Source organism: Flavobacterium cheniae, assembly GCF_004363695.1.
Classification (GTDB): domain Bacteria; phylum Bacteroidota; class Bacteroidia; order Flavobacteriales; family Flavobacteriaceae; genus Flavobacterium; species Flavobacterium cheniae.
Map to the genome: position 1 here is coordinate 57672 of NZ_SNZC01000001.1, position 54341 is coordinate 112012.

54 protein-coding genes and 1 pseudogene (1 of these 55 only partly in view) are annotated in these 54341 nt (G+C 32.7%); 21 read left to right on the forward strand and 34 right to left on the reverse strand.

What is annotated here, in order from left to right:
* Positions 1–57: the end of an IMP dehydrogenase gene (gene guaB / locus C8D80_RS00280; protein WP_133606170.1), read on the forward strand. Its footprint begins 1416 nt before the window's first position; the window shows 57 of its 1473 coding nt (coding positions 1417–1473); the start codon falls outside the window, past its left edge; the stop codon is at positions 55–57.
* Between the two features lie 82 nt (positions 58–139).
* Positions 140–544 carry a hypothetical protein gene (locus C8D80_RS00285; protein WP_133606172.1) on the forward strand — a complete coding sequence of 135 codons (405 nt, stop codon included), beginning with the start codon at positions 140–142 and terminating at the stop codon, positions 542–544.
* A 64-nt stretch (positions 545–608) separates the two neighbouring features.
* Here C8D80_RS00285 and C8D80_RS00290 read toward each other — a convergent pair whose 3' ends face one another.
* The 7 genes from C8D80_RS00290 to C8D80_RS00320 all read right to left on the reverse strand — a co-directional run bounded on the left by C8D80_RS00290 (position 609) and on the right by C8D80_RS00320 (position 7746).
* Entirely contained in the window at positions 609–1118 is a 510-nt protein-coding gene (locus C8D80_RS00290) for a CAP domain-containing protein (protein ID WP_133606175.1), read from the reverse strand.
* A 52-nt stretch (positions 1119–1170) separates the two neighbouring features.
* A complete protein-coding gene (locus C8D80_RS00295; protein ID WP_133606177.1) occupies positions 1171–3408 on the reverse strand; it encodes a cation:proton antiporter domain-containing protein in 2238 nt (745 codons plus the stop codon).
* Positions 3409–3479: 71 nt separating this feature from the next.
* Positions 3480–4259 (reverse strand): polysaccharide deacetylase family protein, encoded by a 780-nt coding sequence (locus C8D80_RS00300; RefSeq protein ID WP_133606179.1) that lies wholly within the window; start codon positions 4257–4259, stop codon positions 3480–3482.
* A 13-nt stretch (positions 4260–4272) separates the two neighbouring features.
* Positions 4273–5616 (reverse strand): adenylosuccinate lyase, encoded by a 1344-nt coding sequence (gene purB / locus C8D80_RS00305; RefSeq protein WP_133606181.1) that lies wholly within the window; start codon positions 5614–5616, stop codon positions 4273–4275.
* 56 nt (positions 5617–5672) lie between these two features.
* Complete coding sequence (locus C8D80_RS00310; protein ID WP_133606183.1) at positions 5673–6380, reverse strand: SIR2 family NAD-dependent protein deacylase; 708 nt, start codon at positions 6378–6380, stop codon at positions 5673–5675.
* Positions 6381–6437: 57 nt separating this feature from the next.
* Complete coding sequence (locus C8D80_RS00315; protein WP_133606185.1) at positions 6438–7223, reverse strand: anti-sigma factor; 786 nt, start codon at positions 7221–7223, stop codon at positions 6438–6440.
* Entirely contained in the window at positions 7216–7746 is a 531-nt protein-coding gene (locus C8D80_RS00320; RefSeq protein ID WP_133606187.1) for an RNA polymerase sigma factor, read from the reverse strand. Before C8D80_RS00320 ends, C8D80_RS00315 begins: the two co-directional genes overlap by 8 nt.
* 56 nt (positions 7747–7802) lie before the next feature.
* On the opposite strand from C8D80_RS00320, the gene C8D80_RS00325 reads away from it, so the two are divergent.
* On the forward strand, positions 7803–8480 hold the full coding sequence (locus C8D80_RS00325; RefSeq protein ID WP_133606189.1) for a TrmH family RNA methyltransferase: 678 nt from the start codon (positions 7803–7805) through the stop codon (positions 8478–8480).
* Position 8481: 1 nt separating this feature from the next.
* On the opposite strand, the gene C8D80_RS00330 is transcribed toward C8D80_RS00325, so the two are convergent.
* Both C8D80_RS00330 and C8D80_RS00335 read right to left on the reverse strand, forming a co-directional pair.
* Positions 8482–9255 (reverse strand): carboxypeptidase-like regulatory domain-containing protein, encoded by a 774-nt coding sequence (locus C8D80_RS00330; RefSeq protein WP_133606191.1) that lies wholly within the window; start codon positions 9253–9255, stop codon positions 8482–8484.
* 85 nt (positions 9256–9340) lie between these two features.
* Positions 9341–11242 carry a DEAD/DEAH box helicase gene (locus C8D80_RS00335; protein ID WP_133606193.1) on the reverse strand — a complete coding sequence of 634 codons (1902 nt, stop codon included), beginning with the start codon at positions 11240–11242 and terminating at the stop codon, positions 9341–9343.
* A 182-nt stretch (positions 11243–11424) separates the two neighbouring features.
* On the opposite strand from C8D80_RS00335, the gene C8D80_RS00340 reads away from it, so the two are divergent.
* Positions 11425–12039, forward strand: coding sequence for a trimeric intracellular cation channel family protein (locus C8D80_RS00340; RefSeq protein ID WP_133606195.1), 615 nt, complete (start codon positions 11425–11427; stop codon positions 12037–12039).
* Here C8D80_RS00340 and C8D80_RS00345 read toward each other — a convergent pair.
* Positions 12008–12589: a non-canonical purine NTP diphosphatase gene (locus tag C8D80_RS00345; protein WP_133606197.1), complete on the reverse strand. Its 582-nt coding sequence runs from the start codon at positions 12587–12589 to the stop codon at positions 12008–12010. The genes C8D80_RS00340 and C8D80_RS00345 overlap by 32 nt on opposite strands.
* A 235-nt stretch (positions 12590–12824) precedes the next feature.
* Between C8D80_RS00345 and C8D80_RS00350 the strand changes: the two genes are divergently transcribed.
* Entirely contained in the window at positions 12825–14084 is a 1260-nt protein-coding gene (locus tag C8D80_RS00350; RefSeq protein WP_133606199.1) for an aminotransferase class I/II-fold pyridoxal phosphate-dependent enzyme, read from the forward strand.
* 46 nt (positions 14085–14130) lie between these two features.
* Here C8D80_RS00350 and C8D80_RS00355 read toward each other — a convergent pair whose 3' ends face one another.
* Both C8D80_RS00355 and C8D80_RS00360 read right to left on the reverse strand, forming a co-directional pair.
* Positions 14131–15249 carry a GTP cyclohydrolase gene (locus tag C8D80_RS00355; protein WP_133606201.1) on the reverse strand — a complete coding sequence of 373 codons (1119 nt, stop codon included), beginning with the start codon at positions 15247–15249 and terminating at the stop codon, positions 14131–14133.
* 1 nt (position 15250) lies between these two features.
* On the reverse strand, positions 15251–16219 hold the full coding sequence (locus tag C8D80_RS00360; protein WP_133606203.1) for a transporter: 969 nt from the start codon (positions 16217–16219) through the stop codon (positions 15251–15253).
* 107 nt (positions 16220–16326) lie between these two features.
* On the opposite strand from C8D80_RS00360, the gene C8D80_RS00365 reads away from it, so the two are divergent.
* The 4 genes from C8D80_RS00365 (at position 16327) to C8D80_RS00380 (ending at position 22104) form a co-directional block, all read left to right on the forward strand.
* Positions 16327–16581, forward strand: a complete 255-nt coding sequence (locus C8D80_RS00365; protein WP_133606205.1) for a DUF4834 domain-containing protein — start codon at positions 16327–16329, stop codon at positions 16579–16581.
* Positions 16582–16765: 184 nt separating this feature from the next.
* Entirely contained in the window at positions 16766–19216 is a 2451-nt protein-coding gene (locus tag C8D80_RS00370; protein WP_133606207.1) for a YfhO family protein, read from the forward strand.
* Between the two features lie 113 nt (positions 19217–19329).
* Entirely contained in the window at positions 19330–20625 is a 1296-nt protein-coding gene (locus C8D80_RS00375) for a glycosyltransferase family 4 protein (RefSeq protein ID WP_242004838.1), read from the forward strand.
* A gap of 15 nt (positions 20626–20640) precedes the next feature.
* Complete coding sequence (locus C8D80_RS00380) at positions 20641–22104, forward strand: oligosaccharide flippase family protein (RefSeq protein WP_133606211.1); 1464 nt, start codon at positions 20641–20643, stop codon at positions 22102–22104.
* A 62-nt stretch (positions 22105–22166) separates the two neighbouring features.
* Here the strand turns inward: C8D80_RS00380 and C8D80_RS00385 are convergent, their stop codons facing one another.
* From C8D80_RS00385 to C8D80_RS00395, 3 genes are all read right to left on the reverse strand, one after another.
* Entirely contained in the window at positions 22167–22850 is a 684-nt protein-coding gene (locus C8D80_RS00385) for a hypothetical protein (protein WP_133606213.1), read from the reverse strand.
* Between the two features lie 197 nt (positions 22851–23047).
* Entirely contained in the window at positions 23048–23374 is a 327-nt protein-coding gene (locus C8D80_RS00390) for a CCC motif membrane protein (protein ID WP_133606215.1), read from the reverse strand.
* 11 nt (positions 23375–23385) lie between these two features.
* Complete coding sequence (locus C8D80_RS00395; RefSeq protein WP_133606217.1) at positions 23386–23676, reverse strand: DUF2752 domain-containing protein; 291 nt, start codon at positions 23674–23676, stop codon at positions 23386–23388.
* Positions 23677–23795: 119 nt separating this feature from the next.
* On the opposite strand from C8D80_RS00395, the gene C8D80_RS00400 reads away from it, so the two are divergent.
* Together C8D80_RS00400 and C8D80_RS00405 are read left to right on the forward strand one after the other, a co-directional pair.
* Entirely contained in the window at positions 23796–23993 is a 198-nt protein-coding gene (locus tag C8D80_RS00400) for a hypothetical protein (protein ID WP_133606219.1), read from the forward strand.
* The gene (locus C8D80_RS00405) at positions 23977–24537 is read left to right on the forward strand and encodes a Smr/MutS family protein (RefSeq protein ID WP_133606221.1); all 561 of its coding nucleotides are present in this window, start codon (positions 23977–23979) and stop codon (positions 24535–24537) included. Before C8D80_RS00400 ends, C8D80_RS00405 begins: the two co-directional genes overlap by 17 nt.
* Before the next feature lie 87 nt (positions 24538–24624).
* Here the strand turns inward: C8D80_RS00405 and C8D80_RS00410 are convergent, their stop codons facing one another.
* Positions 24625–25128, reverse strand: coding sequence for a hypothetical protein (locus C8D80_RS00410; protein WP_133606223.1), 504 nt, complete (start codon positions 25126–25128; stop codon positions 24625–24627).
* A gap of 121 nt (positions 25129–25249) precedes the next feature.
* Here C8D80_RS00410 and C8D80_RS00415 point away from each other — a divergent pair, with 121 nt between their 5' ends.
* Positions 25250–26371, forward strand: coding sequence for a cysteine desulfurase family protein (locus C8D80_RS00415; protein WP_133606225.1), 1122 nt, complete (start codon positions 25250–25252; stop codon positions 26369–26371).
* A 47-nt stretch (positions 26372–26418) separates the two neighbouring features.
* Here C8D80_RS00415 and C8D80_RS00420 read toward each other — a convergent pair whose 3' ends face one another.
* Both C8D80_RS00420 and pyrE read right to left on the reverse strand, forming a co-directional pair.
* A complete protein-coding gene (locus C8D80_RS00420) occupies positions 26419–26811 on the reverse strand; it encodes an SRPBCC family protein (protein WP_133606227.1) in 393 nt (130 codons plus the stop codon).
* Positions 26812–26844: 33 nt separating this feature from the next.
* On the reverse strand, positions 26845–27492 hold the full coding sequence (gene pyrE, locus C8D80_RS00425) for an orotate phosphoribosyltransferase (RefSeq protein ID WP_133606230.1): 648 nt from the start codon (positions 27490–27492) through the stop codon (positions 26845–26847).
* A gap of 7 nt (positions 27493–27499) precedes the next feature.
* Here pyrE and C8D80_RS00430 point away from each other — a divergent pair, with 7 nt between their 5' ends.
* On the forward strand, positions 27500–28099 hold the full coding sequence (locus C8D80_RS00430; RefSeq protein WP_133606232.1) for an NUDIX hydrolase: 600 nt from the start codon (positions 27500–27502) through the stop codon (positions 28097–28099).
* Between the two features lie 12 nt (positions 28100–28111).
* Here C8D80_RS00430 and C8D80_RS00435 read toward each other — a convergent pair whose 3' ends face one another.
* Positions 28112–28762 (reverse strand): hypothetical protein, encoded by a 651-nt coding sequence (locus C8D80_RS00435; RefSeq protein WP_133606234.1) that lies wholly within the window; start codon positions 28760–28762, stop codon positions 28112–28114.
* Positions 28763–28791: 29 nt separating this feature from the next.
* Positions 28792–30516 (reverse strand): M14 family zinc carboxypeptidase, encoded by a 1725-nt coding sequence (locus C8D80_RS00440; RefSeq protein WP_133606237.1) that lies wholly within the window; start codon positions 30514–30516, stop codon positions 28792–28794.
* Between the two features lie 95 nt (positions 30517–30611).
* Between C8D80_RS00440 and C8D80_RS00445 the strand changes: the two genes are divergently transcribed.
* Genes C8D80_RS00445 through C8D80_RS00455 form a run of 3 tightly spaced genes read left to right on the forward strand, consistent with a single transcriptional unit; the run spans position 30612 to position 33354 of the window.
* Positions 30612–31958, forward strand: a complete 1347-nt coding sequence (locus tag C8D80_RS00445; RefSeq protein ID WP_133606239.1) for a DEAD/DEAH box helicase — start codon at positions 30612–30614, stop codon at positions 31956–31958.
* Positions 31959–31970: 12 nt separating this feature from the next.
* On the forward strand, positions 31971–32702 hold the full coding sequence (locus C8D80_RS00450; protein ID WP_133606241.1) for a DUF4348 domain-containing protein: 732 nt from the start codon (positions 31971–31973) through the stop codon (positions 32700–32702).
* A gap of 16 nt (positions 32703–32718) precedes the next feature.
* On the forward strand, positions 32719–33354 hold the full coding sequence (locus C8D80_RS00455) for a class I SAM-dependent methyltransferase (protein WP_133606243.1): 636 nt from the start codon (positions 32719–32721) through the stop codon (positions 33352–33354).
* Positions 33355–33357: 3 nt separating this feature from the next.
* Here C8D80_RS00455 and C8D80_RS00460 read toward each other — a convergent pair whose 3' ends face one another.
* The 3 genes from C8D80_RS00460 to C8D80_RS00470 all read right to left on the reverse strand — a co-directional run bounded on the left by C8D80_RS00460 (position 33358) and on the right by C8D80_RS00470 (position 35812).
* Entirely contained in the window at positions 33358–34242 is an 885-nt protein-coding gene (locus C8D80_RS00460) for a choice-of-anchor V domain-containing protein (RefSeq protein WP_133606245.1), read from the reverse strand.
* Positions 34243–34375: 133 nt separating this feature from the next.
* A complete protein-coding gene (gene coaD, locus C8D80_RS00465) occupies positions 34376–34834 on the reverse strand; it encodes a pantetheine-phosphate adenylyltransferase (RefSeq protein ID WP_133606247.1) in 459 nt (152 codons plus the stop codon).
* 3 nt (positions 34835–34837) lie between these two features.
* A complete protein-coding gene (locus tag C8D80_RS00470; RefSeq protein WP_133606249.1) occupies positions 34838–35812 on the reverse strand; it encodes a D-alanine--D-alanine ligase in 975 nt (324 codons plus the stop codon).
* A gap of 179 nt (positions 35813–35991) precedes the next feature.
* On the opposite strand from C8D80_RS00470, the gene C8D80_RS00475 reads away from it, so the two are divergent.
* Positions 35992–36651 (forward strand): PASTA domain-containing protein, encoded by a 660-nt coding sequence (locus C8D80_RS00475; protein WP_133606251.1) that lies wholly within the window; start codon positions 35992–35994, stop codon positions 36649–36651.
* On the forward strand, positions 36638–37675 hold the full coding sequence (locus tag C8D80_RS00480; protein ID WP_133606253.1) for an RluA family pseudouridine synthase: 1038 nt from the start codon (positions 36638–36640) through the stop codon (positions 37673–37675). The genes C8D80_RS00475 and C8D80_RS00480 overlap by 14 nt, the downstream gene beginning before the upstream one ends.
* Positions 37676–37702: 27 nt before the next feature.
* On the opposite strand, the gene C8D80_RS00485 is transcribed toward C8D80_RS00480, so the two are convergent.
* On the reverse strand, positions 37703–38887 hold the full coding sequence (locus tag C8D80_RS00485; RefSeq protein ID WP_133606255.1) for a cytochrome-c peroxidase: 1185 nt from the start codon (positions 38885–38887) through the stop codon (positions 37703–37705).
* Positions 38888–39023: 136 nt separating this feature from the next.
* On the opposite strand from C8D80_RS00485, the gene fabG reads away from it, so the two are divergent.
* Both fabG and C8D80_RS00495 read left to right on the forward strand, forming a co-directional pair.
* Entirely contained in the window at positions 39024–39770 is a 747-nt protein-coding gene (gene fabG, locus C8D80_RS00490) for a 3-oxoacyl-[acyl-carrier-protein] reductase (protein ID WP_133606257.1), read from the forward strand.
* A gap of 63 nt (positions 39771–39833) precedes the next feature.
* Positions 39834–41861 (forward strand): hypothetical protein, encoded by a 2028-nt coding sequence (locus C8D80_RS00495; RefSeq protein ID WP_133606259.1) that lies wholly within the window; start codon positions 39834–39836, stop codon positions 41859–41861.
* On the opposite strand, the gene C8D80_RS00500 is transcribed toward C8D80_RS00495, so the two are convergent.
* Genes C8D80_RS00500 through C8D80_RS00530 form a run of 7 tightly spaced genes read right to left on the reverse strand, consistent with a single transcriptional unit; the run spans position 41856 to position 48392 of the window.
* On the reverse strand, positions 41856–42704 hold the full coding sequence (locus tag C8D80_RS00500) for an aldose 1-epimerase family protein (RefSeq protein ID WP_133606260.1): 849 nt from the start codon (positions 42702–42704) through the stop codon (positions 41856–41858). The genes C8D80_RS00495 and C8D80_RS00500 overlap by 6 nt on opposite strands.
* Position 42705: 1 nt before the next feature.
* Positions 42706–44250, reverse strand: a complete 1545-nt coding sequence (locus C8D80_RS00505; protein WP_133606262.1) for a hypothetical protein — start codon at positions 44248–44250, stop codon at positions 42706–42708.
* Between the two features lie 12 nt (positions 44251–44262).
* Complete coding sequence (locus C8D80_RS00510; RefSeq protein WP_133606264.1) at positions 44263–45405, reverse strand: ABC transporter ATP-binding protein; 1143 nt, start codon at positions 45403–45405, stop codon at positions 44263–44265.
* 5 nt (positions 45406–45410) lie between these two features.
* The gene (locus C8D80_RS00515; protein WP_133606266.1) at positions 45411–45971 is read right to left on the reverse strand and encodes a GNAT family N-acetyltransferase; all 561 of its coding nucleotides are present in this window, start codon (positions 45969–45971) and stop codon (positions 45411–45413) included.
* Positions 45972–45995: 24 nt separating this feature from the next.
* Positions 45996–46604: a DUF2238 domain-containing protein gene (locus C8D80_RS00520; RefSeq protein ID WP_133606268.1), complete on the reverse strand. Its 609-nt coding sequence runs from the start codon at positions 46602–46604 to the stop codon at positions 45996–45998.
* Positions 46605–47108 (reverse strand): DUF4199 domain-containing protein, encoded by a 504-nt coding sequence (locus C8D80_RS00525; RefSeq protein WP_133606270.1) that lies wholly within the window; start codon positions 47106–47108, stop codon positions 46605–46607. It abuts the gene before it with no gap.
* A 39-nt stretch (positions 47109–47147) separates the two neighbouring features.
* Positions 47148–48392 carry an MFS transporter gene (locus tag C8D80_RS00530; protein ID WP_133606273.1) on the reverse strand — a complete coding sequence of 415 codons (1245 nt, stop codon included), beginning with the start codon at positions 48390–48392 and terminating at the stop codon, positions 47148–47150.
* A 170-nt stretch (positions 48393–48562) separates the two neighbouring features.
* Between C8D80_RS00530 and C8D80_RS00535 the strand changes: the two genes are divergently transcribed.
* Entirely contained in the window at positions 48563–49918 is a 1356-nt protein-coding gene (locus C8D80_RS00535; protein ID WP_133606275.1) for a M28 family peptidase, read from the forward strand.
* A gap of 109 nt (positions 49919–50027) precedes the next feature.
* Here C8D80_RS00535 and clpB read toward each other — a convergent pair whose 3' ends face one another.
* From clpB to C8D80_RS12880, 3 genes and pseudogenes are all read right to left on the reverse strand, one after another.
* Positions 50028–52631, reverse strand: coding sequence for an ATP-dependent chaperone ClpB (gene clpB, locus C8D80_RS00540; protein WP_133606277.1), 2604 nt, complete (start codon positions 52629–52631; stop codon positions 50028–50030).
* A 210-nt stretch (positions 52632–52841) separates the two neighbouring features.
* A complete protein-coding gene (locus C8D80_RS00545) occupies positions 52842–54023 on the reverse strand; it encodes a hypothetical protein (protein WP_133606279.1) in 1182 nt (393 codons plus the stop codon).
* Between the two features lie 200 nt (positions 54024–54223).
* Positions 54224–54341, reverse strand: a pseudogene (locus tag C8D80_RS12880) (fumarylacetoacetase); the annotation flags it as partial.

A 54341-nucleotide genomic window follows, 5' to 3' on the forward strand; every position in this document is an offset into this window, starting at 1 on the left:
GAAAGTCACCCACACAATGTAACGATTACAAAAGAAGCTCCGAATTATTCGAGATAGTTTTAGTGTTCAGTTATCAGTCACAGTGATCAGTTATAAGCAACGTTTGTCATTCCGTTGTAATTTTATAATGTATTAGTTAATGAGTTTTAAATTTAATATTCAAGAAACCATTGAAAAAGAACTTTCTTATGGTTCTTATAGTGTTTATATTCTAGGAGGTCATCATATTGATGCTAATCCAGATTTTTATATTCAAATTATTAATATTGAGACTAATAAAGAAGTGGATTTAAAAGAGAAAAGTTTAAAATTACGAGATTTTAAATTTGGAAAAAAAGCAGTTAAATTCTACTCATTTGAAATTATGAAACATGGTAAGTTTAAAATTTCTGTTCATAATTATTGTGATATTATTGTTAAGGATTCAATGTTGGAAGTTTTTCCATTTCCTTTTTTATCAATGTCAAGATTTTTATTTTCAAAAGTCTTAGGAAGAAGTAGAGAAAAATTGACTTTAAATGATATTGAAATAGCAATAGTTTAAATTTTGATAAAATATTTTACAAACCTGACAGGTTTTTGAAACCTGTCAGGTTTTTTGTGTTTAATTACTTCGCCCCAAACATTTGCACCGCGTAAATTTTCTTGTTTTCCCAATCGATGCTAAAACCGATTTCGGTGTAAAAATATTGATAGTCTAATATATTTTTTAAATGATTTGGTGATTTCTTCCAAAGATTGAACATTTTTAATGCTAAAGTGTCTAAATCGGTTTCAGTATAAATTTGATCTTTAATTCCTGTGAATAATAAGTTTTCACCCACTAAAATAAACGAATTTCCGCCATAAAAGTAAACACGTTCTTTCGGGCTTTGTTTTTTGGCATCAGTCTGTTCGTGCGATAACGTTTGTGCTTTTGCAATGTATTTGGCATGGTCATCCGCTGCTTTTTTCAAATGAGCATCCAAACCAAGAACTTTTTTGTCGTTATTAGAACGTTCTTCGTTTACCAATTGATATACTTTTGTTTTCAGTTTTTCTAAATCAATTTTGTTTTGATTTTGACTAAAACTTAAAGTGGAAAGTAGGAGTAGGAATAGGGTGATTTGGGTTTTCATGTTATCAGATTTTCAATATTTTATAAAACTCAAAAAATGCTTAAATAGTATGTTATCCCTTCAAAAACTCATTAATCTTTTTCCTGTCACCTGCAATCCATAAAATATCATCGGATTCTAAAATCCAGTGCGATTCTGGGTTTAAGATACGTTTTCCGTTACGTTCGATTCCTACGATAATACCATGTGTTTTCTCTCTAATTTGTGATTCACGGATGCTTTTTCCTATGCAAACTCGGTTTTTAAGTTCTAATTGTTGTAGAATAATATCTTCTTTAATGAAAGCTTCTGGTTCGTCGATTTCGTGCTTGTCTAAATAGTTTTTAAATAGTTTTACTTGTTCATCGGTGCCAATTACGTTGATTTCGTCACCAGGGAATAAACGTTCGGTTCTTATTGGAATATTAATCGTAACATCACCACGTTTAATAGCTGCAATATTGATTCCAAATTGTTCTCTGATTTTTAATTCTTCCAACGTTTTTCCTGCTAAATTCGATTCTTTTGCAATAATAAAATCGGCCATGTGACCATCCCAAGGCGACAATACATTTTGACGTTTGTTGGCTTGTTTCGTAATTTCTCTATCGTTGAAGTTTTTCAAGAAATGACCTTCGATTTTGTTGTAAAAAGCATGTAATCGTTTCGGGAATAAAATGTACGACACAATTCCAACGACTAAAGCAATGATGGCGATAACTGGCGAGAAAAACTCATTCAATACAAATCCCATATAGAAAAGCGAAAGTGCAATTCTAAAGAATACCAACACGATAATCGGACCTTGGTATTTTCGAACTTGCATTAATTCCTGAACTTGTTCCACAGCCACTCTTCGCAACGATAAAGCCCATAAAAAAGGCGATAAAATCACAACTGTTATTAATGCTGCAATGGCATTTCCAAAGCGTGAATCTTCAACCAAAGGCAAAATATATTTGGATGAAAGTAAAATAATCGCCACAATAATTATAGAGTGAATGATTACCTGAGTTAAATACGCTTTTAATACAATTTGCCATGTACTAACCGATTTAATAGCTTCGGTATTGGCGCTGTAGCGTTCTATTTTTTTAACCCAACGTCTTGGTAATTTTTTTTCCAAAAAGATAGATAAAGGCGTTGAAAATTTCACCATGAATGGCGTTGTAAAGGTTGTAATAGCTGAAACTGCAACCACAATTGGATACAAGAAATCGCTCGTTACATTTAACGTCATTCCTAATGTGGCAATGATGAACGAAAACTCTCCAATTTGCGATAAACTCATCCCGGTTTGTATGGATTGTTTTAACGGTTGTCCCGAAAGTAAAGCACCAATGGTTGAGGAAAGTGATTGCCCAAGAATAACTACTAAAGTTAGAATTCCAACTGGAAACGCATATTTCAATAACATTTCAGGATCAATCAACATTCCGACCGATACGAAGAAAACGGCTCCAAATAAATCTTTTACTGGTTTTACTAGATGTTCAATGTGTTCGGCTTGCGTAGTTTCTGCAATAATTGAACCCATGATAAACGCCCCAAGAGCAGGAGAGAAGCCCACATTTGCAGCAAAAAGCACCATTAATAAACACAATGCCAATGAAACAATTAGCAACATTTCATCTGTTAAAAGGTGTTTGGCTTTTTTTAGTAGCGTTGGAATAAAGAAAATTCCCGCTACAAACCAAATAGTTAAAAAGAAAATTAATTTTAAAACAGATTGAAACAATTCGCCGCCAGAAAATTGCTGACTTACTGCAACCGTAGACAATAAAACCATCATTAAAATGGCTAAAATGTCTTGCACAATTAACGCACCAATTACATTTCCTGCGAATTTTTGCGTTTTTACACCTAATTCATCAAAGGTTTTTAAGATGATGGTTGTGGATGAAATAGATAAAATTACTCCTAAAAACAAACTATTCATTTTGCCCCAATCCATCATTTGCCCTACGAAGTAACCCAAAGCTACCATCGTAATGATTTGGGTTAACGCTGTGATGGAAGCTGTTCCACCAACTTTCATTAGTTTTTTAAAACTAAATTCAAGTCCTAAACTGAATAAGAGGAATATTACACCAATTTCTGCCCAAACTTTTACACTGTTCATGTCTTTCACGGTTGGGAAAAAATCAAACTCGCTTCCGGCTAAAAAACCAGCGACCAAATATCCTAAAACTAACGGTTGTTTTAAGATTCTAAAAATGAGTACTGCAAAGGCTGCAGTGACTAAAATTAGTCCTAAATCGCTAATTAAATTGGGTAAATGAACAGTGGAAGCAGTTAGAAATATTGGCATAGAATTGAATTTTTACTAAAATAGTGAAAAGTGGTCGGTTTTCAAAATTTCAATTCTTTATGCGCTCAATTTTATTGTTTTTTTAACGAATTAAGTTCTTGAAGCGTGTAAAATTTCATTTGGTTTGAAACCACAAATTGACAAATCATTTCTAATGTTTTCAGATCTACTTCATACTCATTTGTAGCTTTTTCAACGGGTTTGTGTCCGTAGAAAACGACTATTTTATTGTGTTTTTTTGCGTAATTTAAAACTTTAGTTAAGTAGTTTAAACTAAAATGCTCGTAATTACTGTCGATTCCAATTCCGTTTGCAAGTCGAGTTCCGTTATAAAAATTAGTGTTGTCAGCTACTTTTTTGCCGCCTTTTGCAGTTCCTCTGATGATATCGAAATGTTTTTGTAATTCGTAGTCTAATGTTTGTGTTTTGGCTCCAAAAGGATAAGCAAATGATTTAATTTCGATGCCTTCTTTTTTAAATGCTACGATTAAAGGAAAAATTTCAACAATTAAGTATTGCTGTTTATTATTTTTCTTAGCAAATTCTTTTGCATTGAGATGACGAAATCCGTGACCAGCAATTTCGTGCCCTTTGTTTTGAAGTTCTTTTAAATTTGAAATATCTGAAACCGAGAGTTTTTCAAAATTACTCACACAAAAAGTCGCTTTCCAATTGTATTTTGCGAGTTGAACATCCGCTTCTTTCCATTCGTTTACAAAGTAATCGTCAAAGGTAATGACGACTCCAGCTTTGGAATTTGTGGTTGGGGTTTTGGTAGACGAACAAGAATAAAAGAAAAAACCTATCAGTAAACTAATGAAAATGAGTTTTATACTGATAGGTTTTGGCATATTTTAGAAGGAATTAAATCCCCAAATAATTACTCGGTGTAATTTGCATTAATTCGGCTCTCACTTCTTCTGAAACGTTTAAAGTTCCAATGAAATTATGAATGGCTTCTTTGTTAATTACAGTATTCGTTCTAGTTAAGTCTTTTAGAGCTTCGTACGGATTTGGATAGCCTTCACGACGTAAAATTGTTTGAATTGCTTCAGCAACAACTGCCCAATTTTTCTCTAAATCTTCTGCGAATTTTTCTTCGTTCAATAACAATTTGTTCAAGCCTTTCAATGTAGCTTCAAATGCAATTAACGTGTGTCCCATTGGGACTCCAATATTACGTAAAACCGTACTATCTGTTAAATCGCGTTGTAATCTTGAAAGTGGTAATTTAGCTGAAAGATGTTCGAAAATCGCATTAGCAATTCCTAAATTTCCTTCCGAATTTTCAAAATCAATTGGATTTACTTTATGTGGCATAGCCGAAGAACCAATCTCGCCTGCTTTGATTTTTTGTTTGAAATAATCCATAGAAACATACGTCCAAATATCTCTATCCAAGTCGATTAAAATGGTATTGATTCGTTTTAAAGCATCAAAAAAGGCTGCAAAATGGTCGTAATGTTCAATTTGTGTTGTTGGAAATGAATGGTGTAATCCCAAACTGTTTTCTACGAAATCGCTTCCAAATTTTCTCCAATCGGTGTTTGGATAGGCCACTTTATGTGCGTTGTAATTTCCAGTTGCACCACCAAATTTAGCTGCAAAAGGAACGTTGAACAATAAACGCATTTGCTCTTCTAAACGTTCTACGAAAACTAAAATTTCTTTTCCTAAACGAGTAGGAGAGGCTGGTTGTCCGTGTGTTCTGGCTAACATTGGAATGTCTTTCCATTCCATTGCTAATTCTTTCAATTTTGCAATTACGCTTACTAATCCTGGTAAATAAACATTTTCAAACGCCTCTTTTGTCGAAAGCGGAATCGCTGTATTATTGATATCTTGAGAAGTCAATCCGAAATGGATAAACTCTTTGTAATCTTGTAATCCTAAACCGTCGAATTTCGATTTGATGAAATATTCTACCGCTTTTACATCGTGATTCGTTGTTTTTTCGGTTTCTTTAATCCATAGCGCATCTTCAGTAGAAAAGTTCTTATAAATTGCTCTTAAAGAATCGTAAATCGATTTGTCAATTTTGGCTAATTGAGGTAAATCAGCTTCGCGCAAAGCAATAAAATATTCAACCTCTACCAAAACGCGGTATTTAATTAAGGCTTCTTCAGAAAAATAAGGAGATAATGAAATAGTTTTGCTTCTATAACGACCATCAATTGGCGAAATAGCATTTAATTCTGTTAATTGCATTTTGTTGTGTGTTGTTTAAAGAAGTGCAAATATAATAAGAAGTTAGAAGTTAGAAGTTAGAAGTCAGAAGTTTTTTGGATAGAATTTACCAATTCTTCTTTTACAATTTTCATTCCTTCAACGGCGGTTAGCGGTAACACTTTCAACTCGTTTGGTAAATCGTAAATAGTGGCTGGATTCGGATCAATGTAATAAACTGGAACGTTTTGGTCCACGTAATTCATCAAACCAGCTGCAGGATAGACTTGTAATGAAGTTCCGATTATAATCAAAATATCAGCGGTTTCTACAATGTCAATAGCGTGTTCAATCATAGGAACATCTTCGCCAAACCAAACAATGTGCGGTCGTAATTGATTGCCTTCCAAATCAAAATCGCCTAAATTTAAATCGTGTTTCCAATCAATTACGAAATCTTCGTTTGAAATACTTCTTACTTTTAATAATTCGCCATGCAAATGAACGATTTTATTACTTCCGGCTCTTTCATGTAAATCGTCAACGTTTTGGGTTATGATTTGAATGTCGAAATGTTCTTCCAGCTCTGCTAAAATTTCGTGCGCTTTATTGGGTTTAACCGTTAAGAGTTGAGCTCTTCTTTTGTTGTAAAAGTCCAAAACCAATTCTGTATTTTTCTTCCAACCGATAGGTGAAGCCACTTCCATAATATCATGACCTTCCCACAAGCCATCAGCATCACGGAATGTTTTGATTCCGCTTTCGGCACTAATTCCAGCACCTGTTAGTACTACAATTTTTTTCATTTTCTTTTTCTTTTGCAATTTTAAAAGACAAATGCGCCTTAAAGACGCATTTGAGTATTATACTTTTCCTAAGGTATAGAGTTGTTCCATTGTAGGTCCAGCGCTTCCTCCCGCAGGTTCTAATGTAATTCCGAAAGCTTGTGCTTCATTTGCGTTTTCTACTTTAATTACTTTTGTAGTACTTGTTGCATACGAATCAAGCAATCCTATACTTGTAGGTGTTAAAACAGGTTCTAATTTTAAAGCCCATACTTGGTATACCATTCCTTCAGGAGGAGTTGGTAAGCCAGAAGCATCGATGTAAACTTCTTTTGTGTTTTTGTTGTAATATGCTTTTGCATAAGCATTTGGTGCTACTTGTTGTCCAGCTAAAGCTACGGCAATGTTACTTGTATCTCTTAAAATGGCTAAAACTTCTTCAGATTCTTTTTTCTTCAATTCTAAATCAACAACTGATTCTTGTAATAAGTCTTTTTGTGTAGAAACGTTATTCAAGGTTTCATTCGTTTGGTTTAATTTATAAAATTGAAGTCCAAAACCAACAACTAATACAGCTGCAGCAACCCAACCCGTATATTGTGACCAATTGGAACGCGGTTTCATGGTTACGACTTTGCTTCTTCCTAATAATTCGGCTCTGATTTTTTCGAAATTAGTTGCCGATAAATGAGGTGCTACACTGTGTGATAAATTAATGACTGCTGCTTCAATAGCCTTAATTTCCTCTCTCACTTCAGGATATTGTGCTGCCATTTGGTTGACTTCCGCAATTTCTTCATCGGAAAGTTTTCCAAATACATACAGTTCTAAAATACCTGATTCTATATATTCTCTACTATTCATTGATCATTAGTCTTAATTCATTCATACAATTTCTGTTCTGCGTTTTCACGGTTCCTAAAGGAATCTCTAATTCATCAGATGCTTCTTGTTGGGTATACCCTTTAAAAAATAACAAATCAATTAGTTGGATGCACTTTGGCTTCAATTTCTTGATAAACTCTTTAATTCCAATCGCATCTATTTTGTTGATGGCCTTCGAGTTATCGTCCAATATATGTACGAAATTATCGGTAGATAGGTTTTTCTGATTGTTGTTAAATCCTTTTGAACGTAATTTATCAATAGAAGTATTACGTGCAATATTTAACATCCAGGTGTACAATCGGCCTTTTGAGGTATTGTAAGTATCAATATTTTTCCAAATTTTAACAAAAACTTCCTGAAGCACATCTTCAGCTTCTTCTTTGTCTTTAATTAAATTGAAAATAATTCCGTACAAACTCTTCGAGTAATTATCGTAGAGTAGTGTAAACGACCTATCGTCTTTTTTAAGTAATAGGGGTAAAAGTTCTTCTTGTGTCATGCAATTTTCTTTTTTTTTGTCTAAAATAATAAAAAAAGTAGTATTATTTTTGCCTTATGGAGAAATTTAATCAAGACTTGTTAACATACTTAGAAGGCTTTATTACCGAAAATAGAAAAGAAGGCTTTTTAAGAGTATTGAAAAACCGAACAAAACATTTTACTATTGCGATGGAAGATGTGTTTCAATTGCACAATACAAGTGCTGTGATGCGTAGTTGCGAAGTATTTGGTATTCAAGAATTGAATGTGATTGAGCAAAAATTTGGTAAAAGTATCGATAAAGAAATTGCAATGGGAGCTGAAAAATGGGTCGATATTAATCGATTTTCTTCCATTCAGGATTGTATTACTAATTTAAAAGGAAAAGGCTATCAAATAATAGCGACTACACCGCATAACGATTCTTGTTTATTGCATGAATTTGATATTACAAAACCATCTGCTTTATTTTTTGGAACGGAGCGCGATGGTTTATCAGAAGAAGTAATGCAACAAGCGGATGGATTTTTGAAAATACCAATGGTAGGTTATACCGAAAGTTTGAATATTTCAGTTTCTGCAGCAATTATTATTCAAGATGTGACAAATCGTTTACGTCAATCGGATATTAATTGGCAATTATCGGAAGAAGAAGTTTTAGAAAAGCGTTTAGATTGGACGCGAAAATCTATAAAAGATATCGAGTTTATTGAGCGAAAGTACTTCGAATTAAAAGAAAACGTAGCCGAATAAATTATTTATTCTTCTTTAAGATTTTATAATCTTCGTAACAAGCGCTAATAGCATCCATAATTTGTAAGTCGTTTGCAGTTTGAATAAAATATTCTGAATAATTGCAGTTTTGAAGAATCAGCGGAATGTCATCTTTGTTTATTTCTAGTAAAGCAGCAAGTGTTTCTCTATCAAATTTAGTAGCTAAAAGATTTCTAACGGTATCGTCTTTTTTCATCTCTTTTAGTTTCTTCATTTCTTTTGGTCGTTTACCAAAGACATTATAGAGTAAATCGGCTGGATTAGAAATAGAACCTAATACTTTTGCAATCGCTCCTGGTTTATATTCACCACCTTCATAACCTGCTTTTAGACCTGAAATACTATATCGGTAAGAATCATCTGCAACCGGAATTAATCGAGTGTCTACTTCAACAAATCCAGTTAAGTTGTACCTAGCAACGACTACTTCGTCTAAAACATACGCTTTTTCAGTTAAATAAATTTTAGTTGGATTTTGTTTTATCCAGTCGTTGGTTACTTTTACTTTTACGGTTTCGTAACCTAGATAGGTAAATAATATAGTGTCATTTACTTTGGCTCCTATTTCAAATGTACCACTTGGGCTGGTTACTGTTCCTTTTACACGCGAAGCATTTATAACGTGTACATTGCCCATAGGAAGTTTTGTTTCGTTATGAATAACAGTACCTTTTAAGTTAGTCACAAGCGAATCACTTTGTGAAAAACAAAAATTAGAAATTAGGGCAAAAAGAAAAACTACAAAATATCTCATTCTTTATTTATTGATTCAAAAATACGAATCTAAAGATGATATTTTGTAGTTTTCTATAAATTTATAAGAAAATTAACGAAAATCGTTAGCTTCTTCTTGGTCTTCTTGGTCTTGAAGAATCTCCAGCACTTTCAGCACGTCTTGGCGCTCTATCTGAAAATCCGCCTTCTCTTTTAGGAGCAGAACTGCTTCTTTCGCCTCTGAAGCCACCTTCTCTTTTAGGAGCTGAACCTCTATCGCTACGGAAACCGCCTTCTCTACTACCTTCTCTTCTTGGAGCAGAACCACTTCTTTCACGGTTAAAGCCACCTTCGCGTCTTCCACCACCAAAACCTCCGCCAGAGTTTCTTCCATTATGGTCACGTCTTCCGCCACCATCATTTTTAGAAATCTCAACGTTGATTCTTCTACCGTTCATGTCATATCCGTTAAGAACAGACATTACTTTGTCAGTATGTTCTCCATCAGTGTTAAAGAAAGAGAAACCTTCTTTTACATCCACTTTAAATACGTCATCTCTGCCTAAATCTAAAGTTTCTTTGATAAAGTCTTTTAATTGCATCCAATCGAAATCGTCTCTCGCTCCAATGTTAATGAAATAACGAACAGGATCACCTGCTCTAATTTCTCTTGGTTCAGAACTTCTTTCTCTATCATTTCCTCTTTCACCTGATAAATCACGTTTCGATTTGTAATAGTTGATGAATCTATTAAATTCAACAGATACCATTTTCTTAATTAACTCTTCTTTAGATAAACCATCTAAAACTTCATTAATAGCTGGTAAATAGTTGTCAATTTCGTGATCAACTTCTGTATCTTTAATTTTGTTTGCTAAGTGTAACAACTGAATTTCGCAGATTTCAATTCCAGAAGGGATTGTTTTTTCTTCGAATTTTTGTTGGATAATACGCTCAATTGAGTGTATTTTTCTGATTTCACTTTTCGTAATAATTACGATAGAAGTTCCTAATTTTCCAGCTCTACCAGTTCTTCCTGAACGGTGATTGTAGGTTTCAATTTCGTCTGGTAATTGGTAATTTACTACGTGAGTAATATTATCAACGTCAATTCCACGAGCCGCAACGTCTGTTGCAACCAACATTTGAATTTGACGACCTCTAAACGATTTCATTACGCCATCACGTTGTGCTTGCGATAAATCTCCGTGTAATGCCGCTGCGTTATAACCATCTTCGATAAGTTTTTCAGCAACCGCTTGTGTGTCTCTTTTTGTTCTACAAAATACAACCGAGAAAATATCTGGGTTAGCATCTGCTAAACGTTTTAAAGCTTCGTAACGGTCACGAGCATTCACACAGTAATATTCGTGTGATACTGTAGCCGAACCTGAGTTTTTGCTACCCACAGTAATTTCTACTGGAGACGACATGAATTGTTTTGCTATACGCGCTACTTCAGCAGGCATAGTTGCAGAGAATAACCAAGTGTTTTTCTCATCTGGTGTGTCCGATAAAATGGAACAAATGTCTTCGTAGAATCCCATGTTTAACATCTCATCTGCCTCATCTAAGATACAAAAATCGATGTTTTTAATGTTTACAAGACCTCTGTTAATCATGTCTTGCATTCTACCTGGTGTAGCCACAATAATTTGTGCACCACGTTTAACTTCTCTAGCTTGTTCTGTAATGCTTGCACCACCATAAACAGCCACTGTATGTAACCCCTTTATGTACTTTGAGTATAATTTAATCTCGTTGGTGATTTGTAAGCATAATTCACGTGTTGGCGATAAAATTAATGCTTGTGTATTTCTATTCTCAGCATCAATTTTTTGAATTAGCGGGAAACCAAAAGCTGCGGTTTTCCCTGTACCTGTTTGCGCTAGGGCAACTAAATCTGTGTTTTGTTCCAATAGTACTGGAATCGCTTTTTCTTGTACTTCTGACGGATTCTCAAATCCTAGATCTTTAATCGCCAGCAGTAGCGACTCATTCAATCCTAATTGTTCAAATTTATTCATATAATATTTTAAATTGGGTGCAAAGGTACGGTTTATAAATTACATAAACTAATTTGTTAGATATTGATTTTCAATTTGTTACGATTTTTTTCTTTTTCACATATTTTATAAAATATGTTTTATTGCTCAAATTACAATGGAAAAATTAGAAAGTAAGGTATTTTTGCATCAAAATAAGAACCATGTTTGAACTGCTTGATATTATTGGAACCTTAGTATTTGCTATTTCAGGAGCATTAACTGCTATTTATAAGAAATTGGATTTGTTTGGTGTGTATTGTATTGCTTTTGTAACAGCATTAGGTGGTGGAACAGTTCGCGATGTATTAATAGGAAGAACGCCGGTAGGGTGGATGTTAGATATCGATTATGTATATATTATTACAACAGGCTTTCTACTTTCTATAATATTCAATCGTTATTTAGAACGTTTGCGTATTTCGATGTTCTTATTCGATACCATTGGATTAGGTGTTTTTACCTTAATAGGTTTGGAAAAAGGATTAGAATTTGGCTTAAGTCCGGTTATTTGTGTGATTTTGGGAACTTTGACAGCTACTTTTGGCGGTGTAATTCGTGATATTCTCTGTAACGAAATTCCAGTTTTATTCCGAAAGGAAATTTATGCAACGCTTTGTATTGCGGGAGGAATTCTATTTTTTCTTTTACAAGAATTACAAATACAAAGCGATATTATTTCATTAATAGTAGCGGTTTTTATTATCTCGTTCCGATTGATTGCTTTTAAATACAACTGGAGTTTACCTATTGGGACAGTTTTTGTAAGAAAAGAATAAGCTCTTTAACTGCTATTCCTCTGTGACTGATGGTTGATTTTTCTTCCATGCTTAATTCGGCAAAAGTTTTTTCATATCCGTCAGCTACAAAAATTGGGTCGTAACCAAAACCGTTTGTGCCAATTTTTTCTTCAATGATTTTTCCGTTTATGATTCCGGTAAATAAGTTTTGTTTTCCATTCAGATTTAACGCAATCACCGTTTTAAAATTAGCTTTTCGATTCGATTCATCTTTTAATTCCGATAAAAGCTTATCCATATTGTCATTCGCATCTTTTTGTTCGCCTGCATATCGCGCAGAATAAACTCCAGGAGCACCATTTAAAGCATCAACTTCTAAACCAGTATCGTCAGCAAAACAATCAAATCCATACTTTTCAGTAACGTAATTGGCTTTTAAAATTGCATTTCCTTCAATCGTATCAGCTGTTTCTGGAATATCTTCTATACATCCAATTTCTTCCAAACTCACAATTTGAATAATGTTTGGAACTAAAGCCTGAATTTCTTGAATTTTATTTTTATTGTTGGATGCGAATACGAGTTTCATGTGAAGTAATTTAGAAATGTAAAAGTACGAAACGTCTATAAAGTATAAAAGCCGATCTGGAGCGATCGACTTTTACGGTGAACGTGTAACCACATTTCTGTGTCGTTCGGTGCAAATGTATGACCAATAATTCGATTATGAACTATTATTTCTATAATTTTTTTTCTAATCAAAATAAATTATAATAAAAGTATTTTTCTTTTTACTTTTGCTTCGTTTTAAACACCTATATATTATGGTAAAAGATTTATTCGAAAGAATTCAGAACAATAAAGGTCCATTAGGAAAATGGGCTTCTCAAGCAGAAGGATATTTTGTATTCCCTAAATTAGAAGGAGAATTAGGTCCGAGAATGCAATTTCAAGGGAAAAATATTTTAAACTGGAGTTTAAATGACTATTTAGGATTAGCAAATCATCCAGAAGTTCGTAAAGCAGATACCGAAGCAGCAATGCAATATGGAGCAGCTTACCCAATGGGTGCTCGTATGATGAGTGGTCACACAAAATATCACGAACAATTAGAACAAGAATTAGCTGCTTTTGTAATGAAAGAATCGGCTTATTTGTTAAACTTTGGTTACCAAGGAATTATGTCAACTATTGACGCTTTGGTAACGAGAAATGATGTAATTGTTTATGATGTAGATGCACATGCATGTATTATTGATGGAGTACGTTTACACAGTGGAAAACGTTTTACGTACAAGCATAATGACATCGAAAGTATGGAGAAAAATCTACAGCGTGCTACAAAATTAGCTACGGAACAAGGTGGTGGAATTTTATTCATTACTGAAGGTGTTTTCGGAATGCGTGGTCAACAAGGAAAGTTGAAAGAAGTTGTAGAAATGAAGAAAAAATACAATTTCCGTTTATTAGTTGACGATGCACACGGTTTTGGAACACTTGGTAAAACAGGAGCAGGAGCAGGAGAAGAGCAAGGTTGTCAAGACGGAATTGATATTTATTTTTCAACTTTTGCGAAATCAATGGCAAACATTGGTGCTTTCGTTGCAGCAGATAAAGATGTTATCGATTATTTAAAATACAACTTACGTTCGCAAATGTTTGCTAAGGCGTTACCAATGATTCAAACTATTGGGTCATTAAAACGTTTAGAGTTATTACGTAATTCATCTGAAATTAAAGATAAATTATGGGAAAACGTTAACGCATTACAAAGCGGATTGAAAGAAAAAGGATTTAATATTGGAGATACAAATACATGTATTACACCAGTTTATCTTGAAGGTTCTATTCCAGAAGCGATGATTATGGTGAACGATTTACGTGAAAACTACGGAATTTTCCTTTCAATTGTAGTGTATCCAGTAATTCCAAAAGGTATTATTTTGTTAAGAATGATTCCTACAGCTTCGCATACAATTGATGATATTAATGAAACACTAACAGCTTTTGAAGCTATTCGTGAAAAATTAGTAAACGGAACATATGCTAAAATTGCAGAAGCAAGTGTTCAAAATGTAGAGTAATATTTTTACATATAACAAAAAAGGGATTCAAATTGAATCCCTTTTTTTATAACTCTTTTTTATACGTTCTTCTTCGTTTATTGATTTTCGAATTAAAGTTCTTCCATAAATTATGAATCGCATGGTTTTCTTCTAATTCGGGAGTTCTAATACAAGTTTCAATTCCTTTTGCTTGACACACTTTATAATATTCATCAAAAACAATAGCTGTAATTCCTTTACTTTGATATTCAGGCAAAACACCTATTAAATAAAAAACAACTTCTTTTGAATGTTTTCGAGCTTGTAATAAATGATAAAATCCAAAAGGAAACAGTTTTCCATTTGCTTTTTTTAGTGCTTGTGCAAAACCAGGCATCACAATAGCAAAAGCAATCATATTGTCATTTTTATCGACAATAAACTTGATAAATTCTGGATTAATAAAACCAATGTATTTCTTTTTAAAATATTCTTTTTGAATATCATTAATAGGAACAAACGATTGTAATCTTGCATAAGTTTCATTAAACAAATCAAACATCTTATCTACATAAGGCATAATGTCTTTTGTTTTTGTGAAATTCAGACTACGTAACTCGTAACGTTTTTTTATCAAGGCGCTTGCCTTTTGAAACGGTTCAGGATTTATGTTGTTAAAAGAAAAATCACTTTCAATGTATTCTTTCTCTTTTGTAAAGCCAAGTTGTTCAAAATGAGTAATGTAATAAGGTAAGCTGTACCAAGTAATCATATTGCCCATTTGGTCAAAACCTTCACTTAGAATACCAACTTTATCCAAATTTGAAAAACCCATAGGACCTTCCATGTGATCCATCTTGTGTTTACGTCCTAATTCTTCTACTTTATTTAAAAGTGCTTTTGTAACTTCAACATCATCAATAGCATCAAACCAACCAAAACGAGCTTTTCTTTTTCCTAAAAGGTTGACTTCTTCCCAATTTATGATTGCGGCAATTTTACCTACAATTTTGTTGTCTTTGTAAGCCAAGTAAAAATGGGCTTCTGCCGTTTGTAAGGCTGGATTCTTGGTTTTGTCAAAAGTTTCTAATTCCTCAGCAATTATTGGCGGAATCCAGTATGGGTTGTTTTTATATAATTCGAAAGAAAACATCACGTAATCTTTCATTTCTTTTTTGGTAAGGGCTTCTTTAATTGTTATCATTTTATTCTACTGCATCTTTTCTTTTCTTCGCTTCTTTTTCGCCTTTTTTCTTCATTTTTTTATCTGTCTTGCTCTCCGTACCAGGTTTTGCAATTTGAACTTCTTGATATTGATCAGCGAAACGCCATGAAAATCCTATTCCAGCATTTAAAAGTCCAGGAGTGTTTTTTAGGTTTTTTCCAAGAGAAGCGTCAACTTGCATGTGTTTGTCAAACAAAAAGGCTGCACCAATTCTAAAAACACCATCACTGTAATATTCACCCATATACCCTTGATTTTCAATAAAACCAGACCATTGCGCATTAAATCCTCTTGTTAAGGTAAGAATGTAGTTAATAGACGCAAAATCAGTTCCAATTTTATCATAAGTTAAGTTGGTAACTAAAACCCATCTTCCACCAAAATGATTTTGAGCAATTGCAGTTACTTTAGGGCTAAAACTTGGTTCTTCAATAGTTGTGGGAGCATAATTAAATGGAGTTTCGCCTACAACAAAGTTGGCACCTGCATACATAGAAAAAGCAGGAATAAATTGTCTCCATTTGAATTTTTTATTGGCTTTCCAACTATATAAATTAGGCTTTTCTTCGTAATTTTTAAACGGGTCATAAATCAAATACTTAGCTCCTAAAGTCAATTGTTTAAAACCACTTCTTTTTTCTTCGAATGCACCTGAAGTAAGTTTGTCATTTTGATATTGAATTTCAGCTATAACTTCTAGTTCTTCTTTCCAAACACCATAGCGGATAGCTAATTCTCCCATAAAGCCTTTTGCCTCATAATCTAAAAGACTATGATCTTCCGATACATAAGTTACGCCAGCTTCGGTTTGAATAATTTTTTTTCCAACAGCAAATGCCATCATCGATTTTCCAGGTCGATTAGAGTTGATTTCATCTGTAAATTGTCCAAATGAAACTTGAGACATAATTCCTAAAATTAGAACGAAAAGTGTTTGAATAGATTTCATAAAAAATGATTTATGTCCAAAAATAGTTATTTTATCATAATTTTAAGAAACAAATTTGAAGTTTTACCAACCAATATCAGTATTTTTGAATTTTAAATTTTATTAGCATGGAAATGGCTTCACTTACAGGAACTATAAAGGTTATATTTTATATTATTCTGTTTTATTATCTGTTTAAGTTTTTAATGCGAATTTTTGCCCCTATTTTAATGCAAAAAGCGGTGAATAAGATGCAAGAAAAAATGCAGGAACAATATAGACAACAACAAGAACAACAAAATAGAACTTCTCAGGCAAGCGCACCAACCCCAAAACCTAAAAAGGAAGTGGGTGAATATATTGATTACGAAGAAGTAAAATAATTGTTAGTTGAACAAGATTACTCCCAAGGATATTTTAACGATATCCTTTTTTTAATTACTTTAGCGCCTTATATTCATTATTTACTACTTATGAAATCGCCATTAACAAAAGTTTGCGAAAGCAAACACCAATGATTAAAAAGGCGATTGCATATGTTACCATTAAAAAATATAATTTAAACATATGAAAAACATCAAAGCATTATATCCTCATTTATTGGTTTTAGTAGGGTTTATTTTGGTTTCCCTGATTTATTTTTATCCAGTTTTACAAGGAAATAAAATTTTCCAATCCGATATTGTTCAATACACTGGAATGGCTAAAGAACAAATCGATTTCAGAAAAGAAACAGGTGAAGAACCTTTTTGGACCAATAGTGCTTTTGGAGGAATGCCAACGTATCAGTTAGGTGCAAAATACCCAAATGATGTTATTGGAATGCTAGACGATGCTTTGCGTTTTTTACCTCGTCCTGCGGATTATTTATTCCTTTATTTCTTAGGGTTTTATGTGTTGTTGATGGTGTTAAAAGTAGATCCATTAAAAGCGTTTTTTGGAGCATTAGCTTTTGGATTGTCTACGTATTTGATTATCATTTTAGGAGTAGGACACAATGCTAAAGCGCATGCAATTGCATATATGCCAATGGTAGTAGCTGGAGTTTTATTGGTTTTCCAACGAAAATATATAATTGGAGGTTTGCTTACTATGGTAGCAGCAGCATTAGAAATTAATGCGAATCACTTCCAAATGACGTATTATTTGTTGTTATTATTAGCAATTATTGCAGTTTATTACATTGTTATTGCAGTTAAGAATAAAGAATTCAAAGAATTAGGAAAAGTTATTGGAGTATTTGCTATTGCAGGAATTTTGGCCATCGGAGCTAATGTAACTAACTTAATGGCGACTTCTGAATATGCTAAGTTTTCTACACGTAATAATAGCGAATTAACCTTCAATCCAGATGGTTCTCCAAAGACGGATAGCAACGCTATGTCGTATGAGTATATCACCGAATACAGCTACGGAGTTGCAGAAAGTTTAAACTTAATCGCACCAGGTCTTTTCGGAGGTTCTAACAATGAAAATTTAGGAATTGAATCAGAAACCTATCAAAACTTTGTAGCACAAGGTTATCCAGCGGATCAAGTTCAAGGTTTTGTAGAACACGCACCGGCATATTGGGGAGCACAACCTATTGTCGCAGCACCAGCATACATTGGAGTAGTAGTGTTTTTCTTATTCGTGATGGCATTTTTTGTTGAAAAACGAAACATCAAATATTTATTTTTAGCTGGAGCTGTATTTTCATTATTGCTTTCTTGGGGTAAAAATTTCAGTGTTTTAACCGATTTCTTCATCAATTATGTTCCATTATACGACAAATTTAGAGCGGTTTCTTCCATTCAAGTGATTTTAGAATTGTGTGTGCCAGCTTTAGCGATTGTTGGGTTATACCAATTTTTCAAACAAGATGAAAAAGCTAAATGGAACGCCCTTTGGAAATCAGGCGCCATTACTTTCGGGCTTTTAGTACTATTGTTTCTGATTAAAGGAATGTTTACTTTTTCTTCTGCAAACGATGCAATGTATGCACAAGCGTATGGCGATGATTTCATTAGAACGTTAAAAATAGATAGAGCTGCTTTGTACACTTCTGATGTTTTACGTTCGATGTTGTTCGTAGCACTTACTTTTGCTGTTTTATTTCTTTTCGTGAAAAACCTGATGAAAGAAACTACAGCAATTATTATAGTTGGAGTTTTAATGGTTTTCGACTTGTTTATGGTAGACAAACGTTACGTAAACAATAATCCTGATCAATTCAGAAGTGCAAGAGAAGTTGATATGCCATTTGAACCAACTGAAGCCGATCAAAGAATTTTAGCCGATACCACGCATTTCAGAGTTTTTGAAGTAGAAGGAGGAATGAGTAATGCTAGAACATCGTATTTCCACAAATCAATTGGTGGTTATCATGCCGCGAAACCAAGAAGAATGCAGCAATTATTCGATTATCAAATCGCTAAAAATAACGTTCGTGTATTAAACATGTTAAATGTAAAGTACGTCATTCAATCCGATGAAAATGGACAAAAATTAGCTTTAGCAAATCCAGCAGCCAATGGAAATGCTTGGTTTGTGGAGGAAATTAAGTTTGTCAATTCTGCAAATGAAGAAATGAAAGCATTGGATAGTTTGGATAATAAAAATGTTGCGATTATTTCAAATGAATCAGATAATAAAGGTGTGAGTAATTCGAAAAGTTATAGTAAAGCATATCAAAAACAAGATTTTATAAAAGATTCATTAGCTTCAATTAAATTAGTTTCATACAATCCAAATAAGTTGAAATACGTTTCAAATAATAATAATGAAGGCTTCGCAGTTTTCTCTGAAATGTATTATCAAAATGGTTGGAAAGCAACAATTGATGGAAAAGACGCTGAAATTTTAAATGTAAACTATGTTTTAAGAGGACTACAAATTCCAGCAGGAAAGCACACTATCGAATTCAAATTTGAGCCAGAAGTTGTTAAAACAGGAAGTACAATTGCTTTAATGAGTTCTATCGCAATGCTTTTATTGATAGGAGCTGGAGTTTATTTTGAGAATAAGAAAAAAGCATAATTAGTTTGGAACGAGGAAAACACAGATTTTCTCTGTTTACTATGTTAAGTGAAACGCTTTTCTATAAATTATTAAAGTAGACCTATGTGTCTATGTGTTTAAAAAATATAAAGTTGCAACCAACTAAAAAAATACTCATCATTTCGTATTACTGGCCACCAGCAGGAGGTCCAGGAGTACAACGTTGGTTAAAATTTGTTAAGTATTTACCCGATTTTAATATCGAACCTCACGTTTATATTCCAGAAAATCCAACGTATCCTTTAATTGATGAGAAATTATTGGGTGAAGTTTCAAATAAAGCAGTTATCATCAAACAACCAATTTTTGAACCATATGGATTGGCTTCGGTTTTTTCGAAAAATAAGACCAAAAAAATCAGTTCTGGAATTATTCCTAATCAAAAAAAGCAATCGTTTGTAGAAAAAGCAATGCTTTGGATTCGTGGTAACGTTTTTATTCCCGATGCGAGAGTATTTTGGGTGAAACCTTCGGTTAAGTTTCTGAAAAAATATCTTCAAGACAATCAAATCGATACTATAATTACAACTGGTCCACCACATAGTTTGCATTTGATTGGTTTGCAATTAAAAAAAGAACTAAACATTACTTGGCTAGCCGATTTTCGTGATCCTTGGACTACGATTGGTTATCACAAACAATTAAAATTAAGTTCTTGGGCAGCTAAAAAACACAAAGCGTTGGAAAAAGATGTTATGATGACTTGTGACCAACTTTTAGTCACGTCTCCAACAACAAAAACTGAATTTCAAGCCATTACTTCAAAACCAATTGAAGTCATTACAAATGGCTATGATATAGAAAAAGTGATTAAAAAACCTTTGGATGAAAAATTTACTTTAGCACACATAGGTTCGTTTTTATCGGCAAGAAATCCAAGGATTTTGTGGAAAGCGTTGAAAGAATTAACCAAAGAAAATCCCGAATTCAAAAAACAATTTCAATTAAAGTTAATAGGAGCGGTGAGTGCTGAGGTGCTTCAGGCTTTAAAAGAATTTAAGTTGGAGAAATATGTAAATCATTTAGGCTATTTGCCACATGATGAAGCCATAATCGAACAACGAAGTTCACAAGTGTTGTTGCTTATCGAAATTGATTCAGAAGAAACGAAATGCATTATTCCGGGGAAATTATTCGAATATATGGTTTCGGAGCGACCAATCATCGCAATCGGACCAGAAAATGCTGATTTTGCTCAAATCATTAAAGAAACTAATACTGGAACTTTCTTCAAATATGACGAATTAGAAGCTTTGAAAGCGCAAATTCTGATTTGTTTCGAACAATTTCAGCAAAATAATTTAAAAGTATATCCTGTTGGTTTGCAACAATACAGCAGAAAATCATTGACAGAGAAATTAGCCAAACTGCTAATCACTAATCACTAATTACTATTCTATAACATGGGAATTGTCATCAAACAATCAATTAAAAACACCATCATTACCTATATCGGTTTTGGAATTGGTGCGATTAACACGTTGTTTATGTACGGACAATTTTTAGGCGATACTTTTTACGGTTTGGTCGGATTTATTTTGTCGGCGGCTAATATTATGATGCCTTTGATGGCGTTTGGTGTACACAATACATTGGTAAAATTTTACAATGAATACGAAACCGAAGAGAAAAAATCGCAATTTCTCACGTTTGTTTTGGTTTTGCCTTTACTGATAATTCTTCCGATAAGTTTGATTGGTTATTTTGGTTATCATCAAATAGCGGAATTATTATCGCAGAAAAACCCAATTGTTTACGATTATGTTTGGCAAATTCCAGTAATCGGACTTTGTATGGGCTATTTTGAGATTTTTTATGCCTGGGTAAAAGTGCATTTGCAATCGGTTTATGGCAGTTTTGTGAAAGAAGTTTTGCTACGAATTTTAATTTCAATCTTCTTATTTGCAGTTTATTTTGATTTTATCTCTCCAAAACAGTTCATTTTTGCGTTAATGGGAATTTACTTTTTATCGCTTCTAGCTATGTTTTTATATGCGATGAAAGTCAAAACACCACGATTTAATTTGGTTTTTCCTGATAATGCGAAAGCGGTTTTAACCTATTGTTTCTTCATTATTTTATCAGGAAGTGTGGCAAATATGTTGTTAGATGTCGATAAATTCATGCTGAATTTTTACATTAACATCGATAATATTGCGTTTTATTCGGTTGCTATATTTATTGCTACAGTAATTGCGGTGCCAAGTCGTGCGATGCATCAAATTACGTATCCTATCACGGCTAAATTAATGAGCGAAAACAAGCATGAGGAATTAAATGAATTGTATAAAAAGTCTTCGATTACATTACAGGTTATTGGTGGATTGATTTTAGTCGGAATTTTGGTCAATATTAATGAATTGTACAGTGTATTACCAGTAGGTTATAGCGAAGGAATTGCTGTAGTTTTCTTTATTGGGATTTCGAAGTATTTCGATTTGGTTTTAGGAAACAATAATGCCATTATTTTCAATTCAAAATATTATCAAGCGGTCTTATTTTTAGGATTATTTCTTGTTTTTCTGACTGTTTCTTTAAATATGATATTCATTCCGCTTTATGGCTTGAATGGAGCTGCGATAGCAACGTTAATTTCAATTACGTTATATAGTTTAGCTAAATTGCTTTTTGTGGTGCTTAAAATGAAGCTATTTCCATTTACAAAAAAAACTATTGTGTCTTTGGCTTTAACAATAGTAAGTTTTGGGGTGTTTTATTATTGGGATTTTAGTTTTCATCCTTTTGTAAATATTGTTCTGAAATCTATTTTAGTAACTGTTTTCTACTTGGGACTGAGCTATTATTTAAAGATATCTTCAGATATTAATTTTGTAATTAATTCAGTTTTCAAGAAATTTTTGAAATAAAAAATCCTGCTTCATCTTCCCAGAATCCGCAGGATTTAAAAACAAACTTAACCAACCAATTTTTATTTTCTTTTAACTTCTAAAGTTTCTCTTTTGATTTCTTTTACGTCATCATCAGACATTTTTACTTTAGAACCGTCTTTTCTGTAGTAGTAATAGTCATCGTCATTATAATCGTCACCGTAATCATCGTCATCATCATAATGTCCGTTTCCACCTGAGTAATGAGTTCCAGGGTTGTAGATGTAACCGCCGTTAGCGTGGTTGATAAAACCATATACATCTACAATTCGTCCTCTTCTGTCGTAAACAATTCGCATGTTACCTACTTTAGTTACAGCAAAGCTGTTATAGCTCATATAAATAGTTCCAATACGTTTTACTCTTCCAAAAGCGTCGTAGTTGATGTAAACATTTCCTACGCGTCTTATTCTGCCAAAGTTATCGTGTTCTACACGGATTCCTCTTTCAGAAGGGCCGTAATAACCTCTAGTTCCGGGAGCACCATTTGTTCCGTTTACATGATATCTTGGTCCTGAAGGTCTTGTATTGAAATCAAATTCTCCATTTGGAAACAACATAAACTCAATACCACGTTCTCTGAAGATAATTGGTTCTGCATCTCTATAATCGATGTAATAACCTCTTCTGTTTGTGTTGTCAGAAAAAACAGGGTTTTCTGACGCTAAAGCCAAGTTCCCTACCAGAAGGATACTGGCTACTACTAAAAGTGTAATTTTTTTCATGATACAACAATTTAAAAGTTGGGCAATTTCATTTTAAAATTCGTTTCTAAAACTTGTTGCTTGATTAGGTATTTCCAATTGCTGTGCCAAACTCAAAAAAAGTGTTGTAAACAATTTGTTAATGAGTTGTTATTAAATAAAAAAAGAACGCTAACTTGTTGATAGCGTTCTTTTTAGTGATGTAAAAATTCTTATGTTTATTGTGATCCGTATCTTCTCATCATTTCTTGTTGCATTTGTTCAATGCCTTCCATTCCTAATGTAGAGAATAAAAATATTACATAAATTAAGTAAATAACTCCTAATGCAATTCCAATGATACTTAGAATTTTACCTATTTTCAAATTGTTATAGTTAGTGTATGCACTCGGGTTTTCGGCATATAGTTTAGCATCTTTATTTGCTAAAACTAATCCAATAGCTCCAAGGATAATGCTAATAATTCCATAACAACAACAAGTTAAGATTGAAAAAATCCCCAGAATAAGTACTGCGGTGGCATTAGGTAATTTTTGATTTTCCATATTGATAAAGTTTAATTGGTTACGGTATTGAAATAAATTTTGATAAGATAAGCTATCAGAATTACGGCACCATTTAAAATAGCGCTAGCGATAACTAATTTAGCATAATTTCTTTTCTTGTCCAATAGGTGTAGACCTAAAAGAATAAAAAATAAACCTAAAGTATAGATAGCAGGAAAGATTTTAAAGGCTTCATAAAATTCTCCTTCTAATAAAAAAGCTATGGCTCTTTGCGTGCCACAACCCGGACATTCAACTCCAAAAAGTTGTTTGTTCATACAAGGCAACATATGTTTTTCCATACCGCTTTTTACTATCAGATTTGTTTTACAAGTTTACAAAAAAAAGTTCACAATCAAATACTAAATTTAAAAAGACTATTTTTGAAACCAGAAAAAAGTATTATTTAAGAGAAAGAAATATGAAGCAATTTTTATACATTTTGATGTTCGCCGCAGTCGGAATTTTTGCTATGATTGAACAATCAAAACCAGCTCCAAATCGATTTATTATGATAGGAGCAATGGCTGTTTTTATGTTTGGATTATTCAGATTGATGAAGAAAATTCCATCTAAAAATGATGGAGAAAACGAAGAAGAAAATGGCACAGAAGTTTGAAATAGGAGATAAGGTTGCGGTTTTAGACGACGACATCTCCGGAGTAGTAATTAAGGTTCAAAACAATGAAATTTCAGTGGAAACAACTGATAAATTCGTGATGACATTTTTTGTCAACGAGTTGATTAAAATAAACAATTCCAATGAGTTAAGTGGTTTTTTTTCAACTCAAAGTTTAGGTTCGGTTTTAAAAGATAAAGAAGAGCCAAAAAAGCGCAGTTTTGTCAAAGAAAAGCGTTCTCGTAAGGATGAATTTGTCTTAGAAGTTGATTTGCACATCGAAAAATTAGTGTCTTCAAAACGTGGAATGAGCAACTATGATATTCTCACTTTGCAAATGGAAACTGCAAAAAGACAACTCGATTTTGCTATCAAAAATCGAATGCCAAAAGTGGTCTTTATTCATGGTGTTGGTGAAGGTGTTTTGAAGGCCGAATTGGATTTTATGTTGGGTCGCTATGACACCATTTCGTTCCAAGATGCGAACTATCAAAAATATGGTTTGGGAGCAACCGAAGTTTACATTAAGCAAAATGTGAAGTAAAGTTTTCAATTAAAATTTCACTTCTAGAAATAAAAAAAAGGACTACTCAATTTTGAATAGTCCTTTTGATTTTTATGTTTTGGATTCTTAGTTTGTTTCGTAATTACCAAAATTATATTCCGTAAAACTAAACGAATTTGAACTTCCAGAAAAGTTCACATTTACAAATTTAATGTTGTGTGTATATCCAGTTATTGTAACTCCATCTATAGCATAAAGTGCATCTGTGATAATTTCAATTGTTCCCCCAGTAGCATTCCATTCGTCTTGAACAACAGGAGTTGCTGGCGGAATTGTAGCGCAAATATTATTTGAAGTTACAGTTCCAGAGTAAATTCTGTAAATAATTTGATTGGTTGAACTTACGTTAACTATTCTTGGACTTCCATCAGGCGTTTCAACGTTTGCAAAACTCGATTCTGGAATATTGATTAACAACATTTCATCACCATTAATTTTAAAAATCAAATTATTATCTGTGCATTCTTGAATGTTTACCGTATCAAAATTGAAAGATTCTAACGTAATATCGCCGTCATCACAGGCTTGTAGCATAAAAACTGAGGCTACTAAAACTATAAGTTTTTTCATTTATTCATCGATTTATGCAACAAAAATAAAGGTTTTAATTTATTAATTTGCTAAAGTTTGTTAATTTCAGCACGAATTGAATTTAAGACTTCTAAAATAAAATGATTTGTATCTTTGCCGTATGAGAAAAGTGTATTTAGATAACGCCGCAACCACGCCTATTCATCCAGAAGTTATTACTGCAATGATGAACGTGCTTCAAAATGATTTCGGGAACCCATCTTCAACGCATAGTTTTGGGAGAAGTGCCAAGACTTTGTTGGAATCTTCACGAAAATCCATTGCTAAGCTACTAAATGCACAAGCTTCAGAAATTATTTTCACGTCAAGTGCTACAGAAGCCACCAATTGGGTTTTGACAAGCGCTGTTAAAGATTTGGGAATAAAACGCATTATTACGTCTAAAATCGAGCACCACGCTACTTTACATACGGCCGAACATTTAGCAAAGGAATTCGGAATTCAAGTCGAGTATATTGACGTTTTGTCAAATGGAAATATCGATTATCAAGGTTTAGCGGCTAAATTACATTCTGATGTTCCAACATTAGTATCATTAATACACGTTAATAACGAAATTGGAACGATTTTAGACATCAAACGTGTTTCGGACTTATGCAAGTATGCAAAAGCACTTTTTCATTGCGATACGGTGCAATCTGTTGGAAAAACAAATTTAGATGTGCAAGAGTTAGGAATTGACTTTTTAGTGGCTTCTGCTCATAAATTTCATGGTCCAAAAGGAATTGGGTTTGCGTATTTGAAAAAGAATTCCATGCTGCAACCGATGATTTTTGGCGGCGAACAAGAAAAAGGCATGCGCGCCGGAACTGAAGCCGTACATCAAGTCGTAGGAATGGCAAAAGCGTTAGAATTAGCTTGCGCGAATTTAGAAAACGATACCAATTACATTTCCGATTTAAAAAACTATTGCTTTTCGGAATTGAAAAATATATTTCCAGATGTAAAAATCAACGGAGAAAACACGTTTTATAACCTTTTGAATGTGCAATTACCATTATCAGAAGAAAAGACTTCAATGTTGTTATTTACGCTGGATATGAAAGGAATTGCCGTTTCACGCGGAAGCGCTTGTCAAAGTGGAAGCATCAAACCATCGCACGTTTTAGCCGAGTTTTTATCACCAGAAGAAGCTAAAAAACCAAGTTTAAGAATCTCATTCAGTCATTTTAATACGAAAGAAGATATTGATTTGCTAGTTGAGGCTTTGAAAACAGCATAAAAAAAGTCCGTTTTAAACGGACTTTCATTTTTATTTAAATCAGAGAATTACAATTTCCCCATATTCTGAGCCAATGTCTCAATGAATTTTGTGATTGGTCCTTTGATCATCATGGCCATCATTGGGTTGAAATCACCTTCAAAAGCTAATTGTACTTCTGTATTGTCAGCGTCAATTGCGTTTAAGTTTCCAGTTAAGGTAAAAGGTAATTTGCTTGAAGCCGCTCCTAAAACGATTTGTGAGTTTGGAGTTCCACCTTTTTTTACTAATTTAATTTCTGGCATACCTTTTAATCCGAATTCAAAGCAATTTTCGTCGATTACTTCAAATTTTGCGATATTTTCAGGCATTAATTTCTCGAAATTCTTTACGTCGTTTAAAGCGTTAAATAAGTATTCAGTCGATTTTGCTACGTTTACTTTTGGACTTTCTAAGTTCATATGTTTTTTTTATTTATTGTTGATCTTTTTTGTTTAAACTTCTACGTTCCACTCCGCTGGATTTGCGTTCCAAGCACTCAACGTTTCCAATTCGTTTTCTGAAACATATTGTTTGTCAACCGCTTTTTGTAACAAGTTTTCGTAATTACTTAACGTGAAAACATCCAAATTGGCTGCTTCAAAACGTTCTTTTGAAACGGGAAAACCATACGTAAAAATCGCTGCCATTCCTTTGATGTTAGCGCCTTCGTTTCGTAAAGCTTCAACTGCTAATAAGCTACTTCCACCTGTTGAAATTAAATCTTCTACGACAACTACATTTTGTCCTTTTTGCAAGAAACCTTCCACTTGATTTTGTCTTCCGTGTTTTTTTGGTTCAGGTCTAACGTATACAAAAGGCAGTCCCATTGCTTCTGCAACAAGTATACCAATTCCAATTGCGCCTGTTGCAACGCCTGCAATTACATCGGGTTTGCCAAATTTTTCTTCAATATGTTTGGCAAATTCATCGCGAATATAATTTCTAACCGCTGGAAATGAAAGGATTATGCGGTTATCACAATAAATCGGAGACTTCCAGCCTGAAGCCCATGTAAAAGGATTTTTAGAATTTAATTTAATTGCGTTTATTTGTAAAAGCAATTCGGCTGTTTGTTGTGCTGTGTTGTTGTTAAAAATCATATTGCAAATGTATAAAGTTTTTGTGAACGATAAGCCACTTTTTTTGACAAATCAAGTTCAAAAGGAGACTGATTTCAAACTTTTTTTATTAGAAAGTGTTGATATCAAGAAGTTGATTGTTAAAATTTTTCAGCATAAAATTCAGAAAGCATTTCTGTATCATCCCGATGAAAAGTTAATCATGAAAACACTTCGTGCGAAATTACCTGTGGAAAAAGCAGGTGGTGGATTGGTTTACAACAAAGACGGCGATGTGCTTTTTATTTTTAGAAACGGCAAGTGGGATTTACCAAAAGGCGGTACCGAAAAAAATGAAACCATCGAAGAAACCGCTATGCGCGAAGTAGAAGAAGAAACTGGTGTCAACGGATTAGCCATCACCGAAAAACTACAAAGAACTTACCATATTTTCAAACGAAACGGTCGCTACAAACTAAAAATTACCCAATGGTTTGAAATGCGTACCAAATACGAAGGCACACCTCAAGGCCAAGCCGATGAAGGTATTGAACGTGTAGAATGGGTGAATCCAAAGGATATTAAGTTTTTATTAGAAAACTCGTACGAGAATATTAAGTTGTTGTTTGAGGCGGAGAAAGTGGTTTAGATTGGATTCTAATCAATCTTTAATTCCTAACAATTCAAACATTCTTTTATTATATCTGTAAATAATTCTAAGTTCTGAAAGAGTTCCTTTAATGTCATCAAGATATTCAATTTCAAATCCGTATTTTTTTGATTTAGAATCGATTTCTTTAACAAATTTTGGAGAATATGATGAGCTTACAATCATTAAATATCTTCTTTTTTTGTTTAAAAAATCTTTTTCTGCTTGAAAAATATTGTATTTAACATAGAGATTCGGAGACTTTGTTGAATCAGTTTTGTTTGAAATATGAAAATCACTTATTTTAAGTTCTATTGTATCAGTTTCTTTAAAACTATCAATGAATACAAACTCTTCTTTTAGTTCTTTAAAATTATTATTTACCACAATACTGCATGAATCAAAGTATTTTTTTGGAATTTTAAATAGTCCATTTTTATTTGACTTCAAGAAAATGCTATCTGAATCATTTCTTATTATTATGTCATGTTTTCTTTTGTTTAAAAATTCAAGTTCTGAATCTGTTGTAGATTGAATTACTTTATCATTACTATTGATATATTTCTCTATTATTACTTTTCCGATTTTATTATTTTGAGAGAATAAAAAACTATTGAAAAATAAAACTGGAATTATAAAATAATGTTTGAATCTTTTTTTCATATTTTAAGTAATGATTTTTTAATATAAATTTAATTCACTCTATAAACAGGATACTGCAAATGTGCCTTCTCATAATAAGGCGATTGTCTGTAAACCCAATCCAATTGTGCTGCGCCGTTTTCAGCGAAAGCTTTGTCGTTTTGTTTCTTTTGTTCTAATTCGGCTTTGATTTTTGGATTTTTATCCAAGAATTCTTTGGCTAAATCTTCAAAAACATAACTCGAAAAATATTCTTTTTGTTGTAAAATAGGGTCAAAGAAGTTCCAATTGAAATAACTGTCTACCGCTTCTGGTTCTAAAGTTTCTACTAAATATTTTACTCCAGTTTGATTCGTATAAAACACATAATCGCCCATGAAAAACTTCACTTTTTGAGTCGATTTGGAAACTTTCGTATTGTAATGTCCGTAATGTCCCTCGTAAGGCGATTTTGAGGTTTGATAATTTTCAATTTTATACGATTCTACTTCAATAATTGTGTCATTTTGAATACGATGTGCATTAATATTATTCAATTTTAAAATATCCAACACTTGCCATTGCGATTGCGGAATAACATAAGCTTTCGGAATGTTTACAAATTTCGTTGGCTTATAATTACCATAAAACGGAATTTTCTTGGTAAACGGTTTGCTTTTGTCGTAAAATAAGCGGTCTTTTCCTGAAATATCACTTGGTTTGTATCCGCCTTGATAGCCTTTGAAATCAATATAAGATACTTTCGTTGAATCAATTGCCCAATCCAATGGATATTGCATTCCTGCTTGATATTCGTTCAATGCATCTTTTCGCATTTGTTTGATTTTCTGCCAATTCGCATCTGCAAAACCAATCGTGCTGACCATAAATTCGTAAGTAACTTTCACTCGTTTTTTATAGACTTTCAACATGTGTGTTTCGGGAACAAATCCTAAGGTGTGGAATAAAGTTGAATAACCTGTGGCATATCTTGGTGTATCAGTAAATTGCTCAAAACCTTTATCTGGTGTTGTACTGTGCACATTTACATACGGAACCACATCGATTTTCTTTTTATTCATGTCTTTCACCACCGAAGGATACAATTCGTTGATGAAATAATTCCCTAATTTGTTTCCCAAACGTTCGTGTTGGGTTGCAATACAAGTAAACGTATATTGATAATCGGCACCATTGGAAACGTGATTGTCTAAGAAAATATCCGGATTTAATTCGGTAAATAACTTTTGAAAACTTCTCGAATTTTTAGTGTCCGATTTAATAAAATCACGATTCAAATCATAATTCCGCCCATTTCCTCTAAAACCATATTCCTCTGGTCCGTTTTGATTGGCTCTTGAATGCGAATTTCGATTCAACATTCCACCAACACTATACACCGGAATAGCAGCAATTAAAGTGTTTTTAGCCGTTTTGATTTTTCCCATGGCTAGATCGCGTATCAACATCATAGTAGCGTCAATTCCGTCAGGTTCACCTGCATGAATTCCGTTGTTGATTAAAATTACAGCTTTATTTTTAGTGAAATATTCGTCAAAATCAAATTTTCCTTCGCTTGAAAAAAGTACCAAATGCAGAGGTTTTCCGCTATCGGTAGTTCCTTTGTGAATCATTTGGATGTTGGCAAAACTTTCGTCTAATTTTTCATAAAACGCAATACATTCTTCATAAGTCGTAGATTGATTGCCATTGCCACGTTCAAATGGTGTGGTGAAATTATTTTGCGAAAACACAGAAATCGAAAAGAAAAGCAAACTTATTTTTAAAAAACGCATAGCAGAATTGTATTTGATTTTCAAAAATAAAGAATCTTTTTGAGGTAGAATTTTATAATTGGTAATTTTTAATTAATTGGCTTTATCTTTGCCGCATGAGTCAAAATCCATATTCCAACAATGTACTATTGAATCTTGGTATTCAAAGTTTAAACAAAATGCAAGAAGTAGCGCAACATGCTATTTTGAATGAAGATAATATTTTATTGCTTTCTCCAACAGGTTCGGGGAAAACATTAGCGTTTTTATTGCCTATTTTCCAATTATTAGAAGAAGATGTAAAAGGTGTGCAATGCTTAATTTTAGTACCTTCGCGCGAATTAGGTTTGCAAATTGAACAAGTTTGGAAAAAAATGGGCACGCATTACAAAGTCAATACGTGTTATGGTGGCCATTCGATTGATATCGAAATCAATAATTTAAGTAATCCACCAGCGTTGTTAATTGGAACACCCGGAAGAATTGCCGATCATTTAGACCGAGGAAGTTTTGCTACCGATAACATCAAAACCTATGTTTTAGACGAATTTGACAAATCGTTACAATTGGGTTTCCATGAAGAAATGTCGTATATCATTGGAAAAATCACTAGAGCCAATAAACGAATTTTAGTTTCTGCGACTTCTGGTGTGGAAATTCCGAAATACACCAAAGTAATTGATCCGAAAGTAATCGATTTTATTCCGAACCAAAAACAGAACGATAATTTAGATGTTCGCATCGTATTTTCGAAATCCAAAGATAAAATTGATTCGTTGTTTCAGTTGATTTGTTCGTTAAATTCTGAAGCTGCGATTATTTTTTGCAATCACAGAGAAGCGGTGGAACGCATTCATGAAATGTTATCGCAGAAAGGCATTATTTCTACGTATTACCACGGCGGATTAGACCAAGACGAGCGTGAACGTGCTTTGATTCAGTTTAGAAATGGTAGTGTTTCGTATTTGATTACAACTGATTTAGGTGCGCGTGGATTGGATATTCCAGAAATGAAACACGTTATTCATTACCATTTACCCGCAAAAGAAGACGAATTCACACACAGAAACGGAAGAACCGCACGTATGTTGGCAACCGGAACCGCTTATGTCCTAATTCACGAAACCGAAAAGAAATCCGATTATTTTGATTACGGCAAACGTAGATTAGATGTTTCTAATGCGAAATCATTGCCAAAAGCGCCTCTATACCAAACGCTTTACATCAGCGGAGGAAAGAAAAATAAGTTGAATAAAATTGACATTGTAGGTTTCTTTTCGCAAAAAGGAAAATTAGAAAAAGACGATATTGGATTAATTGAAGTAAAAGATTTTATTTCGTTTGTAGCGGTGAAATATCCAAAAGTAAAATCGTTATTGCAAAACATCAAAGAAGAGAAAATGAAAGGGAAAAAGTATAAAATTGAAGTAGCGAGAAAGGTGATTAAGAAAGAGGAGGAGTAAATAGGTTGGTCTATGAAATATTTGATTTTAATTCTAATATTTGGTTTGTTTTCATGTAAATCTGATGACAGAAAGTTAGAAGGTTTTCAGGAAAAAGCAGTAGAAATGAATCAGGAAAATTCTACTGTTTCAATTGATACAACCTCTTTTATGGAATTTTTTGAAAGTTTTATTTTTGAGAAAAGACTTCAAAATAGCAATAAAGACAATTCTATTGATTATAATTTTTTCTCATCGAAAGATTATGTCGCTTACTTGAACTCGGATACATTATCTGTTTTTGAAGAAAAAAACCTTTCAGACAAACAAGATTTGATAATTCTTGATTTTAAAAAAGTTAAAAATTTAAAGTATAAGTTTGAAAAGATAAATCAGAAATGGACGTTTTCAGGTTCTAATACTATTTCCATTAATAATTTGCCCGAAAAAAAGTTTGTTGATTTTTTAATGAAATTCTCAAAAGATAGTATTTATCAAAAAGAACATATTTTATTTCCCTTAGAAGATTATTCTCTTGATGATGATTATCAGACCATTTCACAGAAAATAGAAAAAGAAAAATGGAATCATTTTAATCTTGTTGAAGAAATAGAAAGTTTACTTTTTTTTGCAAATATTGATTCAAATAATGTTTTTAGAAATATTTATTACAGAGGAATCGGGAATGGAATTTTAATAAAGTTCACTTTCAAAAGAGTTAATAATGACTGGTTTTTGGTTAAAACAGAAGATTATTCAACTTAATCAATAATTTTGATTTATGACTTCTCCAACTTGTCCATTATGTAATTCCATAGCAACGCTTTTTTGCGAAAAGCCTAAACATTTGTTTTATAAATGTAATACTTGCGATGGCATTTTCAGGCCAAAAGATACTTTCTTAACTGCTGAAAAAGAGAAAGAACACTACGAAAAACACAATAATGATGTTTTTGATGAACGCTACCAAGCGTTTGTTTCACCAATTGTGAACGCTGTATTGCATGATTTTACTGCAGAAGCTAAAGGTCTGGATTTCGGTTCAGGAACGGGTCCGGTTATTGCTAAAATGTTGACTGATAAAGACTATCAAGTTCAGAATTACGATTTGTTTTTCGCAAATGAACCATCACTTTTAAAAGAAAAATACGATTACGTTTCGTGTTGCGAAGTAATGGAGCATTTTCATCATCCGTATCAAGAATTTGAATTATTAAAAAGCTTATTGCTTCCGAAAGGTAAATTATTTTGCAAAACTGAGGTTTATAACAACCAAACACCTTTTGAAAATTGGTATTACAAAGATGATTTTACCCATGTTTTTATTTACCAACCCAAAACTTTGGAATGGATACAAAAAAACCTCCGATTTTCGAAGGTTTCTGTTTATGATAAAATAATTGTATTTGAAAATTAAAAATTATTCTTTAACCAATTTGAGAGTAGCTTTTGAATTGTCTTCATTTTTAAGTTTTACAAAGTAAACACCAGTAGATAAATTTACATCTTCATTAATTAGGCTTACATCAGTATACTTTTTATTGAAAATAGATTTTCCAGAGATATCAAAAATTTCTAAATCGATATTTTGATAACGTTCAGTTAAGCTAATTTTTAAAGCATCTTTTATAGGGTTTTGCTCTAATTTTATATTGTTTTGAAAAGTAAAATCACTTGTGCTTAAAGTTTCATTTAAAGTGCGTGTAGTAGCAGCTGTAGGGGTATCTCCACTGGTTCCTCCAGTCCCATTTACTGCATTCCCTACAAAATAAAAAGTTACCGCGCCATTTCCTGCTGAAGGAGCTGTCCATTTTGAAGTAAAAGTAGAAGTTGTACTTCTCATGTTATGCTCAAAATAACTTCTGCCGCTTACGGGAATTATTTGTGCATTTGATGAAGGTGTTGAAAAAGTACCTGCTGCAGTGTTGTTAGCAAATAAAGCAGTTGCTTGCATTCCATATCCAGCAGGTGTACCACTAGAATTAGTAATAGTAAAGGATAAATTATATTCTACACCAGCAACATAATTTGTAATTGGATTACCTAAATTATCGGTTATGTTTAAAGTGATTGAAGGTGAATATGAACCTCCACCGTGACAAGCTGTACATGTTCCACCACCTGCAATTGGGCTACCAGTTCGATCTCCAAGTCCATTTGCTGCAGGCCCGGTAGATCTATACATTAAATTGTTATGGTAGTCTTTTGGAATATAGTATCCAGATTTTTTTTCAGAATATTTGAAACTTTGAAAAAGTAAAAACAACATTAATAATGCTGAGATAGAAAGTAATTTTTTTTTCATAATTTTTTGTTTTAATTGCTCATAATATAAAGATATTAATTTTTAATTAAATGAAAATGAAAAACTTATGAAAAACTTATGAAAAACTTCAATTTAATTATCAAAGAAAAGTTACTAGTTTTTGAAAACTAATCTATTTCTTAGCTAAAACCGATTCAGGAACTAATTGGGAAATATCACCACCATTTCGTAACACATCACGCACAATACTTGACGAGATAAACGAAGTTCGAGCGGCTGTTAACAAGAAAACAGTTTCAATTTTCGACATGACACGGTTGGTGTGTGCGATGGCTTTTTCGAATTCAAAGTCGGCGGGGTTTCGTAATCCACGTAAGATGAATTCTGCGTTTTCTTTTTTACATAAATCGATAGTCAAACCAGAGTAAGTGATAACTTTTACTTTAGGTTCGTCTTTAAAAGCTTCTTCAATAAAACGTTTTCTGTCTTCTAATGAAAACATGTATTTTTTTTCAGCATTAACGCCAATGGCTACAATAACTTCATCAAATAAAGAAACGCCTCTTTTGATAATATCGTAATGACCGTTGGTAATTGGGTCAAATGAACCTGGAAATATTGCTTTTTTCATAGTTTACTTCTTTAAAGCCAATTCAATAGCGTTTTCAAACAATTCAGGTAATGAAATTCCTGCTTCTCTTGCTTGTTGTGGTAAAATACTTTCGGTAGTTAAGCCTGGAATCGTGTTCATTTCTAACATATGAGGTTCATTGTTTACGATAATGAATTCACTTCTCGAAAAACCTTTCATTTTCAATACTTCGTAAGCTCTTTTAGCAACCGTTTCTATTTTTACTTTCAATTCTTCTGAAATTCTGGCTGGCGTAATTTCTTTAGATTTACCTAAATATTTCGCTTCGTAATCAAAAAAGTCGTTTTCGGATACAATTTCGGTAATTGGTAAAACGGTAACTGTTCCTTTATAATTTATAACTCCAACAGAGACTTCTGTTCCGTCAAGGAAGCTTTCAATAATGATTTCGTCGTCTTCTTTATAAGCGTTTTCAATAGCTGGAAGAAATTCTTCTCTAGTTTTTACTTTCGAAATTCCGAAACTTGAGCCGGATTTATTTGGTTTTACGAAACATGGTAAACCCACTTTCGCTAAAATGGTGTCTACGTTAATTTCATCGCCTAAATTCAAATAGTACGATTCCGCCGTTCTGATTCCGTAAGGTTTTAAAACAGATAACATATCACGTTTATTGAATGTTAACGCTGCTTGATAATAATCGCACGAAGTTTGAGGGATATTTAGTAATTCGAAATACGCTTGCATTAAGCCATCTTCGCCAGGTGTTCCATGAATGGCATTAAAAACCACATCAAAATTGATTTTCATTCCATTAACCGTAACTGAAAAATCGTTTTTATCAATAGGGAATTCGGCATCATTTTCGTCTACATACACCCATTTTTCTTTAAAAATATGAATGCGGTATGGATTAAATTTTGCACGATTAATGTTGTTAAATACTACATTTCCGCTAGTTAACGAAATTTTGTACTCGCTAGAGTAACCTCCCATGATAATGGCTACGTTTTTCATTGTAAATTTCAAATTGATATACACAAAATTACATTATTTATTGAGATTTCAAGTTCTTTTATTCGTTTACCAAAGAAATATTTTTGCAATTCATTCGTTTTAAATGTGTGAAGAAATCAAAATGAATTGCATCGTAATTTCTTTTTGAATTTTATATCTTTGTCAAAATATCATTTTGTATGAGTTTATTTAAATATTTAACAAGTAGGACATTTTTTACTCAAGCTTTTTTAGCTGCTGCAATAGTAGTGGGTTTTACTTTTTTAGTAATTCAATTTTTAGATTTCAGAACCAATCATGGTCAGGAAATCAAAGTGCCCGATTTATCAAAAATGAAGTTGGAAGTCGCTGAAGAAAAACTGAACGAACTGGATTTAGAAGTTTTTCTACTAGATACAGTAGAATTCAATGCTGATTTTCCGCCTTTTACTATTTTAGAACAAGATCCTAAAGCAGGAAGTTTAGTAAAAGACGGTAGAAAAGTCTATGTAAAATTAAACGCTGGCGAGTTTACAGATATTACCATTCCAGAATTCAAAGACAAAACGTTCCGACAAATTTCGGCTACCATAAAATCATTAACGTTGAAAGAAGGTAAAGTTACTTATAAACCGCATATTGCTAAAGATGTGGTATTGCAAATTTACCAAAACGGAAGACGTTTAAGAGCAGGAGATAAGGTGAAGAAAAACTCTGTTTTAGATTTTGTTTTAGGAGATGGAAAAGAAGTGTTTAATGAAGAAACTTTTAGTTCTGAAGAACCAGCAGATACATTACCACCAGCAGAAGAAGGCGTAACAGAACCAGTAGAATTTAAAGAAGAAAATGGCGGATTATAATGTAGGAAACGAACTCGAAGACGAGTTATACGAACATCATCGTTTTGAAGCAAGCAAAGGGCAATCGGCCTTGCGTGTGGATAAATTTTTGATGAACATGATTGAAAATACAACCCGAAATAAAATTCAACAAGCAGCAGAAAATGGTTCTATTTTAGTAAACGATGTTGCGGTAAAATCCAATTACAAAGTGAAAGCTGGAGATGTCGTACGTTTAGTATTGGCACACCCAACTTATGAGCAATTGCTAACACCTGAAAATATTCCGTTAGACATTGTTTATGAAGACGATCAATTGTTGGTGATTAATAAACCAGCAGGAATGGTTGTGCATCCAGGTCACGGAAATTATTCTGGAACTTTAGTGAATGCGTTAGCGTATCATTTTGAGAATTTACCAATGAATAGTTCTGAAAGACCAGGTTTGGTGCATCGTATAGATAAAGATACAACAGGTTTATTAGTCGTGGCTAAAACCGAACATGCAATGGCTTATTTGACAAAGCAGTTTGCAGAAAAAACTTCGGAAAGAGAATATGTTGCTTTAGTTTGGGGAAATATCGAAGAAGATGAAGGAACTGTAGAAGGTAACATTGGTCGTCATGATACGAATAGAATGCGAATGGCGGTTCATGAAAGTGACGAAAAAGGAAAACATGCAGTAACGCATTATAAGGTTTTAGAGCGATTTGGTTATGTAACCTTGGTTTCGTGTCAATTAGAAACAGGTAGAACACACCAAATACGTGTGCATATGAAACATATTGGTCACACACTTTTTAATGACGAGCGTTATGGCGGTGATTCCATCTTAAAAGGAACCACATTTACAAAATACAAACAGTTTGTAGACAATTGTTTTAAAGTATTACCAAGACAAGCACTTCATGCAAAAACATTAGGATTTGAACATCCTATCACAAAAGAATTTTTACGTTTTGATACACCAATTCCACAAGATTTACAGGAATGTATTGAAAAATGGCGTGTGTATTCAAAAGCACAAACGTTTATAGAAGAATAATTTAAAAAGCCCCATTTGGGGCTTTTTTTAATTAAATGGATTAGACCATTTTGTATTGGTATAAACATCTGTTCCTGAAAGTGTTCTTAAAAATGCGATTACTGCATTTACTTCTGTTGCCGTTAAATTCAATTGTTGACCAACGCCTCCTGGTGTTAATCTAGGGTCTAAATTATTATTTCCGGGAGCTAAGTTAATTGTTCCATAGTGCCCAATTGCGGCCTGCAAAGTTGTGATAACTCCTGTATGCATCATTGGGCCGTTGGTAGTTCCATCTGTTCTAACTAAATCACGAAGGGAAGGTGCTCTTGTGTTTCCTGTATCAATTCCTGTTCCGGCAATTGTACCTATAATTCCGTTGTTTAAAGTATTTGGATCGATATCAAATTCTGGTGCTCTGTGACAACCAGCACAACCTAAACCACCACTTGTTCTAACGCCATTAGTATTAAAAACAGGAGGCGATAAAAATAAATTTTTGCCTTGATTCTCTTGTGCTGTAAAATTTGAAAAAGGTTGTCCGTCATTAGTAGCTAATGCTCTACCAGCATCATATTTTGAATCAAATGATTGAATACTTCTGATAAATTGAGCTAAAGCACTTTGAATTTTAGCTTCTGTAATTTCTTCGGTACCATAAACAAACTTGAAAAGTTCTTTGTAATAACCAATTGCATTTAATTTAGTAATTAAATCATCAAATGATAAATCACCATTTTCGCCACTAAAACCCATTTCGCCATGATCTTTTATGGGCATTGTAGTTTGTGTTTCTAAATTTAAAGCACGCTCATTCCAAAAGAATTTTGTTTCAGATGCAAATCTCGAATTAATCAAACGCATTGAATGTCTTCCAGTTGTTCCATTAACTCCAGTACTAGCTACATTAGTATCGCTAAATGCAAATTCTTGTTTGTGACAACTAGCACATGAAATGGTATTGTTTGAAGATAAATTCTTATCATAAAATAAAACTCTCCCTAAAGTGGCACCTTTGTCAGTAATTAAATTTCCTTGAGAATTATCTTTAATAATGTATGCAGGAACTGTTTGATTCGCATAATTAGCTAGATTTCCAAGATCAACTGTTGAGCCAAACTCAGCTTCAACAAAAGGATAAGAAGGAATTTCTTCATAATTATCATCTGAATTATTACTACAAGAAGTCAATCCACAAATAGCTAATAGACTTAAAATAAGTTGGTTTTTCATAATGGTTAGTTTTAGGTTTGTAATTATAGGACAACATTTAATAAAAAAGGTTTAATTAAAAGCATGCTTTTTTTATACTTTAAAATATTCCTATATTTGAACTTTATTTAAAAACAAACTAACACGAATATTTACCATGAAATTATTAGAAGGAAAAGTTGCCATCATTACTGGTGCAAGCCGTGGAATTGGTAGCGGTATAGCAAAAGTTTTTGCAGAACAAGGAGCAAATGTTGCTTTTACTTATAGTTCGTCTGTAGAATCGGCAATGGCTTTAGAAAGTGAATTAAACGCTTTAGGAATTAAAGCAAAAGGATACAAATCAAACGCTGCAGATTTCAACGAAGCTCAAAAATTAGTGGATGACGTTATTGCTGAATTTGGAACTATTGATGTTTTAATCAATAATGCTGGAATCACCAAGGATAACTTGCTAATGCGTATGTCGGAAGAAGATTTTGATAAAGTAATCGAAATCAACTTGAAATCGGTTTTCAATATGACAAAAGCAGTTCAAAAAATCATGTTGAAAAACCGCAAAGGTTCTATCGTTAACATGAGTAGTGTAGTAGGAGTAAAAGGAAATGCTGGTCAAGCTAACTACGCTGCATCTAAAGCTGGTATGAACGGATTTACTAAGTCTATCGCATTAGAATTAGGTTCAAGAAATATTCGTTGCAACGCGATCGCTCCAGGTTTTATTGAAACAGAAATGACCGCAAAATTAAACGAAGATGTTGTAAAAGGTTGGAGAGAAGCTATTCCATTAAAAAGAGGAGGAACTCCAGAGGATGTAGCAAATGTATGTGTTTTCTTAGCTTCTGACATGAGTGCTTATGTTACAGGACAAGTTATTAATGTTGACGGAGGAATGCTTACATAAAAAAGTAATTAGTAATTAGATGGCTATTCACTAATTACTATTCACTAATCACTTAAAGAAAAAATGACAACAAGCACAATTTTACTTCTATTATTGTCAGTAATTATTGCTGCTGGATTGTCGTTTTATCAATATTTATATAAAGTCAAAAATCAGTCAAAATTGTACTGGTTTTTGGCTTTTTTACGTTTTATTAGTCTGTTTTCTATCTTTTTATTGCTGATTAATCCAATTATCAGTCGAAAAATCACTGAAATTAAGAAAACGCCTTTGCCAATTGTTGTTGACAATTCTAAGTCAATTTCCGAATTAAAAGCAACGAAAGAAGCTTCAGAGTTATATCAGAAAATTGCTGATAATAAAGCTATTTCGGAAAAATATGATGTGCAATTGTTTTCGTTTGATGATGAATTTCAATCATTGGAACAATTAGATTTTAAAGGCAATCAATCTCATATTGATGGTGTAGCTAAAAATTTAAAACAGTTATACCGAAACACCAATTATCCAGTAGTTTTATTTACAGACGGAAACCAAACCATGGGGAATGATTATGTGTTTAGTTTTCAAGAGAATACTACTGCTTTACCTGTTGTTTTAGGCGATACGACAACTGTTTTCGATTTAAAAATCAATCAAATCAATGTAAACAAATACGCTTTTTTAAAGAATAAATTTCCAGTTGAAGTATTCTTACAATACAATGGAAATCAGTCTATTTCAACTACTTTTTCGATTCAGAACGGTAATCAAACCATTCACAAACAAATAGTTGCTTTTTCAAAAGATAAAAGAGCACAGTCTATTTCTGTTTTATTAAATACAGACAAGGTAGGAATTGCCAAATATAAAGCTGTGATTTCTTCTAACATAAAAGAAAAAAACACAGTTAATAATACTAAGAATTTTGCAGTAGAAATAATTGACCAACGTAGTGAAATTGCTTTAATTTCTGCAATAAATCATCCAGATTTAGGTGCTTTAAAACGAAGTATTGAAACCAATCAGCAACGTAAAGTATCAATCCTAAAACCAGAGGAAGTAAAGTCATTACAGAATTACAATATTTTGATTTTATATCAACCAACCACTTCTTTTAAAGCTATTTTTGAGCAAAATAAAGTTGCCCAAATCAATACATTTATTATCACTGGAACTGCAACCGATTTTAATTTTTTAAATCAGGTTCAAAACGATTTGTTGTTTAAAATGTCGGCACAAAAAGAAGATTATTTGGCAACTTTTGATTCGAACTTTAATTTGTTTTTGCAAGCTAATATTGGTTTTGAAAATTTTCCACCTTTGGAACATAAATTTGGAACTATTGCTGCAAAAAGCAATGTAAACACACTACTTTCTGCAAGAATTAGAAATGTGCAATTGCAAAATCCGTTATTGACATTTACTGAAAATGGAAGCAAAAGAAACACTTATTTATTAGGTGAAAACATCTGGAAATGGCGATTAGAAAATAATTTAAACAAAAAATCTTTTGAAGATTTTGATTTGTTTACTGATAAAATCATTCAGTTTTTAGTAACAAATGCTTCAAAAAAGAATTTGAATGTTACTTATGAAAGTTTTTATAATTCGGGCGAAAGCATTGAAATTACAGCTGAATATTTCAATAAAAACTATGAATTTGACGACAAAGCGCAACTAACAATTCAGGTTATAAATTCTAAAACAAAAGCGTCTAAAAAGTACGATTTACTTAAAGCTACCAATTCTTATAAAGTAAATTTAGATGGATTAGAGGCAGGAAATTATTCGTTTAAAGTAACTGAAAAGCAATCAAATTCTAGTTTTTCTGGTAGTTTTGAAGTGTTGGATTTTGAAATTGAAAAACAATTCGTAAATCCAGATAAATCTAGATTAGAGCAATTGGCAATCAATACCAATGGAAAAGTGTATTATCCAAATCAAATAGAAAATATAATCAAATCGTTACTTGAAAACGAAAATTATATTCCTACACAAAAAGAAACTATAAAAAAATCACCACTTATCGATTGGATTTGGTTATTAATTTTAGCAATTTTTGCTTTATCTACCGAGTGGTTTGTTAGAAAATATAACGGATTGTTATAAAAGGTTGATTATGATTTTTCTTTGAAAGTTAGATTTATTCTCTAATAGTTGAATTCCTTCTTTTTCATAAATATTTCCATTATGATTTATGTTATCTGCTAAACCACACCAAGGTTCAATACACAAAAATGGAGCGTTTGGTTTGGTCCAAATCCCTAAATAAGGAAATCCTTCAAATTCAACGGAAAGATATGGCTGATTACCTTTTAAAAGTGTAAGCTTATCCGATTTTAAATGTTTGAAAACCAAAGCATCTTTTTCAAAAAGCGAATAATCTAAATCAATCTGTCCGTTTTCTGAATTTATTTTCCGGAATGAATTGCTAAACTGTTCGTTTTCTAATTCATAGGATACAAATTCCTCTGCTTCATTAAATTGTAAGGAGTAGTTTGAAAAAGAATCTTCAATGGCAAATGCCGGATGTGCTCCTATGGAAAAAGGCATAGTTACTTCCGATCTGTTTTCAACAGAATATTTCATTTTTAATTCATTTCCGTCTAATTCATATTCCAATTGTAATTGAAATTCAAACGGATAATTTTTTAACGTTTCAGAATTACTTTCCAATACAAAAACAACAGAATTTTCGGTTTGATTTAGAATTTGAAATTCGAAATTTCTGGCAAAACCATGTCTTGGCAATTCATATTTTTTATCAGCAATGGTGTAAGCATCATTTTTTAATCTTCCAACAATTGGAAATAAAATGGGAGATGTTTTGTTCCAATAAGTTTCATTAACTGTCCAAATATAATTTTGGTTGTCTTTTTCTAATCGAATTAATTCGGCACCAATTGTATTAATCGATGCCGAAATTTTGTTATTTGAAAGTGTAATTATCATATTAATCTTCTGAAATTCCTTTCCAGTTTCTAATAATTTTTGATAAAAAGAAAAGTGTTAGAATGGCAAAAATAAAATTTAATGAAAACATATGAATTATATGCTCTCTCATCCATTCATATTCGGGAGATGTATAGTTATAATCGTATCTATTTTCACCTCTTAAATAATGTTCTTGAATTATGAAATAAATCAAAGGAATAATTCCTATGAACGACCATAAAAACAGATTCAAAGCAATTCTACTGAGTTGTAAATTCTTCTTGTTGAAATATATTAAGAAGAAATAAAATATAATTCCTAAAATGGTAAATAAAATTAGGTAGGCATACATATTTCCTACGCCTACAATTGCCGTAAAAATACCGTAAACTATATTAATAACCCCAGTTGTGACAACTGCAATTAACCAACTTTTTCCAGAAGTAACTCGGAAAGAGAAAATCAAAATAGATAATCCAAAAGCACCATATAAAAACCCTAAAATCATTTCAATATTGAAAAATGGATCTGTATGTGCTTCTGAAACGGTATCATATTTATCTTTTAATACATCTTGCTGCACAAAATATTTAGAGTATTTTCGGTCATCATAACCAATTTTTGATGCCATCTCATAGTTATTATAAGATTCATCAGTTTCATATTGTTTCAAATAAGGTTGAATATATAAAAACTCATCAAATTCAGGCGCTTTGTAAACAATTTCGAACCATTTATCTAAAGTTAAATTGGTTGCTAAATCGTGTTCTCTAATTAAACTTAAATGGTTGGCCATTAGTTTTTTAACTTCAGCTTTATTGCCTTGGTGTAACCAATTTTGAACTTGTATTCTGTTTAACGAATCTTGTTCTCTTGAAATAACAGTAAATTCAAATGTATTACGATTTACTAATGAAAATTGATCGTATTTTTTCCCGTTAAAGATGATATGATTTTTATAGGTGTATGCAGCAACTGCCTCAACTGCCATACTTTCTTTTTCAGTAGCATATTCAGCTGTATTTGCATCTTCAGGATTATAATTAAGAGCAATTTTATTTCCTAAACTATCAATTAATCCGGATGCTAATGAATCAATTTCTGTTTCTCCAAAACTTCCATCAATAAACATATCAGCAGTAGCAATAGTTTTGCAGCGATTGGTTGTTTCTTCAAGTGAATAATAACTTCTTTGATGTAATTGCTTTCCAACTGAAAAAGGTAAATAAAACGTAATCAATAATGTACTAACAACAAATATTTGCAACCATTCGTAAAATAAACTGTATTTTGATTTACTATAAAATGATTTTAACGAATTGTTTTTAAAGTAATTAACTAACCATAAAATAATGATAATTATAACAAGTAAAACACCAAATAAGATGCAAGTTACTTCAATATCTAAGTTGTTTCTGTTCGAAAAATCGATGGTTCCATCTAAATAGCCTAGACCAAAAAAGATGAGGTGAAGTAGTAATCCAATAGCAACCATAGGAACGAATTTTGTGTTCCAAAGCAATGGATATTTTAATAATAATTTTTTCTGTATATCTTTAAACATGATTTAATTTTTTTAGTTCACAAAAAAGCGACGTGTTGAATTTGAAATGTTTCGCATATAAGTCATTGGAATCGATTGATTTATGACTACTTTTAAGAAATCGTTCATTTCAATTTTTTCTGAAAAAGTGGCAATAAAAGTTCCGCCATTTTGTTCCAGAGAAATTACTTCTAAAGTGGTGAAAGCTTGTTTTAAATCGCTTAAATTCAACGAACTTTCGAATTCGATAATGCAATTTTTTGCTATATCATTTTCTGCATTCAAATTCTTTTGTGATCCACGTTTTAAGAAAACCACTTGATTTGATGTTTTTTCCACTTCATACAATTGTTGCGAACTCAACACAATAGCTATTGGTCTAAACGCCGAATTAGCGATGTTTCTAAAATCGTCTAAAATGGTTTGTTGTGCCAAAATATCTAAGTTTGCCAAAGGTTCATCAATCAATAAAATTTTTGGTTTGCGGAGTAACATTCTAGCCAATTCGAAACGCATTTTATAACCAGAAGACAAATTATTCCAATAATGTCTTCTAAATTTTCGCAATCCTAAACGCGTGATTACTAAATCGACCACCAAATTATTTTCTTCCGGTGAATAGCCGTAGCAACTTGCTGTAAATTCTAAATTTTCGTACATAGAACCGCGCCAAGTGTCAGTTCGTTGTGGTATGTAGACTAATTTTGTTCGCAAATCATATAAATCATCATACTGAAATTGATAATTTATGGTTCCAGATGTTGGATGTAATTCGCCACATAAGCTACGAAGTAAAGTAGTTTTTCCGTTTCCGTTTTCGCCAACTAAACCAATGATTTCACCCGTTTTGATGTCTAAATTTATTGGTCCCAATCCAAAAGAAGCATTGTATACTTTTTGTAGATTTTTGACTGAGATAATGGTTTGATGATTATGACATTCTTTTTTACTCAAAAAGGCATGAAGTTCTTCTAACAAGGTTTTTAAGCGTGTTTTTTTATCTTCGTCTTCTTTTTCATTATGGTCTAACCAATTTAAAATTTCATTGGTTTTGGTATAAAAATCAATATTTTCGGTATCTAAAGTAAAATCGATTACTCGTTTTATGGTTTGATTGAAGTCGTTGAATTCGAGAAGTTCTTGCACCTCGCGGAATTGTTTTTCAAATTCGGTCATATATTTTATTTTATAAAATTTCGTTTTAGTAAACCATACATTACAGTATCGGTAAATTCGTTATTATAGTAAAAATCTTCTTTAAAATGAGCTTCTTTTACAAAGCCAACTTTTTGTAAAACACGTTCCGAGGCAACATGTCTTGAATCTATAACCGCAACGATAGAATGAAAATTCAAAGTATTGAAAGCAAAATCTAATAATGTTTTCACAGCTTCAGTAACATAACCTTTTCCATTGTGTTCGGGTGTAATCATGTAGCCTAACTCAGTTCTAAAATGTTCAGGTTGCGTTCTGTAAAATCCCATAATTCCGATACATTTATCACTTCCTTTTTCGGTTACTGCCCAGTTTATATCAATATTTTCATCTATTTTGTCGTTAATCATTTTTATGTGTGCCAAAGCGCCTTCAGCATCTACAACCAAAGGTCTCGGAATAAATTTCATAGTTTCAGGATTCCCTCGAAGCACTATAATTTCAGGAGCATCTTCATTCGTTAGTCTTCTAAAACGTAAACGTTCCGATTCTAGTATCGGAAAAGGAGAGAAGTTAAGTTGTAGCATTATTTTTGTATAATTTGAATCTTGTTATTGAGTTTGAAATTGCTCTTGAATTGCTTTATCGTGTTTTTTACTGAAGAAAATCAACATACAAATAGCACCAATGGTTGCATATAACATATCAGATTGCGTATCCCAAACATAGCCTTGCGTACCTAAAAAAGCATCACCTCCTTCACCAGTACATAATGAAACAGCCCATTCTAACCATTCGTAAGCCGCACTAATCGCTAAACAAACCGCTACTATAATGAAGTTAAAGAAACTCTTATTTGAAACAACATTTTTTCGAATAAATAACTCTCTTACAATCATTGCCGGAACAAAACCTTGTTCAAAATGTCCGACTTTATCGTAGTTGTTTCGAGTTTGGTTGAATGTTTCTTTTATCCATTCAAATGGTGGTACTTCGGCATAGGTGTAATGTCCGCCAAGGAATAAGATGTAGCAATGTATTAAAATGAAGAAATACGTAAAATTGGTAAATTGAAAACGTTTAAAGGTAAATGCTAAAATTGCAAATCCTATTACTGCAGGCAGTACTTCTAAAAACCAAGTAAAATATTCTTTTGGATAAATTCCAGAAACTAGTAATCCAATAAAGAATAGTAGAGAGTAAAGTTGTAATTTTTTCATTTAGTTGATTTGCTTTTTCTTTAAAATTAAAGCACTTATAAATGAAAAGGCAATTCCTAATGGCAAGATTTCCATATAAGTGAATAAAATAACCATAACAGGGTTTTTATACATTTCTTTGAAGGAATTCATTTCTTCGGTTACTTTTGCTACTTCATCTGGACTTGCTTTTTGAATAGCCATATCGGTGTAATGTTCTGCAAAATTTGGAAAAAAATTATAAAAGATAATTAACCAGACTACTACATAAACTGTTGAAATAAAAAGGGTAATCCAAAAACCTGTAAGAAAAGCATTCACAAGAGAAATGAACCCATTATTTGCGTCTCGTTGTTGCTTAATTCCTAATACCACAAAGATGAAAGCAAGTAGCATTCCTGCAAATCCAAAAATCATACTGACTTCTTTTTCAGGATTTGCTTTCATATACATAGTAACAGATGCTAGTAATGCAGTAACAATTATGCTTCCAAATAATCCATTTTTTAAAACAATGTTATTCATGATGCTTAGTTTTTGGTTAGTTATTCAAATTTAACGAAATTATTCGTTGAAATCTAAATCTTTATTATGTGTTTCAGAAATAGTTAGAGTAGAGTAGATGCCTAGTGCAAAAGCAAAGAAACCTACAATCGCTGCAGCAGCAATCACACCATTATTTACTTTTAAACCGTCAAAAGCCAATAACATAACGGGAACTAGTCCACGAACCATATTGGGAATAGTGGTAGTAGCTGTGCTTCTAATGTTGGTGCCAAATTGTTCGGCTCCAACAGTTACAAACATGGCCCAATAACCCGTTCCTAAGCCTAACCAAGCACAATAAAAGTAGTACATATTTTCCGATTTGGTTCCGCCAAAAAGCATCAAACAGACTCCGATTATGGTAAACAACATCATATAGAAAATCGCTTTTTTACGAGAATGTAACCAATGCGAAATAAAACCACTTGCAAAATCTCCAACCGAAATCCCAACATAAGCCCACATAATAGCTTTTCCCGGCTGAATATTATCAATTCCCATTACAGGTGCAAATTGATTGGCCATAACCGCTAAAATTCCGATACAAAACCAAGTAGGTAATCCAATAGCAATACATTTCATGTATTTTATGAAACGATTCCAATTGGTGAAAAACGAAAAGAAATTCCCTTTTTTGATGTTATTATCGTGTTTGATATCGTTGTAAATTCCAGATTCTGCTACGCTAATTCGTAATACTAAAAGCATTAATCCTAAAGCACCACCAATGTAATAAGCAATAGTCCAATCGCCTGCTAATTCTACAGTTAATTGTGCTACAACAGCTCCAAGTAAACCAAATCCAGCTACGATGGAAGTGCCAATTGCTCGTAATTGTTTTGGTAAGGATTCTGATACTAAAGTAATTCCGGCACCAAGTTCACCTGCTAAACCAATTCCGGCAATGAATCGCAACCAAGCATATAGCATGGTTTTGTCTTCCACAGGAAAGTGAGGTAAATATCCACAAGCAATATTAGCTAAAGAGTACACTAAAATGGAACCAAATAGAACTGAAAGTCTTCCTTTTTTATCGCCTAAAACTCCCCAAAGAATTCCTCCTAAAAGTAAACCTACCATTTGGTAATTCAGAATCAGGGTTCCAGCAGTATCAACATCTAGGTTCATGTCTTTTAAGCTAGGGACACGAACAATCCCGAAAAGAAGTAAGTCATAAATATCAACAAAATAGCCTAATGCAGCTACAATCACTGGAAATGATAATAAATGTTTTAGTTTTTCTTTCAGAGTAAAGTTTGACATTGTTAGTGTAATTGGTTAGTTAATTTTGTAAAAATAGAGATAATAGAACTAAAATGGTTTTGGTTTGAAAATATTTTTGAACAATAATCTTTAACAAAATTCAGTGGTTTTGTGTTAGTTTTCTGTAATCTAATCCATACCAAATCATTAAATTTGAAATAAAAAAAGTTATGAGAAAATGTTATTTAGTTGTGCTAGTGATTTGTAGTCAGTTTCTCTTTTCACAAACCGACACAAGAGTTTATGATATTATTAAATCCATTTCAACAAAACGAATTGAAAACGATATTCGAACGTTAGCCAATTTTGGTACTAGAAACACATTTAGTGATACTATCTCAAACAAAAGAGGTATTGGAGCAGCAAGAAGATGGATTAAATCAGAATTTGAAAAAGTTTCTAAAGATTGTTCTAATTGTTTGGAAGTTTTTTATCAGAAAGATTTTGTTACTACTAACGATGGTGAGCGTGTTCCAAAAGACACTTGGATTGTGAATGTAGTGGCGGTTCAAAAAGGAACAAAAAACAGCAATCGATATGTGATTATGACGGGTGATATTGATAGTAGAAATTCAGATCCTATTGATTTTACCAAAGATGCTCCTGGTGCTAATGATAATGCGACTGGAATGGCAGGAACGATAGAAGCGGCAAGAGTTCTATCTAAATATAAGTTTGATTATAATATTGTGTATTTAGGCTTGTCAGGCGAGGAGCAAGGTTTGTTTGGGGGAAAAGGTTTCGCTGAGTTCGCAAAAAAGAATAATTGGGATATTATTGGAGTTTTAAACAATGATATGATTGGAAATATAGAAGGTGTTGATGGCGTAATCGATAATCGAACATTTAGAATTTTTTCTGAACCAACACCTATTACTGAAACAGAAAAAGAGAAAAGTAATAGACGTTTTTATGGCGGTGAAGTAGATGGAATTTCAAGACAATTAGCAAGATATATTCACAAATTAACTACGACTTATATGCCAGAAATGAATCCAATGATGGTGTATCGATTGGATAGATTTGGAAGAGGAGGGCATCATAGACCTTTTAATGATTTAGGTTTTTCTGGAGTTAGAATTATGGAAGCACATGAAAATTACAACCGTCAACATCAGGATTTAAGAGTAGAAAATGGCATCAAATATGGTGATGTGATTGAAGGCGTAAACTTTGAATACGCAAATAAGTTAACTGCTGTAAATGCAATCACTTTAGCTAGTTTGGCTTGGGCAACTCCTGAGCCAAAAAATGTAAAAATTGGTGGAATAGTGCAACCTAATACCAAATTAAAATGGGATAAGGTTTCTGATGAGAATATAATTGGATACAAAATTTACTGGCGATTAACAACTTCTCCACAATGGGAATTTAGCCGATTTGTTGGTGATGTTGATAATTTTGAGTTGCAAGGAATTGTAATTGATAATTATTATTTTGGAGTTTCTTCTGTTTCTAAAACAGGGCATGAAAGTGTGGTGGTTTTTCCAAATGATATCATTAGAACAACATTCAAAAGAAACTAGTTTAAAATAAGAAACACCGAATCAATTCTGAATCGGTGTTTCCCAAACTAAAACAAACTAACCCATTATGAACCCATGAATTAAGGGATGTTTTTTATTAAATTAAAATTTATTTCACCAATTCGTTTTCATTTCTAAACACTAATTCTCCATCAAAACTGTCTAGTAAAATAATGCTGTCAACAGTAACTTTACCAGCCAAAATTTCTTTTGAAAGTTGGTTTAGAACCTCACGTTGAATGACTCTTTTAACAGGTCGTGCACCATATTGTGGGTCAAAACCTTTTTGCGCTAAGTATTCAATTGCTTCTGGTGTTGCATCCATTGTAATTTGTTGGTGTGCCAACATTTTAATAACACTTTTCAACTGCAAACCAACAATTTCTTTGATATTCGCATTGGTTAATGGTGTAAACATTACAATTTCGTCAATTCTGTTTATAAATTCTGGACGAACAATTTGTTTCAATAAACCTAAAACTTCTACTTTGGCTGCTTCGGTTGCAGCATCAATTCCACCTTTTAGGTTTTCAAATTTCTCTTGTATAATTTGGCTTCCCATATTTGAAGTCATGATGATAATCGTGTTTTTGAAATCCGCGACACGACCTTTGTTATCGGTCAATCGTCCTTCATCTAATACTTGTAACAAGATATTGAATGTATCTGGATGTGCTTTTTCAATTTCATCTAACAATACTACTGAATATGGTTTTCTTCGAACAGCTTCGGTTAATTGTCCGCCTTCATCATAACCTACATAGCCTGGAGGAGCACCTACTAATCTACTTACAGAATGGCGTTCTTGGTATTCACTCATGTCAATTCGAGTCATGGCATTTTCATCGTCGAAAAGATATTCGGCTAAGGCTTTGGCTAATTCGGTTTTTCCAACACCTGTAGTTCCAAGGAATAAAAACGAACCAATTGGTTTTTTCATATCTTGTAAGCCAGCACGACTTCTTCTTACAGCATCGCTTACAGCTTCTATGGCTTCCTCTTGTCCAACAACTCTATGGTGTAATTCTTCTTCTAAACGAAGTAGTTTTTCTCTTTCGCCTTGCAACATTTTCATTACGGGAATTCCAGTCCATTTGGCAACCACTTCTGCAATATCTTCGCGAGTCACTTCTTCTTTTATTAAGGAAGTTCCAGCTTGGTTTTCAGCTAATTGATTTTGTAAAACATCCAAACGTTCTTGTGCATCTTTAATTTTTCCGTAACGAATTTCGGCTACTTTTCCGTAATCTCCATTGCGTTCCGCTTGTTCGGCCTCAATTTTGAAATCTTCAATTTCTTGTTTTACGTTTTGAATATTGTCTACAACATCTTTCTCTGATTTCCATTTGGTAAAGATTTCGTTGCGTTCTTCTTTTAGATTCGCTAAATCCAAACCTAAACCTTTCAATTTGGTTTCGTCATTTTCACGTTTTATAGCTTCAATTTCAATTTCTAATTGCATGATTTTTCTATCCAAAACGTCTAATTCTTCAGGTTTTGAATTAATTTCCATTCGCAATTTAGAAGCCGCTTCATCCATCAAGTCAATCGCTTTATCTGGAAGAAAACGATTGGTTATATAACGTTGTGATAATTCGACAGCCGCAATAATAGCATCGTCTTTGATACGCACTTTGTGGTGTGTTTCATATTTTTCTTTGATACCACGCAAAATCGAAATAGCACTTTCGGTATCGGGTTCATCGACCATTACTTTTTGGAAACGTCTTTCAAGCGCTTTGTCTTTTTCGAAATATTTTTGGTATTCGTCCAAAGTTGTTGCCCCAATAGCACGTAATTCGCCACGAGCTAAAGCTGGTTTCAAAATGTTTGCTGCATCCATAGCACCTTCGCCACCGCCAGCACCAACTAGCGTGTGAATTTCGTCAATGAAAAGCACAATATCACCTTCGGCAGAAGTTACCTCTTTAACTACCGCTTTTAGTCTTTCTTCAAACTCTCCTTTGTACTTGGCACCAGCAATCAGTGCACCCATATCTAACGAATAAACGATTTTATCTTTTAGATTTTCAGGAACATCGCCATCTACAATTCGGTGTGCTAAACCTTCAGCAATGGCTGTTTTTCCAACACCAGGTTCACCAACTAACATCGGATTATTTTTAGTACGACGCGTTAAAATTTGTAAAACTCTTCGAATTTCTTCATCACGACCAATTACTGGATCGAGTTTACCGTTTTTAGCTAATTCATTTAGGTTTTTGGCGTATTTGTTCAAAGAGTTATAAGTTTCTTCCGCCGATGCCGAAGTTACGCGTTCTCCTTTACGCATTTCGTCAATAGCTGCTTGTAAACCTTTTTCAGTTACCCCTTGATCTTTTAAAATCTGAGCGACATTACTTTTCGATTTGAAGATAGCCAAAATTAAATGTTCGATAGAAACGAATTCATCGTTCATTTTTTTAGCAATGATTTCAGCCTCGTTTACCGTAGTTCCAGCCTCACGAGAAAACATAATATCGCCACCAGAAACTTTTGGAAAATTTTGAATCGTACTATCCAATACTTTTTTGAAAAGCTCCACATTAACGTTGAGTTTTTTTAAAATGAACGGAGTTACGTTTTCGTCCACTTCCAAAATTCCTTTAAATATATGTTCGTTTTCGAGCTGTTGTTGCCCAAAACTTTGTGCAATTTGCTGTGCTTGTTGCAGAGCTTCTTGCGATTTGATTGTGAATTTGTTGATGTTCATATTCTTAATTAATCCTTTTTAGTGAGTTGTTTGATAGGGATTATTCAATATATGTTCCAACCTTTTAAAGATGTCAAAATGTCTTTGTTTTAAGTATTTTTCTTTTGATTTAATGACAAAATGACATTTTATAAGCTAAAAAACACATATAAAGGTACAAAAAAAGACAGTATCATTAAGTACTGTCTTCTGTTAATTAAGTTATAATATTTACCTTCTAAACTTATTATTGGTAATAATGCCTTTTAGCTTGGCTTTTAAATCTTCGCCTGTATCATAAACCATTTGTTCATTACTTGGAAACGGAACAGCTCTTCTGTCAAAATATTGATAATAATTCTCTTCACAAGCGCGTTTGTCACCATTATAGTTAGCGTAGATGTAATCAAAAATAAATTCGCTAGTTACTGGGAAAGCATCTATTAATTGATTGGTTCTAAAATCAATATAATCTACTTTTGCGGTTACTTGGCATGATTTGAATTGGGTAAATTCGTAAATGCTAACTGTAATAGTTTTCATGTTATCCACTTTAATAGGATTGCCTAAACTATCTTTTACTACATTTCCGTTGTTGTCCAAGAGTGTTTTAAAACCGTCTTTAATTTGCTTTTCTTTGATGAATTGTTTTTCTTTTACTTGTTCTGGCGAAATGTTGATTTGTCTAAAATTAACAATCATACCAAAATCATAAGTAATGTTTTTTTGTTTATTGTTGTGATAAACAGTCCATTTATCATTAATTCCATAGGTGCTAAAATCCAATAAATCATCCTGTAAACGAGCTGGGATTACCATATTGGTTTCGTTTTTTGTGTAAACATGAACGAAATCAGTTCCTTTAAATTGAGCTTCGTCCATTAAAGCACGAACATCTTTATAACCCGGATTTAATTTATCCAAATACGCTAAATCATCAAAAGCTTGTCTAAAATCCATTTTGTTTTTAGAAGCTAATAGTTTTTTAGCATTAGCATATAAAAATCCCGAAAGATTATTTTTACTACTAATCAGTTCATCAGAATAATCATCCATTGGAAAGATAGCATTTCTACCTTCTTTCAACAATTGAAGTGGTAAAAGTGGTTTTATACGTTCTTGACGATTGTGTAATTGTGTGTAAAGATTAAAAATTCTTTCGTAGTTCGAAGGATTATTTTCTTTTATTAATAAGTTTAAAGATTCTAAATCGCGTTGCTTTGCCTTAGCAAAAGCTTCTTCTAGTAAGTAAACGTAATCTTGGTTTCCTTTAGAGTTTTTATTAGTTCTTAAACCTTCTAAAGCTCTATTTATAGCGCCGTCATAATCGCCATTACTTAGCATAGATTGAGTTTGCTTCACACCACATGAAACAATTAATAACGATAAAAATAATAAGGTAATTTTTTTCATAAAATTAAATATTTTGTCAAAGATAAAATTTTTTTGGAGCTAATTACTTCGTCAGTTCGCTTTTTTGTAGCTCGTGTCCTGCTGTCCGTTCTATCTTTTTGTTTTTAAAGAAAAAACAAAAAGGATGCCACTTCCATCAGGGCTAAAAAATAAAACTCCGAAAGGTGATTTCGGAGTTTTAGTATTGAAAGGTTGTGTTTTTAGAATTTCAATTCCACTGCGGGTAACAATTTACTTGAAACTTCTCCAAAACCAATTCTAAGATTGTCTTTTTGACAATATCCTCTGATAATTACAGTATCGTTGTCGTTGATGAAT

Bases quoted from the DNA above. Each gene is read 5' to 3' on its own strand.
- C8D80_RS00480 (WP_133606253.1), top strand. From the start codon at position 36,638: ATGGCGGATTATAATGTAGGAAACGAACTCGAAGACGAGTTATACGAA.
- C8D80_RS00445 (WP_133606239.1), top strand. From the start codon at position 30,612: ATGAGTCAAAATCCATATTCCAACAATGTACTATTGAATCTTGGTATT.
- C8D80_RS00440 (WP_133606237.1), bottom strand. From the start codon at position 30,516: ATGCGTTTTTTAAAAATAAGTTTGCTTTTCTTTTCGATTTCTGTGTTT.
- C8D80_RS00395 (WP_133606217.1), bottom strand. From the start codon at position 23,676: ATGGAAAAACATATGTTGCCTTGTATGAACAAACAACTTTTTGGAGTT.
- coaD (WP_133606247.1), bottom strand. From the start codon at position 34,834: ATGAAAAAAGCAATATTTCCAGGTTCATTTGACCCAATTACCAACGGT.
- C8D80_RS00385 (WP_133606213.1), bottom strand. From the start codon at position 22,850: ATGAAAAAAATTACACTTTTAGTAGTAGCCAGTATCCTTCTGGTAGGG.
- C8D80_RS00350 (WP_133606199.1), top strand. From the start codon at position 12,825: ATGGTAAAAGATTTATTCGAAAGAATTCAGAACAATAAAGGTCCATTA.
- C8D80_RS00485 (WP_133606255.1), bottom strand. From the start codon at position 38,887: ATGAAAAACCAACTTATTTTAAGTCTATTAGCTATTTGTGGATTGACT.
- C8D80_RS00285 (WP_133606172.1), top strand. From the start codon at position 140: ATGAGTTTTAAATTTAATATTCAAGAAACCATTGAAAAAGAACTTTCT.
- C8D80_RS00475 (WP_133606251.1), top strand. From the start codon at position 35,992: ATGAGTTTATTTAAATATTTAACAAGTAGGACATTTTTTACTCAAGCT.
- C8D80_RS00295 (WP_133606177.1), bottom strand. From the start codon at position 3,408: ATGCCAATATTTCTAACTGCTTCCACTGTTCATTTACCCAATTTAATT.
- C8D80_RS00525 (WP_133606270.1), bottom strand. From the start codon at position 47,108: ATGAATAACATTGTTTTAAAAAATGGATTATTTGGAAGCATAATTGTT.
- C8D80_RS00365 (WP_133606205.1), top strand. From the start codon at position 16,327: ATGGAAATGGCTTCACTTACAGGAACTATAAAGGTTATATTTTATATT.
- C8D80_RS00545 (WP_133606279.1), bottom strand. From the start codon at position 54,023: ATGAAAAAAATTACCTTATTATTTTTATCGTTATTAATTGTTTCATGT.
- C8D80_RS00450 (WP_133606241.1), top strand. From the start codon at position 31,971: ATGAAATATTTGATTTTAATTCTAATATTTGGTTTGTTTTCATGTAAA.
- fabG (WP_133606257.1), top strand. From the start codon at position 39,024: ATGAAATTATTAGAAGGAAAAGTTGCCATCATTACTGGTGCAAGCCGT.
- C8D80_RS00410 (WP_133606223.1), bottom strand. From the start codon at position 25,128: ATGAAAAAACTTATAGTTTTAGTAGCCTCAGTTTTTATGCTACAAGCC.
- C8D80_RS00520 (WP_133606268.1), bottom strand. From the start codon at position 46,604: ATGAAAAAATTACAACTTTACTCTCTACTATTCTTTATTGGATTACTA.
- C8D80_RS00360 (WP_133606203.1), bottom strand. From the start codon at position 16,219: ATGAAATCTATTCAAACACTTTTCGTTCTAATTTTAGGAATTATGTCT.
- C8D80_RS00310 (WP_133606183.1), bottom strand. From the start codon at position 6,380: ATGAAAAAAATTGTAGTACTAACAGGTGCTGGAATTAGTGCCGAAAGC.
- C8D80_RS00300 (WP_133606179.1), bottom strand. From the start codon at position 4,259: ATGCCAAAACCTATCAGTATAAAACTCATTTTCATTAGTTTACTGATA.
- C8D80_RS00460 (WP_133606245.1), bottom strand. From the start codon at position 34,242: ATGAAAAAAAAATTACTTTCTATCTCAGCATTATTAATGTTGTTTTTA.
- C8D80_RS00405 (WP_133606221.1), top strand. From the start codon at position 23,977: ATGGCACAGAAGTTTGAAATAGGAGATAAGGTTGCGGTTTTAGACGAC.
- C8D80_RS00470 (WP_133606249.1), bottom strand. From the start codon at position 35,812: ATGAAAAACGTAGCCATTATCATGGGAGGTTACTCTAGCGAGTACAAA.
- C8D80_RS00370 (WP_133606207.1), top strand. From the start codon at position 16,766: ATGAAAAACATCAAAGCATTATATCCTCATTTATTGGTTTTAGTAGGG.
- C8D80_RS00320 (WP_133606187.1), bottom strand. From the start codon at position 7,746: ATGACACAAGAAGAACTTTTACCCCTATTACTTAAAAAAGACGATAGG.
- C8D80_RS00430 (WP_133606232.1), top strand. From the start codon at position 27,500: ATGTATAAAGTTTTTGTGAACGATAAGCCACTTTTTTTGACAAATCAA.
- C8D80_RS00335 (WP_133606193.1), bottom strand. From the start codon at position 11,242: ATGAATAAATTTGAACAATTAGGATTGAATGAGTCGCTACTGCTGGCG.
- C8D80_RS00510 (WP_133606264.1), bottom strand. From the start codon at position 45,405: ATGACCGAATTTGAAAAACAATTCCGCGAGGTGCAAGAACTTCTCGAA.
- C8D80_RS00505 (WP_133606262.1), bottom strand. From the start codon at position 44,250: ATGTTTAAAGATATACAGAAAAAATTATTATTAAAATATCCATTGCTT.
- C8D80_RS00330 (WP_133606191.1), bottom strand. From the start codon at position 9,255: ATGAGATATTTTGTAGTTTTTCTTTTTGCCCTAATTTCTAATTTTTGT.
- C8D80_RS00390 (WP_133606215.1), bottom strand. From the start codon at position 23,374: ATGGAAAATCAAAAATTACCTAATGCCACCGCAGTACTTATTCTGGGG.
- C8D80_RS00500 (WP_133606260.1), bottom strand. From the start codon at position 42,704: ATGATAATTACACTTTCAAATAACAAAATTTCGGCATCGATTAATACA.
- C8D80_RS00435 (WP_133606234.1), bottom strand. From the start codon at position 28,762: ATGAAAAAAAGATTCAAACATTATTTTATAATTCCAGTTTTATTTTTC.
- pyrE (WP_133606230.1), bottom strand. From the start codon at position 27,492: ATGATTTTTAACAACAACACAGCACAACAAACAGCCGAATTGCTTTTA.
- C8D80_RS00415 (WP_133606225.1), top strand. From the start codon at position 25,250: ATGAGAAAAGTGTATTTAGATAACGCCGCAACCACGCCTATTCATCCA.
- C8D80_RS00315 (WP_133606185.1), bottom strand. From the start codon at position 7,223: ATGAATAGTAGAGAATATATAGAATCAGGTATTTTAGAACTGTATGTA.
- C8D80_RS00535 (WP_133606275.1), top strand. From the start codon at position 48,563: ATGAGAAAATGTTATTTAGTTGTGCTAGTGATTTGTAGTCAGTTTCTC.
- C8D80_RS00455 (WP_133606243.1), top strand. From the start codon at position 32,719: ATGACTTCTCCAACTTGTCCATTATGTAATTCCATAGCAACGCTTTTT.
- C8D80_RS00345 (WP_133606197.1), bottom strand. From the start codon at position 12,589: ATGAAACTCGTATTCGCATCCAACAATAAAAATAAAATTCAAGAAATT.
- C8D80_RS00355 (WP_133606201.1), bottom strand. From the start codon at position 15,249: ATGATAACAATTAAAGAAGCCCTTACCAAAAAAGAAATGAAAGATTAC.
- C8D80_RS00530 (WP_133606273.1), bottom strand. From the start codon at position 48,392: ATGTCAAACTTTACTCTGAAAGAAAAACTAAAACATTTATTATCATTT.
- clpB (WP_133606277.1), bottom strand. From the start codon at position 52,631: ATGAACATCAACAAATTCACAATCAAATCGCAAGAAGCTCTGCAACAA.
- C8D80_RS00495 (WP_133606259.1), top strand. From the start codon at position 39,834: ATGACAACAAGCACAATTTTACTTCTATTATTGTCAGTAATTATTGCT.
- C8D80_RS00290 (WP_133606175.1), bottom strand. From the start codon at position 1,118: ATGAAAACCCAAATCACCCTATTCCTACTCCTACTTTCCACTTTAAGT.
- C8D80_RS00325 (WP_133606189.1), top strand. From the start codon at position 7,803: ATGGAGAAATTTAATCAAGACTTGTTAACATACTTAGAAGGCTTTATT.
- C8D80_RS00400 (WP_133606219.1), top strand. From the start codon at position 23,796: ATGAAGCAATTTTTATACATTTTGATGTTCGCCGCAGTCGGAATTTTT.
- C8D80_RS00515 (WP_133606266.1), bottom strand. From the start codon at position 45,971: ATGCTACAACTTAACTTCTCTCCTTTTCCGATACTAGAATCGGAACGT.
- C8D80_RS00340 (WP_133606195.1), top strand. From the start codon at position 11,425: ATGTTTGAACTGCTTGATATTATTGGAACCTTAGTATTTGCTATTTCA.
- C8D80_RS00420 (WP_133606227.1), bottom strand. From the start codon at position 26,811: ATGAACTTAGAAAGTCCAAAAGTAAACGTAGCAAAATCGACTGAATAC.
- C8D80_RS00380 (WP_133606211.1), top strand. From the start codon at position 20,641: ATGGGAATTGTCATCAAACAATCAATTAAAAACACCATCATTACCTAT.
- purB (WP_133606181.1), bottom strand. From the start codon at position 5,616: ATGCAATTAACAGAATTAAATGCTATTTCGCCAATTGATGGTCGTTAT.